A 57671-nucleotide genomic window follows, 5' to 3' on the forward strand; every position below is an offset into this window, starting at 1 on the left:
TAGTTCATTAGATCTCAACTTCTGACCTTTGACACAATTTATTTTACAATCCCATAATCCAGGGGCGATGAGATGACCACTCTTGGCGAATCAGTTGAGTGGTTTCTAATCCATTCATTTCTGGCATTTGCACATCCATCAGAACCACATCATAAACATGCCGCCGGAGAGCCTCTAGCGCTTCTAAACCCTGTTCTGCAATATCTGCTTGGTAGCCCATATGTAATAAAAATCGTAATGCAACTTTCTGGTTAAATGGATTGTCTTCTACTAAAAGAACTCTTAATGGTAAAGGTTTAGACTTCTCTAAGGTGGCGAGGTCAACGTCTATTGAATGATTCATAAGGCAGCAAGCACACTGAACTTTTGAAAATTGATATCTGTCGAGCGCGATCGACCCACAAAATCATTCGCACTCAACAGTTCAATCCTAGAAATCCCTTGTGACAAACTTGTGAAAAAAGCAGAGACACTGGAAGACATTGGACATTGGATGGATAAAGCAGCATCTACTGTCTCCGGTCTACCGTCTCCGGTCTACTGTCCTACTTTAGTTTGGATTCCAGATGGTCTGTTAATTCGCCTTGATCGAGGGAATCTTAGAGCCAATTAAACTCTCTCGATAACCGGATCGTATGTGGGCAAAGCTAGGAAAAGCATTATGGCAGTGGCGCGGGGTCTTGATTACTGCACCCACTGTCGCAGGAGTTTTGATGGGATTGCGCCTGACGGGTGTTTTACAGTCCCTTGAGTTGGCAGCACTTGATCAGTTCTTTCTGCTGCGTCCTGCGGAAGCGATCGACCCTCGAATTGCGATCGTAGGCATTACAGAAGCCGATGTGCAAAAGCTGGGTAAGTGGCCGATGTCAGATGCGGTGTTGACAAAACTATTGAAGACCATCAAGCAGCAACAACCTAAAGCGATCGGACTTGATCTTTATCGAGATTTGCCTGTCCAGCCTGGATATTCTGATCTGGTTAAAGTGTTTAATTCAACGCCCAATTTAATAGGAATTCAGAAAATCGTCGGGGGCGGAACGGGATTTGCAGTCAATCCTCCCCCTGTCTTGAGCAAACTGGGACAAGTAAGTGCTAATGATTTGATTGTGGATACCGATGGCAAAGTGCGGCGTGCCTTACTCTCAGTCAAAGATCAACAGGGACAAACGATCGGTGGACTGGGAGCAGCGATCGCACTCACTTATCTTGACACTCAAGGCATCAAACCTGAGATGCTCGATGCAGACAACCATCGTCTCAAGCTAGGAAAAGCCATTTTTGAACCGTTTCAGAAAGATGATGGGGGCTATGTGCAGACCGATGCAGGCGGCTATCAGATCTTGTCTAACTTTCGCAATCTGAGAGAAGGCTTTGCCACCATTTCGATGACAGATGTGTTGGAAGGTCGGATGCCTGCTGAGTTTGCGCGCGATCGCATTGTCTTGATTGGCGTGACCGCAGCAAGCTTGGGTGATACGTTGTTGACTCCTTATAGTAGTGGACTGGGGAATCGATCGCTGAAGGCGGTGAGTGGCGTGACGATTCATGCAGATGTGGCGAGTCAGCTTGTCAGTGCTGCAATAGATGGGCGCAACCAGCTTCGAGTCTGGTCTGACCCGGTGGAGTTTGGCTGGGTGGCGGTGTGGTCGATCGTGGGGGCAACGATTAGCTGGGCGCTGCGTCATCAGGGCAGTACGGTTAAGCAAGCGAGTCGTCGATTGACCCAAAAGCTGCCGTTAAATTTAGTCAGCATTGTTTTGTTGGGGAGCGGCTTGGTTGGAGGCAGTTTTCTAGCGTTTTTGCAAGGCTGGTGGATTCCGGTGGTGCCGCCTTTGTTAGGAATGGTGGGGTCGGCGGTGGTGGTTACGGGCTATGTGGCGAGTACGGCGGCGGGAATGCGTCAAACTTTTGGTCGCTACCTTACAGATGAAGTCGTTGCCAGCCTCTTGGAGTCGCCTGAAGGTCTCAAACTGGGCGGCGAGCGGCGCAAAGTAACAATTATGATGTCTGATTTGAGAGGGTTTTCTGCGATATCAGAACGAGTCTCCCCAGAAACTGCTGTTGCATTCATCAATCTGTATCTAGAATCGATGACGCAGGTGATTAACGAGTATAAGGGCACCATTAACGAAATCATGGGCGATGGTATTTTCGTCATGTTTGGCGCTCCCGTTCAGCGAGAGGATGACGTTCAGCGATCGATTGCCTGTGCGATCGCGATGCAGTTAGCGTTGGAGAGTGTCAATCAAAAGATTATCGAAATGAATCTGCCTGCTCTAGAAATGGGCATTGGCATCAATACAGGTGAAGTACTTGCTGGCAATATTGGATCTCATCGTCGTGCTAAATATACCGTTGTGGGTAGCCATGTTAATCTGACGGCTCGGATTGAGTCTTATAGTGTGGGCGGACAGATTCTGATCTCAAAAGATACGCTTAAAGAAGTGGCTCCTATTGTGCGGGTCGATGGACAGATGCAGGTTCAGATGAAGGGCATTCAAGACCCCATTAGCCTTTATGAAATTGGTGGAATTGGCGGCGAGTTTAATTTATTTTTGCCCAAAGAAGAAGCTGTAACCCTGACTCCTTTGCGTCAGACGATTCCATTGCAATATCGAATTGTGGAAGGAAAACACTTGTCTGAAACGTTCTATCAGGCGACGATCGTTAAGCTCTCTACGCATACTGCCGTTGTTTACTCTAAGCATTCGGTAGAGGTGTTAAAAAATCTGCAAATCAATCTGTTGGCAGGCAGTAGTAAGGCTAGAGGATTGGGTGATGTCTATGCCAAAGTGGTTGAGGTGCCAGCCGACAATTCTCACCATTTTTGCATTCGATTTACTGCGATGCCTCCAGAGGTTGCGGCGTTACTTTATTATTTGCGGCAGGAGGGGGATGAGGGATGAGGGATGTTATGCCAAATCAATTTGTCAACTGCTGCAAGAGGTACCCTAGGGAACTCACAAGATTGGGAGGGATGCGATACACTGACATCTCAAACCGATTTTGTAAGGGGAAAAGATGATGGGGGAACGCCCAACGACAACCAAAACGGACACCAAGATAGACGAGAAGTCACCGAAAAAAGACTCGTCGATCGTACTCAACAACAAAGTTACATCACTCACGATCGCCAACCCACCCAAAACCTGGACGATCGAAGACAGCGAAGAACTTTATCGGATTAAAGGTTGGGGCGATCCGTATTTTTCGATTAATGCGGCGGGTCATGTGACGGTCTCACCCAAGGGCGATCGGGGCGGTTCGTTGGACTTGTTTGAGTTGGTGAATGCGCTGAAAAAGCGGAATTTAGGGTTGCCTTTGTTGATTCGTTTTTCAGACATTTTAGAAGATCGAATTGAGCGATTGAATGCAGCATTTTCGAGGGCGATCGCTCGTTACAATTATGCGGGCGTTTATAAGGGCGTTTTTCCGACGAAGTGTAATCAACAGCGTCATTTGATCGAGGATTTGGTTCGGTTTGGTCAACCGCATCAGTTTGGGTTGGAAGCCGGATCAAAACCAGAATTGATGATCGCTTTAGCATCACTCAAAACACCAGGTGCGTTACTGATCTGCAACGGATATAAGGATCGAGAATACATAGAAACGGCAATGCTGGCGAGACGATTAGGACAAACACCGATTATCGTTTTAGAACAAGTCGAAGAAGTGGAATTAGCGATCGAGTCCAGCAAACGTTTGGGCGTGCAGCCGATTTTGGGCGTGCGGGCAAAACTAAGTGCAAAAGGAATTGGCCGCTGGGGAACGTCGGCGGGCGATCGGGCAAAGTTTGGCTTAACCATTCCTGAAATCATTCGGGCGGTCGAACAACTGCGTGACGCAAACATGTTGGATTCGCTGCAACTGCTGCATTTTCACATCGGTTCCCAAATCTCTGCTATCAGCGTCATTAAGGATGCCCTACGTGAAGCGGGTCAGATTTATGTCGAACTGGTAAAACTCGGCGCAAACATGCAGTATTTTGACTGTGGTGGCGGTCTGGGTGTGGATTATGACGGCTCTCAAACTAACTTTCACGCCTCCAAAAACTACAACACTCAAAACTACGCCAACGATGTCGTCGCTGCGATCAAAGATGCCTGTACGGGTGCCAAGATTCCGGTGCCGACGCTGGTGAGTGAAAGTGGACGTGCGATCGCTTCTCACCAATCCGTTCTCGTTTTTGACGTTTTGGGCACGAGTGAAGTCCCTTCTGACACGCCAGAACCCTTGCAGGAAAACGAACACCTGGTGATTCGCAATCTCTATGAAACCTATAGCTCGATCGCGTCCGAAAACTTTCAAGAGGCCTATCACGATGCAACCCAGTTTAAAGAAGAGGCGGTAAGTTTGTTTGGGTTTGGCTATTTGAGTTTGCCAGAACGGGCACGAGCCGAGCGATTGTATTGGGCTTGTTGTCATAAGATTTTGGCGATCGCGCGTCAACTTGATTATGTCCCCGATGACTTAGAAGACCTGGAAAAGATCATGGCATCAATGTATTACATGAATCTTTCCGTGTTTCAATCTGCGCCAGATGCCTGGGCGATCGATCAACTCTTTCCGATCATGCCAATTCACCGCTTGGATGAGGAGCCAACCCAACGCGCAACGCTGTCTGATTTGACCTGTGATAGTGATGGCAAAATTGACCAATTTATCGATCTGCGCGATGTCAAGTCGGTATTGGAGTTGCACAAACTAAAGCCAGGTGAGTCTTACTATCTAGGAATGTTTCTCAACGGAGCCTACCAAGAGATTATGGGCAACTTACACAATTTGTTTGGCGACACCAACACGGTACACATTCAACTCACGCCAAAAGGATATCAAATTGAACATGTGGTGCGAGGGGACACGATGAAGGAGGTGTTGGGCTATGTGCAGTATGACGCGGAGGATATGATTGAGAGCATTCGCCGCCAAACTGAGCAAGCGCTAGAGGAACACCGAATCACGCTAGAGGAGTCTCAACTTCTACTCCAAAACTATGAGCGTAGTTTGAGCGGCTATACCTATCTGTCGCCCTAATTTTACGTGAATTCGACAAAGGTTTTCCACTTCGTTACTCAACGCTTCTGCCCCCCACCCCCCCAATTCTGGGGGACTTTCGGGCAAGATTTCTCGTTCAAAGTCCCCCAATTTTGGGGGATTTAGGGGGCAGAAGCCGAATTAAACGAAGCGAAACCGCGAGAATTACAGGTTGTTTAATTCACGATCCTAAGCAATTTCGACTTAATCCTCTCAGTTCAAATCTGACAGCTAATTCTCTCTTAAAATGGAGCTATTCATCAATCAGCACAGAAGGAGCGCTCTCTAACAATCCTCATCGCTTCGCAGCCGTGTGGCTTTATCGCTCATCTCAAAAGGTGAAACAGATACCCAACTGTTCAAGGTAAAATGAGATAACGCAGACACTGAAGGTTAAGGCTATGACCGTTCGACAACCTCGCTACAGTAAAGAGGAGTTTGCTCAAAGAGGAGACGAAATCTATGAGTCCCAGGTACGCTCTCAAGTTGAAGAAAGCAACGAGGGGAAGATTGTCGCAATCGACATCGAAACCGGAGACTTTGAAGTGGATGCTAGTGAAATTGCTGCCTGCGATCGCCTCGAAACTCGGCATCCTGATGCTCAAATCTGGATTGTTCGCATTGGTTCCCGCCATGTTCGTCGATTTGGCGGACGTACCCAGAAATCTCTATGATTGTGGGAATTGTCAATGCGGAGTTTGAAGCGATTATTTCACTGTCAGTCTATGGCTTTAGTGGAGAAGTTCATGCCCAAGATGCGATCGTAGACACAGGTTTTAACGGTTGGCTTTCACTCCCCTCAGATTTGATTGCCCAGTTAGATCTGAAGTGGAAAAGGCGAGGACGAGCCATTCTTGGAGATGGGAGTGAATGTGTTTTCAATGTTTACGAAGCAATTATTGTTTGGGATAAAGTCCTTCTAACAATTCCAGTTGATGAAGCTGATTCGGAACCACTGGTGGGAATGTTGCTTATGGAAGGCTACCAGCTAACGATGCAAGTGTTTGAAGGAGGTCATGTTGAACTCTACAAAGTTAAAACAGTCTGACAACTGCGCTGCACACCAACCTTGTTGAGCACTTTTGCGGAGTCTGAGAAGATACAGCCTCTTCACTGCTTACTGTCACTAAAGAAGTTGATTTGTTTGGGTGAGCCGATCGCTCACTTCTCCAATGGTATAGAACAATATTGTAGAATTAAGTCCTCTGCAAACCTGAGAAGAATTCAAGGAGAATCAGCATGTCTGGTCAAATTGAAGAGATTTTTAACTTTCTCAAACTGTCCGATCGCCTCGCCACAGCAGGTCAGCCCACCGAAGCACAGTTTCCGGCGATCGCTCAGGCGGATTATCAAGTAGTGATCAACTTAGCGGTGCCCGAATCCACCAATGCGATTGCCCATGAACCCGCGATCGTACAATCGTTAGGAATGGAATATGTTCACATTCCAGTGATTTGGACTGAGCCAACTTTGGATGACCTCGATCGCTTCTTTACGATTCTGAATACGAACGCTGAAAAACCCATCTTTGTCCACTGTGCGATGAATATGAGAGTGTCAGCTTTTATGTATCTTTATCGTCGCATTAATGATCATATGAGTCACGAAGCTGCATCACAAGATTTATACCAAATTTGGATTCCGAATGATGATTGGCAGAAATTTATACAACAGGCGATCGAACACTATCAAGCCCAAAATTTGAACCAGTAATTTAACACTTTGATTCAATGATTCTAGAAGAAGTCTTCCAGGAAATTGGTGTTACAAAATCGCTGCGGTACTTTCCCCTTGCAAACGGCCGTTATGAAGTTAAGCCTGGTTTGTTCTGCTTGGGTACTGACTTTGGTAACGGGCAAGCCGATCGACAGGTGTTTCAATTCGACGAAAATTTTGCTGACTACCGACGTGTCAAGCTGCGCGATCGCTCAGAACGCCTCGAAAAGTATTATCAAACCTGTAACTATTCGGATCACGTAGCCAAGGCGATCGCTCGTTTGATGGTTGATCGTCTCACTCACGAACATCCCGATCAGTTCCATCTGCAAATTTCAGAAGACGAATTTACTCTAGACTGCATTCTTACAAACGAGACTTTGCACTTTGACCAAGATCTGAAATTACTGTCAAGTCGCACCTCTGTAACTCCTCCCTATGTCTCTGCTCTCGATGCGCTGGCGGCTCAAATTCAAGAAGATGTGGCAGTGATTTGTCGGACAGGCGATCGAGATTGGCTGAGTGCGATTCATCTATGCGCCCCTAACTACTGGTCGGCAGAGCAAAAAATTGGGAAGACATTTGCAGAAATTCATTCTCCTGTGGCAGGCATGGAGCGAATGAACGTGCGATCGGCGGCGATCGTCAATACGATGATCTCTCATAATCCGTGGGTGCGCTTTGCTTGGGGGCTGACCACTGATACTCGCCTCAATCATCACCCTATCCCGCCGCCTAACATTTCTCAAGCAGTCTGGCAGGGAAGGCAATTTGATCCGACTGACCCCAAGCTGTATTTGAGAATAGAACGGCAGGTGATCTGGGGATTGCCAGATTTGGAGACGGCCCTGTTTACGATTCGTACTTATTTTTGGGATTGTCAGTCGCTGAATGGAGAAATGCGGGAAAAGTTGAGAGCAGCGATCGCTTCCATGAGTCCTCAATCACTGGAATACAAGGGATTGTCTAACAGTCAGCAAGCGATATTAACTTGGCTTAAAAACTCAGAATTTAAGTCACCTGATATTGCCTGCGAGTCTTAATTGCCAACGCTAAAACTGAAAAAGTGAGAATACCAGCGAGATAAAATGGGTAAGCATAAGTTTCAGGATGAGATTGGTTTACGATCAGTCCAGCGATGACTGGCCCAAACGCATTAGAAACACTTAAATATGAAGAATTTAACCCCATTACAGTACCTTGTTCTTCAGGTCTAGCATTTAGAGAGATCAACGTGCTAATCATCGGCTGAACTAAAGAATTAAACAGTGAAAAGAATACGCTGACAATCACAAAATAGACAATGTTTGACCAGATTGGCATTATCACAAATGAAAGACTGCGAACAAACAACGCTAAAAACAAAATCATGCCAAGATTGAGTTTACGTGTCAAAAGAGAAACGCCTTTTGTTTGCATAAAGACACCCAGAATGCCAAACAAAAAGAACATCATCGTGAGAGATTGATTATCCTGACTCAAAACACTCAAAAAATAAGGCTGGAACGCATAAGTAAACATGGTAAACGTCGTTCCGGTTAAGAAATTAATGATCAAAAGAATCCCAGTTTTGGGAATTGTCAATCCTTTGATCAAGTTTTCTAAACCCAAATCGAAAAGGTTGTGCCCTGGGTCTGCTTTGACTTGTAGCGTTTCAGGCAAAAAGACGATCGTTGTCACCAAAGCAATCAGCGCGATCGCTGCCGACATCATAAATGACGCGCCTAGAGAAATCTGCTGCGCCAACAAACTCAATGCTGGCCCCAAAACGAATCCTAGCCCAAATGCTGCCCCAATAATGCCGAATCCTTTTGCCCGATTTGCAGGCATTGTCACATCCGAAATGATCGCTTGAGCAACTGACGCATTGCCCCCGGTTATCCCGTCTAAAAATCTCGCAAAAAACAAAATCCCTGCTGTTGTCGCTGTTCCTGCAATTAAATTCGCAACGACAGTTCCGGCTAGACTGATGATCAATAGCGGCTTTCGACCAAAGCGATCGGAGAGTTTCCCAATCACCGGAGTCGCAAAAAACTGAGCGACTGCATAGGTCGAAAACAGCAGGCTTGTCTGAAAATCAGTTAACCCAAATTGTCTCCCGTATAAGTAGAGAACGGGAATTAAAATTGTGAAACTCAGCGCATTGATAAAAGAGATGAGAGCAGTGATCCAAAACGTGCGATTCATACAGTGGGCAGCAATGACAAGGCATACGCACCTTACCACGCATTCTCTGTCTACATCCTCTGTCCAAGAGTGAGAATCGCTGCTCTCATCGGGGCAGATTACACTGCTTTTCGAGGGTCAATGGCTGGAGCGCGATCAACTAGTCGAACCTGATTTTGTTTGACGACCACCGAGACGATCGGCAGCGATCGCTGGGCTGGGCCGTTGGTGACTCGACCTTGACCATCAAACCGTGAGCCGTGACAGGGGCAAACAAACTGCTGGCGATCGGACTTCCATTCCACTGTGCAGCCCAGATGCGTGCAGACCGGCCGAATCGCGTATTCTGCAATTTTTGCCTTCTGAGTGACGACTAGATAAACCAGATCATCCTTCAAACCTTTGACGGGAATCGGCTGATTGGGTTTTGTTGCCAAAAGAGCATCGGCGCGAATCGGTTTGCCCTTGAGGTCGAGGGCGCTCACTCCCGGAAGATAATCTTTGCAGCGAGAATTGAGCGGGGAAGAGGCACACAATGCCTCAAGCTCCACGGTTTGACTCTGACTGGTTTTGGGAAAGAGAAAGCCGATCGCGACCGTGCCAATTCCACCACCAATGAGAACCTTCAGAAATTTTCGTCGCTGGTTTAGAGTATTCAAGGGTTTAACCAAGATAGAGGTGCGATGGGTAGCGTAACGCAGTTTTTGGTTGAGTTAGATTGAGGGGTTGCAGAGTCTAAAATGTACCGCCCTCCCTTTAGTGTTGTCGAATCTGTGCTAAACCGACAGGATTCTAAGCCGCTAACTTTGTGTAGATAGGAGTTGATGTTGTTAAGGGAGATGCAGCGATCGCCAAAACAATGTCAGTTTGTGATCGATTGAAAAACCATCAGCAGACCTTTAAATCAGTGCTTGTTAAAACGCCTGAAATATTTTCTCTAGTCAGCCTTTAAGCTACGATGGGCACTCTAAGGGTATGTGAACTTGACAGATTCTGAGTCCGCGATTCAGCACTTTTGCTTTCTAACTCCCCATTCTGAGCGACTTTAGAGCAAGTGTTCTGACTCAGAAACCATCACAGCAACTCCTTTTATCGAATCTATGCTAAGCCCAAGTCACCCGCTTTCAACTTTTTGCTCTCTCTAGATCTGCCCCATGACTACTCAGAAATTGACAGATGCCGCCAAAGAGCAATTCTTTCAGCTATCGATCGACTTGCTCTGCATTGCCGGATTTGATGGATATCTGAAACAACTCAATCCAGCTTGGCAAAAGACTTTGGGCTTCACATTAGAGGAATTGCAGTCAACGCCTTTTATCGAATTTGTGCATCCCGACGATCGCGCTGCAACGCTGGCAGAAGCGGAAAAAATCACTCAAGGGATTGAGACAGTCTCGTTTGAAAACCGCTGTCGCTGTCGAGATGGTTCCTACAAATGGCTCTCCTGGGCGGCAACGGCCGTTTCTGAACAACACTTGTTTTATGTCGTCGCGCACGATATCAGCCAGCGCAAACAAGCCGAAGCAGAACTTCAACGATCGCAACAAAAGCTTGCTCTATTGATTCAACAAAGTCCGATCGGCGTGATTGAATGGAACACCCAGTTTGAAGTGGTGGCGTGGAATCTGGCGGCGGCGATGATTTTTGGCCATAGCAGTGACGAAGCGATCGGGCAAACCGCAGAATTTTTGTTAACTGAGACGGCAAAACCTCACGTTGATCACTGGCAACAGCTTCTCACACAAAAAGGTGGCAACCGCAGCACCCATGAGAATCTTACTAAACAAGGAACTACGATCGCCTGTGAATGGTACAACACTCCACTCATTGATGCGGCTGGGCAAGTGATCGGAGCCGCTTCGCTCGTGGTGGATGTCAGCAGTCGGCAACAGGCAGAAATTACCCTTCAGCAAGCCAATGAGAAACTAGAAGCCAGCGTTATAAAACGCACCGCCGAATTGCAGCAGGTGATCGCTCAACTCCAGGCAGAAATCGGCGATCGCACCAAAGCAGAGACTCAACTTCAAAACAGTCAACAACTTCTGCAAAGCATTATTGACAACACCAGTGCCTGCATTTTTGTTAAAGAGTATTTGCACACCGATGGCACCTATCTATTAATCAATCGTCAATTTGAAACGCTATTTAACTGCGATCGCAAACGGCTCAATGGCAAAACCGACTATGATATCTTTCCTCACTCCGTTGCCAAAACGCTGCGGGACAACGATCGGCAAGTGATGGAAGGCGGCAACCTGTTTCAGATTGAGGAGATGGTTCCCCATGCTGATGGACTTCATACCAGCGTTGTAGTCAAGGTGCCTCTGCTCAATGATGACAATCAGATCTATGGAATTTGTGGCATTGCAACCGATATTACCGATCGCGTGCGCGGTGAAGAACAACGCCAACAGGCAGAAGACGCGCTTCGTCAGTCTGAATCTCAGCTAAGACAGCAAACCCAGCAGCTAGAACAAACGTTGCAAGACCTGAAACAGGCTCAGGCCCAACTCGTCCAGACCGAAAAAATGTCAAGCCTGGGGCAGCTTGTGGCTGGGGTTGCTCACGAAATTAACAATCCTGTTAGCTTTATTTACGGCAATGTTAACCATGCAGATGAATACACTCAGGATCTGATGCGACTGATTGCGCTTTATCAATCCCACTATCCCGATCCAATCCCTGCGATTGCTCATGAAGTAGACGCGATCGACCTCGATTTTCTTATGGCAGACTTACCCAAGCTAATGGCCTCGATGAAACTGGGGGCAGAACGCATTCAAGAGATCGTCTTGTCACTGCGAACCTTTTCTCGAATGGATGAATCTGACATGAAAGCAGTCAACATTCACGAAGGGATCGACAGCACGCTGATGATTCTGCAAAATCAACTTAAAAAACAACCCAATTATTCTGCGATCCAAATCATCAGAGACTACGGAGAGTTACCGCTAGTGGAATGCTACGCGGGACAGCTTAATCAAGTGTTTATGAATATTCTCAGTAATGCGATCGACGCGCTCAACGAAGGCAATCGAGATTGGCGAGTGATTCGTATTCGTACAGAAATTGATTGCTCTGATGTCACCATTTGGATTGCTGACAACGGCTGTGGAATGTCACAGAGCGCCCAACAGCGAGTTTTTGATCCATTTTTTACGACCAAGCCGATCGGCAAAGGCACCGGGCTAGGATTGTCTATCAGCTATCAGATCATCACCGAGAAGCATAAAGGCTCATTACAGTGCATTTCATCTCCCGACAACGGGACAGAATTTATGATCAAGATTCCCATCCGTCAAACCTTAGCCGAGATGATTAGCGATTAGCTGGCTTACTCAAAAACCACCAAAGCTCCAGTCCAATGAGCGCCACGCCTCCCACAATGACTCCTGCTTTGAGAGCGATCGGTTGTTCGATCCGCTTAAACTGATTCGCCGAATCTATTGGCATCTGTGGCATCTGTGCCCTGGCTGCTGAAGTAGAAAGCATCATCAAGCCTGCTAAACATCCTAAAACGTTACGTCTGCTCATACTAAATAGTTTCCTGCTATCAAAAAGGGCGTGAATTTGATGAAGTTTCTTCGCTTCGTTGTGCTGTCCTTCTGTCCCCCAAGCTGCCAATTTTGGGAGACTTAAAGATAAGAATTGCAGCGAAGCCTTTCATCAAATTCATATTAAAAACGATGCTGAAATACAGATCCGATTAATATATTTTTTCATCCCTCCTCCCTCCTCCCTCATCCCTCCCTCACCCGAAAGTTTCGCAAACGCAGCGCATTCGTGACCACCGAAACAGAACTCAACGCCATCGCTCCTCCCGCAATCATTGGACTGAGCAACCATCCAAAGAATGGGAATAAAACACCCGCTGCGATCGGAATGCCAGCAATGTTATAAACAAAGGCAAAAAAGAGGTTTTGACGAATATTTCTCATGGTGGCGCGACTCAGTTGAATGGCCGTGACAATGCCCTGGAGATCACCAGAGATCAACGTAATATCACTCGCCGCGATCGCAATATCGGTTCCGGTTCCGATCGCAATGCCGACTTGTGCCTGGGCGAGTGCTGGAGCGTCATTGATGCCATCCCCCACCATTGCGACGATTTTTCCCGCTGACTGTAAGGCAGCAATTTGATCGGCTTTTTGACCAGGGCGCACTTCCGCAATCACTCGCGTAATCCCGACTTCGTGGGCGATCGTTTCAGCGGTTTGACGATTGTCTCCGGTCAGCATGATCACCTCTAAGCCAAGTTTTTTGAGCGATCGGACGACCTGTTTTGAAGACGGTTTGAGCGCATCGGCAATTCCCAACAGTCCCTCAATTTTGCCCTCCACTGCAATCCAGACCGCCGTTTTGCCAGCCGCTTCTAACTGCGCTTTTTGAGACTGCAACCGTTGAGACTCAATGCCGAGTTCTTCCATCCAGCGCTGGGTTCCAATCTGTACCAAAAGCGTTGTGACCCTTCCCTCAACGCCACTGCCCGCGATCGCCGCAAAATTTTCTACCTGGCTCAATTCCACTTCTTGAGACTGAGCATACCGAACGACGGCCGCTGCTAAGGGATGTTCTGACTGATGTTCGATCGAGGCCGCGAGTTGTAGAAGCCTGAGTTCGCCCGTACTTCCCTTCACGGTTATAAAGTCTGTAACGGTCGGTCTCCCTTGCGTTAGCGTTCCGGTTTTATCTAGCACGATCATTTGGATTTTATGCGCCAGTTCGAGACTCTCGGCACCCTTGATCAAAATTCCGTTTTCGGCTCCTTTGCCCGTGCCCACCATGATCGAAGTCGGTGTCGCCAATCCCAAAGCACAAGGACAGGCGATAATCAGCACGCCAACCGTTGTAATCAAAGCCAGCGTCAAGTTTCCGAAGGCGACAAACCAGAGAATGAACGTGGCGATCGCAATGGCAATGACAACGGGCACAAACCAACGAGTGACACGATCGGCTAATCGTTGAATCGGCGCTTTTGACCCTTGGGCTTGCTGCACAAGTTTGACAATCTGAGCCAACATCGTGTCTTTGCCCACGCGAGTCGCCCGAAACTTAAAGCTCCCAGTCTGATTAATGGTCGCCCCGATCACGTCGTCTCCAGCTTGCTTTTTGACAGGCATACTTTCGCCTGTGACCATCGACTCATCCAGGCTCGAAGCCCCTTCTACGATCTGCCCATCCACCGGAATCTTTTCACCCGGACGCACCACGACGATATCGCCAATCTGAACCGCCTGAATCGGAACCTGCATTTCCTGACCGTTACGGATGATTCGAGCGTCCCGCGCTTGCAGTCCCATCAATTGACGAATGGCATCCGAGGTCTTTCCTCTGGCGCGATGTTCTAAAAACCGACCCAGCAAAATCAGCGCAATGATCACCGCAGCCGCTTCGTAGTAGACTTCTGGCTGCAATCCTTGTGTGACGAAGAAGCCAGGAAACAGCGTGGCAAACAGTGAATAGAGATAAGCGGCCCCCGTTCCGATCGCCACCAGCGTATCCATTGTAGCGGTGTGTCGTTTAAAGGCTTTCCAGGCATTGACAAAAAAAGCGCTCCCACACCAAAATTGAACCGGGGCGGTCAAGACAAGCTGTACCCAAGCATTGTGCAGCCACATCGGAATGAAGGGCACCTGCACCCCCGTCATCATGGGAATCGAGCCAATCACCACGATCGTACTGAGACTGCCTGCCACTAAAATTTGTCGCTTTAGCTGTCGAGAAACTGCCTGACGATTGGCTTGTTCGGCCTCGTCTTCGCCAACCTCGTCCCGTTGCGGAAACGCAGAATAGCCCGCCTCGCTGACAGATTTTTGAATGCTTTCTACATCGGTTTTTTGAGGATCATAGGTGACGATCGCCTGCTCAATTCCAAAGTTAACCGTCGCGACGCTGACCCCCGAAACCACTCGAATGGCCGATTCGATCTGGCTGGCACAAGCAGCACAACTCATCCCTTGCAGCTTGAGTGTAACGGTTTCCATGAGTTTGCTCAGATTCAGTTTTAGGTTGAAATGGAACTACGGAGTAACGGTGTAGCCTGCTGCTACGATCGCCGCTTTAATCGCTGTTTCAGGCTGTTGAGTTTCGACTTTGACCTGTTTGGTTCTGGGGTCAGCTTCGACGGTCGCAGTAGCATCAATATGAGCGATCGCCTCAGTAATCGTCGTAACACACGCAGAACAGGCCATATTGGGAACAGTCAGTTGAAGAGTCATGAGGATTTAAGCTTCAGCAATGTAGAGAAAAGTAATGTGGAGAAAAGTAATCTGGAGAAAACCAATCTGCTGACTCCTATTGTCAGGTCTCCAGTAGACTAGAGAGTCAAGGAAGATTGTTAGAGAACTGTTAAATCTTGATGCCCACGAATCGATCGCCAGCTTCATCGACACACAAGCGCTTCAGAACTTTTGTCTAATCCTCCCTCCTCCCTCCTCCCTCCTCCCTCCTCCCTCCTCCCCCTTACTGCTCCTCATCCTCCGGCTGCTCCACCTCATCCGTATTCCCATTCTCGTCCGTCGTCTGTGCGGGGGGCGTTGCTCGTTGGGTTGGAGGTGTGATCCCTGGCGGCACCGGAGATTGAGGAGTGCTTGGGACAGCCTGAACAGGTGGGGTGACTGGGGCGGTCACTGGGGCAGGGACAGGTTGGGCTGGAGGACTAAAGACCGTTGGCGTGGAGCCATCAAACCCTAACAACGCTGGAGCCGTTCTGTAATAAGTCGCCCAACGTCGCGTATCGGGGCGGTTTTTCCACTCAACTCGGCTGACATCCAGCGTCAAAATCGGAGCCTCTGCCCCCTGATTGCGCCCAATGACAATCACAGAAACCTGACTGATGAGAATATCGCGATCGAAGCTCCTCTGGGCCGCTGCTCTGGCGACCTGCTCGGCTCGCTGCACCAAAGTTTGGTAGGCTTCATTGGGTAAGCGATCGAGTCCCACATCCACCCGTGTCTCATAGGCTCGAACCTGTTGCGGAACGATCGCAGCGTTGATCATCCACAGTCCGCCGCCCCCCAGTAGGATCGCCAGCCCGGTTGCAGAGGTGCCGAGCGAAAAAATGCGCCGAAATTGGAACTTAAGCAGGCGATCGACAATCATTTCAGTGACTCCTCTAGAGGGGTGAGTAGGGATTGAGACTTTAAAGCTTGGGATTTTTGAATTCTGGGTCTGAGAACTTTTTACTTTTAACTCAAAATTCAACACTCAAACTTCAAACTTCCCCACGCTTGCCAAAATATTAGTTCCAGGAAAGCAGATTTTTCTTATTATGTTTGCACGGCGTTCTAAACGTGAGATTTGCTAATTCGTTTGAGGTGTCTGTAATGACCAATCACTGGGCAGTTGCAGTTGGGATCGACCACTATCAGTTTCTTCAGCCTTTACAGTTTGCCCAACAGGATGCACAGGAGTTGTGCGAGTGTTTGGTTAGCGAGGCAGGGTTTTTGCCCGATCGCTGTCTTTTGTTTACCGATACTTCGCCCGAAGTGCTCAACCGATCGACCTATCCGAGTCGGGGCAATCTGCAAGGCTGGCTAGACTATCTCAAAAAAGATCTGGTGCAGCCCGATGATTGGTTGTGGGTTTTCTTTAGTGGCTATGGGGTTTGCTGTCAGGGTCAGGATTATTTGATGCCGATCGAAGCCGATCCGGTGAATGTGCCTGAGACAGGAATTCCGTTGCGATCGCTCTACGACAGTTTGAAAAATTTGCCCACCGATCGCATTCTAGTTTTGCTGGATGTCAATCGCAGTCAGGCGGCCGTGTCGGGCGAAAAGTTTGGCATTCAGACGACAGAATTGGCCAATGGGTCTCGGATTCCGACTGTTTTCTCGTCTCAGCCAGAACAGTTTTCTCACGAGTCATCGACATTGGGACACGGCTTATTTACAGCGGCACTGCTCGAAGCACTGCGATCGCATCAATGTTCAACCCTGGCTAATCTAGAAGATTTTCTCAAAGAGCGGCTACCCGAATTGTGTGATCATCACGATCGTCCCCCTCAAGATCCCGTTCTGGCGGTCAGTTCACCTGATCAGCTTTATCAAGTCACGACCCCTGTCGATTGGGCAGAAATGGAAGCCTGGAATGATGTTGAGAGCAATCCGTTTGATCTCGAAGCTGATTTTTTTGTGCCGCCGCTGCCCGACGATGACGTGGCTTCTACCAATCCCAATTTAGAACCCAATTTAGAATCCGCTGCGCCGATCAATGCCTACCGCGACCCGTTTGACGATCTGCCAGACGAATTGCCAGCTCCCCCAGTCCCCGATCTCGAACTAGAGGAGCCAGTCTTTTCGGACGCTGAACCTAATCTGGCGATCGATTCGCCCCAACTGCCGACCGAGCAGCGCCCCCTTGCGGGTAACTCGAAGAGATCGATTCCGTCTGAGCCTGCCCCAGATCAGATGTTTTGGGAGCGAATTCTCTTTGGGGGTGGGGCGGTTTTGCTGCTGTTGTTGTTGGGGGTGCTGTTTCGCAATTGGCAAACGTTTACAGGGCAGCAGACCGCAAACAATCCTTCTCCATCCGTTACGCCCAAATCTACTCAACTGACTACTCCCGTTGGCCAATCTCCTAAGCCAACGACCAAGCCGACGACCAAGCCAAAACCTGTTGCCGTAACGCCTGCAAAAGCAACTGCCTCTCCGACTGCCAAGCCGACGATCGCACCGCCCTCTCAGCCTCAAAATTCTCAAGCGCTGTTGAATGAAGCCCGATCGCTGATCAAGCCCACCTTAGCCTCGGATGCCAACAAAGCGATCGAGCGGGCCCAGCGCATTCCTCCGGGCGATCCGCTTTACGATCAAGCCCAACAGGATATCGATCGCTGGAGTCGAGACATTCTAGAGATTGCTAGAAAACGGGCGGCTGAGAAATCTTTTAGACAAGCGATCGCGGCGGCACAATTGGTTCCTAAAGAGCGTCCCCAGGTGTATGCAGAGGCTCAGAAGGCGATCGCAGAGTGGCAAAAACGTATTCGTTAGATGAATGCCCCAAGGCTATGAGGTTTTTTGCAGCCCAAGCTCGAAGGTTGCCGCATAGCCTTGATCGATCGGAGAAGGCGATAGCAGGAGTTGAGTTCCCCCTTGCTGAAAGATGCCATCTCGATCGTTTCTGACCGATCGCGCTCCCTTTTCGGCATAAGGTTCCTGGGCATAGACTCGATCGCTAATTGCATCATCAAAGTACAGTTGTGACGTGAATTCCTGGCTCTGCTCAGAAGCGGTGCGAATTTTGAAGTGAATATGTACCGTTCGACCTGGATACCACCCTGGATAAATCGTCAAAAATTGAACGTTTCCACTTGCATCAGTGGTTTGATAGCCCCGCAAAAAGTTTTGTCCTTTTGTATCGAAACGAGGATCAGCCACATCTGAATAAATGCCCGAAGCATCACAGTGCCAAATATCGACGATCGCGCCTTTGACTGGGGTACAAAGCTGATCGCTCACCTGAGTCACGCGCAAGTTTAAGCGAAGGGAAACTCCCGCTCTGACCAAACCAGTTTTAGAATCTGAGCGAATGTCCGATCGATTCAGCTTTTCGTCAACAAAATATGGGCCTTCGGTTTGCTGAGGGCGCACAACACAGCCGGGTGTCGTTTGGGATGAGGCAGCGCTGATTTTTCTAGGTAAACAGCCCACGAGGAGAGCAGTGGCCGCCGATCGCATCAGTAGCAGTGCGCTTCGACGATTTACCCTGTGATGAATGAAACGATTCATGAGGTTCATAGTTTTGATGCCCTTGAATGAGTTGGGTGAAATCGCGTGAATTCCACGAAAGTTTTTGCGTTAGTTACAGAGTCGGACTGTTCCACAAATTCCCCATCAGTGACGAAACTATGAACCAAAGATCTTATCCAAAAGTTTGGGGGTGGGCGCAGAGGCACCAAACACCAAAGCGAAAAAACTTCATCAAACTCGCCTATTGTTAAATTGAGTAATTCTCAGGCGAGGAATACAGACCGTTGTTCAATCTCCACAAAATGTTGCATCTTGGCAAGTTTTTGGCGATCGCTTATCTGACCATTTGCCTCGTTTTATTCTTTGCACAGAGTCGTCTCATCTTTGCTCCTTCCGATCGCGATTACAAAAATCTAGCCGCCCTCAATTTGCCTTATCAAGAAGTCTGGCTACCTGTCACCGTGGGAAATGGCAACGTCGAGCGCATTCATGGCTGGTGGATTGGACACGATCGCCCTCTCGCCACGCTGCTCTATCTACACGGCAACGGCGGCAATATCACAGTCGAAGTCAAGGCTAAACGCTTTTATGAATTGGGCTTGTCGGTTTTATTGATTGACTATCGGGGCTATGGGCGCAGTCAGGGCAGCTTTCCCTCGGAGACAACGGTTTATCAAGATGCTCAAGTCGCCTGGGATTACCTTGTCCGAGAACGGCGAATTTCTCCTAAAAAAATTGTCGTGTACGGTCATTCGCTCGGAGGTGCGATCGCCATCCAGCTCGCCAGCCAAACTCCAAACCTCGCAGGATTGATCGTCTCCAGCACCTTCACCTCAATGCAACAAATGGCCGCCCAGGATTGGAAATTTCGGCTGCTTCCGATCGCTCAGATTCTCACCCAAAGATTTGATTCGCTTGGCAAGGTACGATGGCTCAAAATGCCCACGCTCTTCATTCACGGCACGGCTGATGCGCTCGTTCCCGTCTCAATGGCGCAAACCCTTTACGATGCCGCTCCCCAGGCGAAACAACTGCTGCTGATCCCCAATGCCGGACACAACCACGTAGAAGCTGAGTTTGACCAGCCAGAAAATTTGAATGTGATTCGAGACTTTATCAAGCGGGTGGTGAGCGATCGTTAACGTCTGATTCACCAAAGGAAGCACCCCAAACAGTTAGACTAAAAGAATCGCGTTGCAGTACCCAAAGGAGACTGGATGATTAGCCCCGATCAGGTTGAAGCAATGATCAAGTCTGGTTTGCCGGATGCTCAGGTGCAGGTGCAAGATCTGACAGGCGGTGGAGACCATTACCAGGTTACGGTCGTTTCGTCTCTGTTTGAGGGCAAACGGCGTGTCCAGCAGCATCAATTAGTCTACGGTGCTGTCAATCAAGCGATGGCCAGCGAAGCCATTCACGCCCTAGCCTTAAATACCTTTACCCCAGAAGAGTGGTCAGCCGCCGGGCAAAAGGTCTAAAATTCTAAACTTCTGATTTACCGACTATCCACCCATTCTCAGGAGAGAACATGACTCAAGCTACTCACGATCGCATTGATACGCTCGTCAAGCAAAACAAAATCATGGTGTTTATGAAGGGCAACAAGCTCATGCCCCAGTGCGGTTTCTCAAATAATGTCGTCCAGATTCTCAACACGCTGGGTGTCCCTTACGAAACCGTGGATGTGTTAGATGATCCCGAAATCCGCCAGGGCATCAAAGAATATTCAAGCTGGCCGACCATTCCCCAGGTTTACGTGAATGGAGAGTTTGTGGGCGGATCTGACATCTTGATCGAGCTATATCAGAAAGGCGAACTCCAACAGATGGTCGAGGTGGCCCTGGCTTCCTAAACCCCGAAGCAATCTGCGCCTCAAAAAGCGTGACTCAAAAAGAAAGGGTGTGTCGATCGACGCACCCCTTTTATTTATCGATAGTCTGGCTGAGTCTGAGTATTGTCAAAATTAGAGCGATCGTATATGAATCGAGTAATTTCTTCTTCTAAACGATTGATCTGAATTGGCTCAAGCGTATTGCTGTGCCTGAGCGCTGAGAGATAACCATCTAAAAACAGTCGGAGGTCGTCAAACCGATAGCCTCGGTTCCACAACTCTACCAAACTGTCAGATAGTCTCTGGTAGTAACGAATCGTTTGCGTGTCTTGCAGCATAGTTAAGTGCTAGAGCGTAAATAATTCTCAAACCAATGAATAGAGTCTAAAAGGCCTGATACAGGTCTAAGTTGGTTAACTAAAGATTGTTTAATCTTAACATTAAGGGGGTCTCTGCTCCCTGCCTTTGTGAGGATCTATTGGATAGGGATTGAAATTTCTAGCAGCGATCGCCGATTATTAAAGTCTATGAAAGTCTGGGTAGCAGTCGTTACAAATCCATGACAAGTGCTTTGATACTCTGAAGAGCAAGCAGTCTGAGGATTAAGCCCCCGTGGGAGCCGTAAATATCCAAATTATCGAAGGGAACCCGCATCTGCGATCGCTACTCGGTTGGCACCTACAGCAGGCGGGACATCAAGTACATCAGTCGGCAGACCTGCATCAAGCGCGAGAGGTCTTTATCAGCCGACAACCCAATCTTGTGATTCTTGATTCAGAGTTACCAGATGGTGATGGGATTGAGTTTTGTCGATGGCTCAGGCAACAACAGGCGATCGTGCTAATGCTTTCGGCGCGGGCTACGGAGTCTGACATTGTAGAAGGGTTGCGAGCGGGTGCAGATGACTATCTCAAAAAGCCGTTTGGGATGCAGGAATTTCTCGCCAGGGTGGAGGCGTTGACTCGTCGAAGTCGCGTGGCGGCCCCTCCGGCTCATCTCGATTATGGCGACTTAAAGATTGACTTGGTGCATCGTCGAGTCCGCTTTAAGGGTGAGTTGATCGAGTTGACTCCTCAAGAATTTAGTTTGCTTTATGTGCTGGCTCAGGCGGGGGGCAATCCGCTTAGTCGTCCAGAGCTATTGCAACGGGCCTGGCCAGATGCGATCGACAATCCCCGAACAGTTGACACCCATATTCTCTCGCTTCGCAAAAAAGTTGAGATCGATCCCCGTCAGCCTGATCTGATTCAAACGGTTCGCAATGTGGGCTATCGATTGAATCTAGAAGTCCTGAATGCGCCAACTATTCAGAATGGCAATGGTCATCGCAAAACGGCAGCGGCTCGAATGGCACTGGGCGATCGACGAATTTAAGGAGACCTGAACATGACTCTAGAGCTATACCAAGAAGTTGCTTTAACCCGCGACTTACCAGAACATAAGCTCAGAGTTGGAGATATTGCAACGCTGGTTGACTTCGTTTCTCATCCCAAAGGTGGCGAAGCGGGTTGTGTGCTAGAAGTGTTTAATGCTGTTGGTGAATCTATTAAAGTGATCGCCGTCCCAATCTCTACAGTAGAAGTTCTACGTCCTGACGAGATTCTAACGGTTCGCTCTTTAACGAATGCAAGTTGATATTAGCCCTTGAAGTTGTTTGAGTTGTTGTGCTGACCTACAGCCGTAACGAATAGTGATAAAACTCTGCATCTTTGTTGTATCCAAGCGATTCATAAAGAAACTGAGCAGTAGTGTTGGAAATTTGCGTTGATAAAATGATACGGATGGCTTCTGTTTCTCTTGCAAAGTTTTCTGCTGCGCTCATTAGCAACTTTGCAGCACCCTTCTTGCGATCGGCTTGCCCCACAAACAGGTCGTTCAATATCCAAACGCGCTGCATCGACACTGACGAAAAACTGGGATAAAGCTGCGTAAACCCAATGATGCGATCGTCATCACTCACAACAAATATCGTTGAGTCACCTTTCTGGAGACGCTCTTGGAGAAATTTTCTAGCCGCTTCAAGATTTGAGGATGACTTGTAAAAAACACGATAGTCGTCAAACAACTTTGACACTTCTTCAAGATGAGCCTGAAAAACTTTCATCGGTTTATCCTACTCCTTGATTCCACAAACTACTCCCATTCTTCGGCTTCTTGGGCCTCGGCTTGCACGATCGCTCCTTCCAACTCTTGCCAATTTACACGATCGCTCTTTTCATTTCCAATTAGCGCGCCTTTGTGGAGATGGAGGACTCGATCGCTAAAAGACTGCGCCACATCTAATTGATGATTGGTCATGAGAACGGTTTGCGATAGCTCAGATAGCACTTTGAGTAGGTGGCTACTGCGCCCCGCGTCGAGGCTAGAAGTCGGTTCGTCGAGCAGCAGAATTTTGGGTTGGGTGATCATGGAGCGAGCGATCGCTACCCACTGCCGTTCTCCCATTGAAAGCTGCAATTCTGTCAGGTCGAGCCATTTTTGAGGAATGTGTAGTCGATCGATCCAGTCGCTGAGTTGGCGATCGATGGCGGTTTCTGACAGGCCTCTAAGCTTGAGGGGATAGCGCAAAGCGTCCCGAACGGTCATCCCTAAAAGTTTGGTTTCCTGTTGCACCAAAGCAATCTGCTGGCGCAATTGGATCACGGGGATCGCTTGAAATTTTTGACCTTCAAAATAAATCGTGCCTTCAAAGGGTTCGCTGAGTCGATTTAACAAGCGCAATAGGGGCGTTTTGCCCGATCCAGATGCGCCCACGATCGACACGCGATCGCCTTCCATCACCTCAAACGAAAGATTTTTCAGCAAATAGTGGATCGGAAGTTTAGATTTTTTGCTCAAAACTCTCGACGCGAGGCTGACCTGCTCTACTCGAATTTGAGGCGCTGTCATGATGCCAATGTAGTCGCCGTCCAGATTGTCCAGGCATCGATCGCAAACATCATCAGCGTGAAGACCAGCAAAATCAAATACATCCAGGGTTGAGAAAGCGGCCTTACGTCGGTGGTGTCGATCCCCGTTTTGGCTTGGACGGTGCGGACGAGACGCGCAAATCCAGCCACCCGCATTGGTAGTAAATAGCCCTGATCTTGATGGCTCAAAAAGTAGTAGACCAATCCGCCCTGACCTGTCGATCGTGGTTTGAGCGCTTTTACATCTGCCCAGGGTAGCTGCCAGCCTTTACGAATCAGCGTCGGCACCCATTTGGGATAGGTGACTTGAATGCCCTGATCGTCAGTGATCACTCGTTCACTCAATGCGGCAAACAGGACGATCGCACCCGCACCGATCCCAACCCAGAGCCAGGTGGGTGAAATGGGCGATTTTGTGGCTTCTGAAAGAAAGGGAAGCGGCGTGGTCAAAGCAGCATAGAGACTGAGTAGCGTGATCCGAATTAGCGGAGAAATGCGAAAAACGTCCGATTGGGCAGGCGGGTTAGCAGATTGAGTCATGGGGATCACAGAGACAGAGGAGCTTCGGCTTTTAGAAGAGGACGATCGTTCCAGGAGGCGATCCAGTTGAGAATTTCGGGGTTGACTTGCTCAGGTGCCTCGTCGTGAGAACAATGGCCCGCATCGATTTCGACAAGCTTTAGTCTGGGATTATAGCTGGCAAACTGGGCCGCAAGACTGGGCGGGATCATCCGATCTTTTGAACCCCAGATCAGCAGCATGGGAATTTTCAATTCGGGCAAAATTTTCTTGACGCTCGGCCCAAAATCAGGACTGATAATCGCCCGCATAATCGCGCAAAAGGCTTGAGCAGAGCCGTGATCGTTTGCAGCATCCACCAGAATCTCGACCAATTCATCTGTTACCGCGTCTCGGTTGGCATAAGCGATCGATACCCAGCGACGAGTTCCTTTAGGATTTCTGGCAAACTTGAATAACTGATTCAGCAAAAAAGGAGACGCTACCCAGCTTTTGATCGTGTTGACGATCGGGCGAATCGGCTCAGGAATCATTTCTTGCTCGATCGAGGGATCAGGCAGACTCAGCATCGCGATCCCACAGACCATATCGGGATGGGCCGCCGCCGCCGCCACACAGACCAGTGACCCAATCGAATTGCCAATCAGCACGATCGGCACTCTGATAAACGTCCGCCAAAAATCGTAAACCTGCTCCACCCACAGCGAAATATTATAGGGAGCGATCGCCTTCTCGGATGCGCCAAACCCCAACATATCCAGCGCATAGACCGTGTGATGTTCTGCCAGAGCTGAAAGATTTTGTCGCCAATGCCCGATCGACGCGCCAAACCCGTGCAGCAACATCAACGGAGGAGCAGCATCCGCCTGTTTTGATCTAAGATAGGTATAGCGAGTTTGCCAGCCACGCCACACCCAGTCGCGCTGACTCCCGATCCGTTGTCGCCAATGTAAAGAGTTTGTCTGTAAAGAAGTTGTCACAGTTTCCTCAGATTGCCATCTCACTTTATTCTAAAAGCTTTGAGTTTGGGTTTAGGTTGAGAATTCAGGACTTTTGGGAGTTTTTCTGACCTCGATCGCTCCCCTTTCAACAGTCATTGCTCCAAACTTAAGTTAAGAATTGGACAAAATTCTTCCCAGACTGAGTAGAATGGCGAGTACAAACCTTTAGTAAATTACATAGTCCACCCCGTGACGGATACACTCGGTCAGATTGAGTCGATACTGTATAGGTCGATTCCTTCTCATTTGTAAACCGCTTCTCTGTAACCCGATCGCTCATCACCCCACTACTTTTTTCCTACATGCCGCCAGTGATTGAAAAGAGACCTAATCGAGACATCCCCGTAATCAATGAACGCATTCGTTTTCCAAAAGTCCGCGTTATCGACTCGGACGGTTCTCAGCTAGGAATTATGTCGTCTCGCGAAGCCATGCAACTGGCAGACGAGAAAGAACTGGATCTGGTTTTGGTCAGTGATAAAGCTGATCCCCCAGTCTGCAAGATTGTGGACTATGGGAAGCACAAGTTTGAGCAAGAAAAGAAAGCCAAAGAAGCCAAGAAAAAGCAGCATACGGTTGACGTGAAAGAAGTCAAGATGCGCTACAAAATTGAGGAACACGACTACAACGTGCGAATCAAGCTGGCAAAGCGCTTTTTGCAAGAAGGCGACAAAGTGAAGGCGACAATCATGTTTCGCGGTCGTGAGATTCAGCATAGTGATCTGGCCGAAGAGTTGCTCAAACGGATGGCAACTGACCTGCAAGAGATCGCCGAAGTGCAGCAGGCGCCCAAAAAAGAAGGGCGCAATATGATGATGCTGATGGCTCCCAAAAAGTAAGCCAGACTTAAATCAAACGTTTTGAAATCAAAAAGGTGTTGGAGATGTCAAAGTCTTCGATGCCTTTTTTGTTGAGGGTTGAGTGCAAAATCTAGGGGGGATAGATGGAGTGGATTGAGGCGGGGCAGAGAATCACGATCGTCGGCACCAGCGGATCGGGCAAAACCACATTGGCTCGTCAGATTTCCAAGAAGTTGGACATTCCTCACGTTGAGCTAGATCGTCTCCATTGGGAACCGAACTGGACTGAAGCCCCAATCTCGGTTTTTGAATCACGGGTAACAGAGGCTCTGGCGGGCGGGCGCTGGGTCGTCGATGGCAATTACGGTAAGATTCGCGACCTGGTTTGGGGTCGAGCCGATACGGTGGTGTGGCTGGACTATTCTTTTTGGGTAGTGATGAAGCAAATTGTGCAAAGAACGATTCGTCGAGTTGCGCTGCAAGAAGAATGCTGCAATGGCAATCGAGAAACTTTTCAGATAGCTTTTCTCAGCCGCGATTCCGTGATTCTTTGGGCGCTACAAACTTATCAAAAAAATCGAGAAAAGTACTCGTTTCTACTTGAGCAACCCGAATATTCTCACCTCAAAAAAATCAGGCTGACTTCGCCTCAGATGGCTCAAAGCTGGCTAGAAAGCGCAGTGCGGCTCAACCAGGTGAGAAACTAGGTAAGACAATCTATCTGGAGGGTGAGGAAATTGCCTTTCTAGAGATAGAGCGATCAACTATAGGAAAGGGGCTACATTATTCACATGAAGTAAAGCAAACCTGCTCACTTCACTTGAAGCCAACCTATCTCGCTCGATTATTTCTAAAACTCTATTATGAAAGGCTTCGGCTTTTCTGCTAACAACCTAAGTTAAACCAGTACGGTAGAAATTCGTTTCTGCCGTATTATTTTTTGCGGATTCTTCCCATTTCAATACAGGTGATTCAAAATGAGATGACTGGTCTATTCTGAAAATCGGCAGGTTAAAGCGGCTAGTCTACGCAAGCTAGCAAATGGTGTTTACTGTGACTGAAAAAAATACGATTAGAGAAGACACAAAACTTGCTCTAATCAAAGCAGGAAGGCGTATTGTGGTCGAAAAAGGATACAACCACACGGGCATCCAGGAAATTTTACAAGCGGTTGGTGTGCCTAAAGGGTCGTTCTATCACTTTTTTAGCAGCAAAGAGGAATTTGGTTTAGCCATCATTGACGATGACTCGCAAATGCACGATCGCATTGTTGAGCAGTATTTAGGAGATGTCAGCCTGAGTCCACTCAATCGTTTAAAGCAATACTTTACGTTTAAGCTGGAAGAGTTTGAAACGCTGCAATACCGAGAAGGTTGTTTGTTTGGGAATCTCAGTCAGGAGATGGCAGATCAAAACGAGACATTTCGGGTGCGATTGCAGGAAGCGATCGATCGCTGGCGAGATCAGTTTGCAGCCTGTATTCAAGCCGCGCAAGATGCAGGTGAAGTCTCGAAAAAGCAGCAGGCGAAAGACTTAGCAGAATTTTGTCTCAACAGTTGGGAAGGTGCCTTGCTGCAAATGAAAGTGACTAAGAGTGATGCACCACTCAAGAACTACATGCAGTTTATGTTTGGGGTCATTCTGAAATAGGTCTGACAATCAAATCATAGACTTCCTTCCTTTCCAATCATTAGAAATATTGCAACCTAATTTGAGTAGACTGGTCTATTCTGTAAGTAGCAAGTTTATAAGTACGTGAATTCGATAGAGTTTTTTCGCTTCGGTATTTAGCGCTTCTGCCCCCCAACCCCCCAAATCTGGGGGACTTTCGGACAGGATTTCTTGCTCAAAGTCTCCCTTTTTAAGGAGTCAGGGGGATCAGGAAATGTCAAGCATCACAAGCCATCCCTTTTCAAACCCCCTCCTAGATTTCATCACCGCAAAACTCACTCGTTAATTTTCAAGGAGCTTACTCGTGCAACAAACCTCAAAATTTATTCTCACCCTTCTGCCTACAGCAACTCTGATTGCTTCTGCTTGCTCTATGGCAAACCCAACGCAGCAATCCTCAATATTTCCAGTCATAACACCTGTTGCTCAAACATCTCCATCTGCCTCTCCGCCTATCGGACAAGTTGAAGTTGTCGCAGAATTGGACATTACTCCTGGAAACGTTACTGCATCAAGGGATGGGCGAATGTTTGCAAGCGTTCATGGAATGCGGCGCGGTGCGGCTCAATTAATCGAGATCAAACCAGGTAAGAATAACTGGAAAGCCTTTCCGAACAAAGAATGGAATGCTAAACCAGGCAGTGGCGTGAATGTATTGAACACAGCTCATGGTGTCGCGATCGACTCCAAAAATCGCCTGTGGGTAACTGATCACGGCAATTGGATGCCAAACAATGGCAAACCACAGCAACCAAAATTAGTTGCATTTGACATCAACACGCGGCAGGAGGTATTTCGCCTGGATTTTCCAGAGGAAATTGGCCCGCGAGGTGGCATCATGCAGGATTTAGCAGTCGATGCAGAACGTGGGTTTGTCTATATCGCAGATTGTGGTTCGACTCCTGCGATCGTCGTCGTCAAGATCAACAACAAAACAGCACAGCGCTTTACCAATCACCCCTCACTCAATGCTGAGAATGTGGATTTAGTTGTAGAAGGGCAGACACTAAAGTTTCCCGGAGCCGATGGCAAAATGCAAAATGCACGAGTCCCAATCAATCCGATTACTCTCTCTGCCGATGGCGAAACAATCTATTACGGCGCAATGAATGGCGAGACATTGTACTCAGTGCCTGCTCGACTGCTTCGAGAAGGAGCAACCAACGCTCAGATTGGTCAAGCGATTCAAGTAGCTGGCAAAAAGCCTGTCTCAGACGGCATCAGCACCGATGCAGAAGGGAACCACTTTATTACGAACTTACGCGATAGCGCGATCGATGTTTTACACAAAGACGGCAAGCTGACTCGGTTAGTGCAAGATAAGCGCTTTCTGTTTCCCGATAATGTTCGCTTTGGCCCAGATTCTTGGCTATACGTTGCCGTCAATCAACTGCATCGCAGTTCAATCTTTACGGGCAAAGCGGATGCTGGACGGCCTCCCTATCTGATTGCGCGCGTGTGGACTGGGACAAAAGGACAGCCTGGACGATAAACCTAGCCACCAACTTAATGGGAGAAAGCTCAATGCAATGGGTGAAGCTGAAAATGCAGCAGACTGCGATCGCTCGGTGGCGATTATTTTGGCGATTACTGGGGAAATTCATTCTATGTAGCGGATTGGTGCTTGGTTCGATCTGGATTGTGATCGGGCTGATCTACCCGTCGCCCACGCTCACTCAGACTCCTAGCAATTCTCCCTGGCAACTCAATTCTTCAACCGAGGCTCTGGGCATTGCCCTGGAAGGACTACCCTACCCCTACCCTGTTCAGTTTTTGAGCTTAACTATGGAAGGGGAGCCTGTTCGCATGGGCTATATGGATATCCGGCCTGGCGCTCAGGCGAATGGCCGAACGGCTCTCCTCTTACATGGACGAAACTTTTCGGGAAACTATTGGCAGCCCACAATTCAAGCGCTGTCTGCCGCAGGGTATCGCGTGATTGTACCTGATCAAATCGGATTTGGTAAATCTAGCAAACCTGATGTAGATTACAGCTTTGATATGCTGGCGACGAACACGATACAGCTTCTCGACGCGCTGAACATTCAATCTATAGAGGTTATGGGACACTCGATGGGTGGAATGTTAGCAGTGCGCCTGGCGCGGCTATTTCCAAAGCGCGTCCAACGAGTTGTGTTAGAAACCCCTGTCGGGTTGGAAGATTATCGATTAAAAGTGCCGCCTCAAACGATCGAACGATTGCAGCAGGATGAATCTCTGAGCGACCCAGCGGTCATCGAACGCTTCCTACGCAACTTCGTTAAAACGTGGGTAACGGAACGAGATCAACGCTTTGTTCAAACCCGTGTGCGTTTGGCTCAAAGTGCAGAGTACAGTCGATGGACACGGGCAATGGCTCGATCTTGGCAGATGATTTATCGAGAACCGATTCGCTACGAATTATCTGTGCTGAAACAACCCACACTCCTGATTATTGGCTTGGAAGACCGGATTGCTCTCGGTCGAGCTTATGTTAGTCAGGAGGTTGCAGCGACAATGGGCAATTTTCCAGAACTCGGTCGCTTTGCTGCACAGGCAATTTCTCGTAGCACTCTGGTAGAGCTTTCGGGCGTGGGTCATATTCCTCATCATGAAGCGCCAGAGCAAGTTAATCAAGCGTTGCTAAAATTTCTGGCATGGTAATACAATCGAGCGATCGCTCAAACAAAATAACTTATTAGCGTGAATTCGATGGAACCTTTCGCTGCGGTTACCAATTCAGGCAGCCCGCTTGGATGGCTGTGTTTTAAAGCGTCTCCTTAGCTGGTTTTTTGAGCTTGAATCACTTGCAGACTGCCCCCAGCGTGGAGAGAGCGATTAGCGCCGGGCCCAACTCCAGAGGAATCGCTCACCTCAAATCCAATCTCACTCAACAATTCAACCAGATCTGTTTTGAGAAACTTCCAGGCGGTTTCTGTTTCAAACAACCAAAAGAATACGGTTAATCCTGGGACAAAAATTGGGTTGGTTGGCCGATGAAAATCGACCATTGCAAAATATCCACTTGGCTTGAGAACTCGATAGACTTCTTGCAAAATTTGCTGCAATTGTTCAGGCTCCATCTCGTGCATCGCGGCACTGGTGTGAACTACATCAAATTGATTGTCTGGTAACGGAATTTTTTCGGCAAACGCCTCAATATAGTCCGCTTGAGGAACGCTTTGTTTGGCCCGTCTAATTGAAAGTGGCGAGGCATCTAATCCAGTGACGTGGTGCGATTGTTTCACCAAAAATTGCGTTGTTTGGCCACTTCCACAACACAGATCCAGCACTTTTGAATCGGGGCCAATGTCTAACCCCTCTAAAGCCAATTGCCGAAACCGACGTTCTCCGCCCACAGACAGCGCTGCCAAACGAGAGATGCCGTCATATAACCACTGATATTGATAACTTAAATCGCGGAGAATAGTAGCCATTTGGAGGGATGAGGGAGGAGGAATGAGGGAGGAGGGTGAGAGATGAGGGATGAAAGGGAACAGTTTGAGTTGGTGCTTCGTTAGGTTGGGGAGAACGTAGACAATTTCTTGGCTTCGATGCTGTCCCGCCCTGCACTGGAAGTACGGGCTAGTAAGAGAAAGTCCACTGAAGGGACTTAGGAGCCGTTTCAGTTCTTCTAGTCCGTTTCAACGGAGTTCGCACCGTTAGCCTGGATTCTGTTCACAGGCGAGTGTTGCAACAAACGACAAATTTCCAACTATTCTCTAACTCTAGAACCCAAACCCCATTTCTAACCTCCTCCCTCCTCCCTCCTCCCTCCTCCCTCATCCCTCATCCCTTCCTTGGTGCTACTGCTCCGCTGCGCTGCAACGCTGTTTCTACTGCTTGCTGTTGATCTCGGCGAGAAATCCACTGGTGATAAGTGCGCGTGTGAACGGCGACTGAGTGCCCCATCATCCGAGCGGCGACGGTATCCGGCAGACCAAAGTGAATCGTTCTCACCGCCCAGGCATGGCGCAAATCGTAGGGAGAAAACGGCACCTGATAGCGACGAAACTGAGCCGTCACCCGCTGCCCAATGACCTGAAGTGTAGTCTTGGTTAAGTCAGTCTCGATCGCAGGCAATTTCACCGTCTGCAAATCAAACTCCTCGATCCACTCCGGGTAAAACGCCCAGACTTCATGACTTCCCGTTTTGGTAGTGGACAAAACCTGCACTCTGGTTTCGTCGCCCTTAAGTGCAGAAAAGTCGCAGAAAAAGACCTCGTGATTTCTCAAGCCGTAGGTGGCCATCACCCCATAGACAAACTGCCACGCAGGATTAGGAATCGTCTCCCAAATCGCCAAAATTTCTTCATCGGTGGGCAACTTACGAAACTGCATTTCACTGGCACCATAGCCGCCCCACAGGGTTTTGAGATCTTTGGGCAGCTCCAAATTGAGAAACTCAGCCAGCGCATTTAGAGCCGTACAGCAGACCTGCCGACTGCGAGAATTGATCCCCGTCGAGTCAACGGTTTTGTAGATGGCTTCTGCGATCGTCAACTGTCCATTACTCTGAGCGATCGTCGCCAATTTTTTAAGATAGGGCGCATAGGCACAATTCCAGGTGGTTTTGGTCGAAGCGGGATTTTTGAGGCGATCGCTCTGACTAAAAAAATCTTGCTCAAAGGCTTGAAGCTGTTCGGCGAAATCCATTTGGCTGAGACGCTTTCCCCCCGCAAAGGTGCGATGAGTTTTCCAGTCAAAGCTGCTTTGAATCAGTTGCGCCGCAATCACCTTGGCTTCTTGTTCGGCTTGTTTGAGTCCGGCTTTGGTCGCAGGCAAGCCCAGACTGAGGCGCTGTTGGTAAGGATTCACGCGAGGGCTGTCTGGACGCGGCGGCAGCGTTGCCCTGAGATTTAATTTAGTGCTGCGACGCTCAATCTGTACGCCCAGTCGAGCAGCTTTGAGCCGCTGGTTAATTTGAACGATCGCCGTATCCACCGCTTCAAAACCCGCATCCATCGCTGACCAACCTGAGACTCCTTAACTTTTGTTGATAGTAGCAGCTTGCGATCGTCTTGCTGCACGGCCCTATAATTGCAACAAATTCTCAATGAGATCTGAAATTTATAGCGAGTTTGCACCCTCAAATCACTCTAAGGGCGGATTCGTAATACTTTCTTCAAACTCATGAAGATTTTATTGTTAAAATCAGTAACAAAGCTGAGAACTGAAGGGATTTTTGTAGCTATGGGTCGAGTAGGAGTTCTATTGCTCAATTTAGGAGGGCCGGATCGCCTGGAAGATGTCCGCCCCTTTTTGTACAATCTATTTTCTGACCCAGAAATCATTCGTCTGCCCTTCCCGTGGCTACAAAGTCCTCTGGCGTGGTTGATTTCGACCTCTCGTGCCAAAGAATCTCAAAATAACTACAAGCAAATCGGCGGTGGGTCTCCTCTAAAGCGCATCACTGAAGAGCAAGCGCAAGCCCTTCAAGAACAGTTGCGCCACCACGGGCAGGATGTCAGCGTCTATATCGCAATGCGCTACTGGCACCCGTTTACCGAAGAAGCGATCGCTCGCATCAAACGTGATGGCGTAGATCAACTGGTGGTTTTGCCGCTCTATCCTCACTTCTCGATTAGTACCAGTGGGTCTAGCTTCCGATTGCTCGAAGATCTATGGCGCAGCGATCCCGTTCTCGATCAGGTTGAATACACGGTGATTCCATCCTGGTACGATCGTCCGGGTTATTTGCAAGCGATGGCAGACTTGATTGCCCAACAGTTAGATCAGTTGCCCAACCCTGATCACGCTCACATTTTCTTTAGCGCTCACGGGGTGCCAGTCAGCTACGTCGAAGAAGCAGGCGACCCCTATCAGCAAGAAATTGAGAATTGCACTGAGCTAATCATGCAGACTCTAAATCGTCCCAATCCTCACACGCTGGCTTATCAAAGTCGAGTCGGCCCGGTCGAATGGCTAAAACCTTACACTGAGGATGCGATCGAAGATCTGGCTGCTCAAGGCGTTGAGGATTTAGTGGTTGTACCGATCAGCTTTGTTTCTGAGCATATTGAGACACTGCAAGAGATCGACATGGAATATCGAGAAATCGCTGAAGAAGCAGGAATTGAAGGCTTCCATCGAGTTCCGGCGCTCAACACGCACCCAGTCTTTATCAACGACTTGGCCGAAATGGTGGTCGATGCGCTCAATTCGCCTGCGGTAAAGTTTGAAGAGGTGATTCGCCCCGACAAGGGAACCAAGATGTATCCTCAAGAAAACTGGGAATGGGGGCTGACGACTTCTGCTGAGGTCTGGAATGGACGAGTAGCCATGATCGGTCTGCTAGCGTTGATTTTAGAAATGCTGTTGGGGCGTGGCCCACTTCACGCCTTCGGGTTGATGTAGATTAGGCACAAATTAACTTTGCTTCTAGCTAATTTAGACTTTTTGCAGGAATTCTTGTCTTCTTCCCTTTTTTTGGGGGATCAATAAAGCGGACATCTCTCTGAGAAATTGGGTAAAAGGTTTTTGTTCAAAAAGGCCTCTAAATTAAACGTCAGTTCGATGAACGCTTCGCTTTTAGCTCCAGGAACGCCCCCTAAATCTCCCACGAGTGAGAGACTTTGAACCAGAACTCTCTCTTAAAGTCCCCAAAAATTGGGGGGTTGGGGGGCAAAAGTCCTGAACAACGAAGCGGAAAAACTCTCATCGAATTCACGTTAAATTAAACGTCGTAGAGGATCGATCGCAACGTGGGCATTGTCCACCCTCCCCTTGGTAACATTCTTGTGTGGGAATAGCTTCAGACGGTCACAAACACTCAAAATTACCCTCGTTCTCTTATCTTTTTGAAAGATATCTGAGTCGAGGGTTGAAACTATGCACAGAAACCATACACAAAAGAATTAATTCAAGCTCAAGCAACTCAAGCGAGTATTCCTGACTTCTGAAAATTGCTCTGTAAAACTAACTAGCTCTCACTAAGACTGTCGTCCTTGTTTTTAGCCAGCGTCGTTTTGGGTCTTATTTTGACCCAAGTGATTGACCATTTTAATGAGATCCTGCATTGCGGTGTCCTTCTTACAAAAGGCATCCACTTTAGCAGTCTGTAGCATGACTTCGGTCTGGGGGTCTTCTAGAGATGAGTAGGCCAGAATCTGAGTCGTTGGATGGGTACTTTTGATCTGCGTCGAGGCACTTAGACCATCCATAATAGGCATCTGAAGATCCAGAATGATCACATCTGGAGAGTAACGCCTGGCCATTTCAACGGCTTCTTTTCCGTTGCTGGCTAAACCGACAAGCTCAATCCCCTCCTGATTCTTGAGGGCAAGTTTCAGGCTGTATCGAGTCAATTCATGATCATCAACAACTAAAACACGCAACACTAGGCGCTCACAAGACAGCATTTACTCTGGTCACATACTTTTATACCTAGATGAAGTGTAACCGTTGAGACGCTTTGCAAACCTCTACCATAGGGATTAACCAAATTGTCTTTAAGAAGACAGAGAACGGGATCAAAGAGAATTGACTAAACAGGGCGAAATGAGAGGGTGAGTGTTGGACATTCACTTCTCAATTGGGTGATCTTTTGGCAGTCTCTTTGATCGCCTCACTCGATCGCTACATCCAGTCTTTGAGCAATGCCTGTCTTCTCGGATGGCGCAGTTTTCGCATAGCTTTGGCTTGAATCTGCCGCACCCGTTCGCGAGATAGATGATAGAGTTCGCCGATTTCAGTGAGGGTGTAGTGTTGACCGTCAGTGAGACCAAATCGCAGCTTGATAATTTCTCGTTCGCGATCGCTCAGGTGATCTAAGACTGAATTGAGGCGATCGCACAGCAGCTTGTGGTCAAGACAAACATTGGGCGCTACGTTGTCTGAGTCTTCGATGAGTTGCATTAGTTCTGTGTCTTCATCGCGTCCGACCCAGGCGTGGAGCGATAAAGTGCGCTGACTTACGTCTAAGACTTGCTCTAGCTTGTCTTCTTCCATGTCCAGGGCTGCGGCGAGTTCTTGCTTGGTGGGCTTTCTGCCTAGCGTCTGAGAAAGGGTTTGACGGACTTTGCGGACTTGATTGAGTTTTTCGACCATATGGACGGGGAGGCGAACCGTGCGAGACTGAGAGGCGATCGCCCGTGTGATGCCCTGACGAATCCACCAGTAGGCGTAAGTTGAGAATTTGTAGCCCCGTTCATAGTCAAATTTCTCAGCCGCCCGCATCAAGCCCATAGCTCCTTCTTGAATTAAATCGAGAAAAGGAACGCCTCGATTGAGATATTTCTTAGCAATAGAAACGACTAGTCGAAGATTTGCCCGAACGAGTCTTCGTTTAGCTTGCTCTCCGACGACCCCTCCTTTTGCAATTTCTCTAGCAAGCTCGATTTCTTGTGCTTGGGTGAGCAAGGGATAACGAGCCATTTCTCGCAAAAATATGCCAACTGAGTCATCAGAAAGACCGAGATAATCACTGGTTTTGCCCTTGACTGATCGAGCAAGATTTTCGGGGGTCAACTCTTCATTATCTATGGCTTCCAACTCAGTTAAGTCGATATTGGGTTCGATAGCAACCGCGTCGATCGGAAAGGAGTCAGCAGGTAATTTAGTTGTCATTGTAGGTCATGCCAAGGTTGCAACGTTTCGAGCAAAAATTTGCTTCCAACTTTAGCTCAATTCACGGACTTTGTTCACATTTTTTCGAGAAAAACAGATTTTTTTGTTTCTTTCTTCTTCTCGATTGCTATTTTTTGTTTATTAACCAAAATTGCTGCTTTCTAAAGTGAAATATCCGTAGGTCTACGGAAGAAACAAGGGTGGTTAAAAACGGTATATTAAACGATTTTTGTCTTTGTGCCTCTCTTTTTAGGATTAAGATTTCGTCCCTCAACAATTAGTCACGGTTATAGCGCAGTTTTGGTTTTTTGTCGATCGCAAACGCGATTATCTCCCCAAACCTCAGATTTGAGCAGTTTTTTTCAAACCTTTATATTTCTGTAAGCTTAGAAGTCGGCAAGCAAAAGCAATGGGTTAAGGAATCTACTCAGAAACCCGTTTCCCAACCTTCGAGAATAACGATATGCCTACCAAGTAATCAAGTAATTGCGATGTGCGACTTCGTTAAGTCCCCTCTTTTAAGGAGGATTGGAAAGATCACTTCACTCTGCCGCCTCACGTTAAGCTTTCCCTAGCTCCTTCAAGCTCAAGAAAGGGAGACATAGGTTTGAAGTCGCCCATTAAGTTACACATTAAAAGAAGTGATTGCGATCGCTCAAAACCACTTCATTTTTCATCGCGAAGTAGAACGAAGTTATCCTTCATTTCCCTGCTGGGCCATCTCCATAAAGATTTTTTGAGAATTTTGCTCTGGTGTCCCATTGGCGGGGCGACGCTGGAGATAGTGTCCGTCGGGCTGCAAATCCCAGGCGTGACGATTGTCGGCCAGCATGATGCCCAAAATTTCTTGCAGGTCTTTGGCAATGTTGGCATCTTCGACTTGCACAACGGCCTCGACTCGGCGATCGAGATTGCGGGGCATCCAGTCGGCACTGCCAATAAACAATTCATCCTCACCATTGTTGTTGAAGTAGAAAATGCGAGAGTGTTCTAAAAATCGTCCGACGATGCTGATGACTCGAATGTTTTCGCTGATGGCTTTGAGTCCGGGACGCAGACAGCAGATCCCCCGCACGATCAGATCGATCTGAACGCCCGCTTGTGAGGCTTGATACAGCGTTTGAATCAGTTTTGGATCGACGAGGGCATTCATTTTGGCGACGATGCGCCCCTGTCCGCCGTTGCGCTGGTGTTCGATTTCGCGCTCGATCAGGGCCACCATGCGATCGCGCAGGTCTACCGGAGCGACTAAAAGTTTGCGGTAAGATTTTTGGCGAGAGTATCCGGTGAGAAAATTGAATAACTCCGTTAGGTCAGCACCGAGGTCATCTCGACAGCTAAAGATACCCATGTCAGTATAGAGGCGGGCGGTTTTGGGGTTGTAGTTGCCTGTGCCAATGTGGACGTAGCGGCGAATTTTGCCTTCTTCTCGACGAACAATCAGCACCAGTTTGGTATGAGTTTTGAGTCCGACCAGTCCGTAGACGACATGAACGCCCACATCTTCGAGCTTGCGGGCCCAGTTGATGTTGTTTTCTTCGTCAAATCGCGCTTTTAATTCAACCAGGACGGCGACTTGCTTATCGTTTTCGGCGGCGGTGATCAGGGCATTGACGATCGGCGAGTCTCCAGAAGTCCGATAGAGCGTCATTTTGATCGCCAGCACATTGGGATCGTAGACCGCCTCGGTGATAAATCGCTGCACACTGCGAGAAAATGAATCGTAAGGGTGGTGCACCATCAAGTCTTGCTTGCGAATCACCGAGAAAAAATCTTCTTCACCATCTTTGCCCAAATCTTCAATATCGGTTTCGTTGACCCGTCTGAGGCGAGGCGGCGTAACCGGACTCCAGGGCGGATCTTTGAGTTCGGGAAGCGGCAACGACCCAAACGAAAACAAATCTCGCAGACAGAGCAACCCATCAATTTCGTAAACATCAGTTTGGGTTAGTTCCATCTCCCGCACCAACATCTCACGAATGTTTTCGGGCATTGAGGAATGGACTTCGACGCGCACGATCGACCCCCCAAATCGCCGCTTGCGAAGTTCTTGCTCGATCGCCAACATCAGATCATCCGCTTCATCTTCTTCGACATCCAAATCCGCGTTGCGCGTAATCCGAAAAGGATGATATTCCGTAATCTCCATGCCAGGAAACAACGGATCAAGATTGTGGGCAATCACCTGCTCTAAAGGAACACCTGCCCAAACAGCCGGACGAGTTTTGGGAGCCGAGACAGGCAGATCTTGAGTTTCTAACGGCAATGAAATAAACCGAGGCAGCACTTTAGGAACTTTGACTCTGGCAAACAATTCTTCGCCTGTTGAGCCATCTTTGACAACGACTGCCAGATTGAGGCTGAGATTTGAAATGTAGGGGAAGGGGTGACTGGGGTCGATCGCCAACGGAGTCAAGACCGGAAACACCTGTTCGTCAAAGTACTCTTTTAGATAGCTGCGCTGTTCTTGACTGAGATCAATATAGTCCAGCAGATAAACGCCCTGATCGGCGAGTTGAGGACGCAGGGCTTGCTCAAAATGACGGTGCTGCTTGATCACCATTGGGCGCAGCCGTTCATTGATCAGTTGTAACTGTTCTTGGGGGGTGCGTCCGTCAGCGCTGAGTTTGCGGACTTCTGCCTCTACTTGCTCTTTGAGGGCGGCGACTCTAACCATAAAATATTCGTCCAGGTTAGAGCTAAAGATCGCCATGAACTTGAGCCGCTCTAGCAGAGGAGTTCGGGGATCAAACGCCTCATGTAGCACCCGATTGTTAAACTCCAGCCAACTCATCTCACGGTTGAAATAGTTTTGAGGATCGGTGAGATTTACGTCCGTCGTTTTTTTTTGCCGCCGCATGTCTTAAAAAACCTCGTCTTCAATACCGTTCCACCATTCGCCCAAATTCATCAGGTCTTGGTGGATGTCTGCCAGTCTGTTTTCGTAATCTTGGGGAGAAAGGCTCTCTCGTTGTTCTTTGAGCTTTGCCAATCGCAGTTGAGCCAAAAGCCACGGTTTTGAGATACCGTCAGTCGCTTCGAGGTAGCGTGCCAAGTCGTTGCTATCCATACAGACTAGAGCGTAAGGGGTGAGGATTAAGGCAGGTTTAAGAACCGTCGAGTCAAGGCGAAAACATTGAGTGCTAAATGTGTCTATACCCTATCGCGATCGCTCTCTCAATGCGTCTCTCTCACGTCAAACTTGATAAAAAAAACAGCCCCGCGATCGCGACTGTCTCAATAATTTTGGATAGTTTGCTCAACTGTCCGATCAATTGTTCGATCAATTATTTGATGAATTGCTTGATCGATGAACTGTTGACTAAGCGGTCGCCAGATTTTGGGAAACAAAGTTCCAGTTAACCAGCTTGCCTAAGAAGTTGTCGATAAACGCAGGACGAGCATTTTGAAAATCGAGGTAGTAAGCATGTTCCCACACGTCGAGAGTGAGAAGGGCTTTTTGCCCGTTTGCCAAAGGATTTTCAGCATTGGGGGTTTTGACGACTTTCAGCGTTCCGGCTTCTTCGACCAGCCAGGCCCAACCGCTACCAAATTGGGTCGCAGCCGCATTTTTGAACTCTTCTCTAAACTTTTCGTAGCTTCCAAAAGCGGACTCGATCTTGGCAGCCAGTTCCCCAGTCGGAGCGCCGCCGCCATCCGCAGACAGACAGTTCCAGAAGAAGGTGTGGTTCCAGACTTGGGCCGCGTTGTTAAAAACGCCAACCTTTGCCGGATCTTTGAAGGTGATTCTAATCACGTCTTCGAGGGATTTGTCTGCCAACTCGGTGTCTTTGGTCAGATTGTTGAGGTTGGTCACGTAGGCGGCGTGGTGCTTGCCGTAGTGGTAGTCAAAGGTTTCGGCCTTCATGCCAAATGGCTCAAGCGCATCTTTGGCGAAGGGTAAAGGGGGCTGTGTGAATGCCATTGTGTTCTATCCTCTCCTAGTCTGTTTTTGGCTCAAACGAATGGAATCATCTTCGCACTCAATCAAGCTCGCCTCTGACCGCATTGTCAATAAAAATCGGCAGAAACATAACTTAATACCGAAATTCTACCATCAGTTAGAAGAAACCTGGAGCGAACTCGCAGTAACGGTGCATCGCTTCAAATCTTCAGGGGTCGCGCTTTTGTTGTTGAGTTCTAGTAATAAGTAGCCTGCGTTTTGAGTGGGGATGGACAGCGAGAAATTGGAAGAGGCGGCTGGCCCATGATCAAGTTTTGCAATCTGGATAGTCTGAGCGCTGCGATCGACTCCACTTAGCCTAATTTCTATACCGGGACACTGACGATCGTCATACACAATTTGCCCAGTGAGTTGAGCGCTCGATTTTGGCAAAGGATTGATATAGAGAAAGGCAGTCGATCGGGTCGGTCGCAGTGGATTGGTTTTGAGGTTGTAAACGCCGTTCATTCCCCACAGGTAGTAGCCTGGGATTCTGCTGGTGACGATCCAATCAAGTTGCCCGCCGGGGCGAGACCCCATAAAGGCTTTCATGGTCTCAAAGGTGGCGATCGCGGTGTTGAGTGAGGTCGATCGCTGACGCTGATAAAGGTTAACTTTAACCTGTTTCTCTAGCTGATAGGTTTCTGGAAGCTGCTTGAAGTCTTGAGCGATCTGCCAATTTTCAGAGAAAACCCGCCCCACCAGCCTTACCAAATCCTGATCTTCGGGGCGAATATTGTATTGAAAAGGCGTTGCTACCGCGATGTAATCGGCTTGCAAAAACTCTTTGAGCGGGTAGCTGTCTCGCGAGTCAACGTCTTGCAGCGACAAGAAATTGAGCGACTTTTGGTGGTGCAAAATTGTTTCTGCACTCATTAGCAGCGTCGGATTGATGATGGAGGAAGACTCACCCACATAAATCGGCTCACCATTGGGCGTTTTGCTGCGAAGGTCGCCGATCAGTCGGGCAATTTCAGCGTAGTCCGATCGTCGCAGGGGTGGATTATTAGCCGCAAACAATTCGCTCAGAGGCGCACCGATCGTTTCTGGCAAAATAGTCATGCCAAAGCGAGTCGGCCGCAGGGGGGTTTGATCTAGAAAATCGACGGGGGCGAGACCCATCAGCGCATTGAGGCTGAGATAAGTCACAAAAAGAGCCAATCCGATTCGTCGCAGCGATCGATCAAGCGTTAGCCAAACTGTCCAGCCAAACGCGATCAACCCTAAAATCACCAACGGCGTAAAGTGAAGCGTATAGTGAACCGTCAACTGTCTGACTTTGGCCACCCACACCAGACACAAAATCCCGTAAAACAAAAGGACGAAGGTCGTAGCAGGGCGAGCCAGGACACGAGTTTTTAGCCCAACCGTAAATCCTAAAGCCGCCAGCAACCAGGCAACCCACCCAAACGAGATGCCATAGAACTGCAAAGCTTGAGTCAGCGGCACCTCAAAAGAAGCGTAGAGACTGGTGAAATCGTTGTGTAGCACTCGCAGGAGAAAGTGTTTGCCCAAGATGGCGATCGTCGCCACACTCACCAGCCCAATCAATCCAATCTGTGTCAAGTTGCCGATCAGTATCCGAATGGCTTGACGAGGTTGTTGCCGCAGTGTGAAAGAGCGGATCACCGCCTGAATCACCATCGCTGCAAAAAAAGCAATCCCCGCGTAGGCAAAGTGCCGCCGAAACAAAGGCGTGAAACCAAGCAAAAAGCCGATCGCCCCAATCTGCCAGCGATATCTGAGCGTGACATCCTGCAAGTAAACCCAAACCGCGATCGCGATTAGCAACGCCGCCCCCGCATCCACATATCCGCGCAGGGTTGGGGCCCAAAATAAGGGCGTGACGATCGCAATCAATGCACCCGACCACCAGACCGTTCTAGGATTTGCTGACCGAATCAGCTTTGTCGCGATCGCGCCCAAAACAAATCCAAACGGGACAGAATACAGCACACTAACACCGATAATATAGACCAACCGCGAATCACCAAATACCCAACGAAACGGTAAGAGCAACAGCGTCGGATAGTCGCTATAGTCGCTTCCCGTTGATCTCCAGACACTCCTCAATGCTGGAAGGGGTGAGGCTTGTAGGGCAACCGCTAGTTTGTCTAAAATCCATTCATAAGTGACGTAATCAAACCAATAAAACGCCCGTTCGTGGGAGATATAGGCGGCCACAAAAATAATCGACATCCCCAACAAAAAAGCGAATGGCCCGATCGGAGCTACCCTTTTAGTCTCAGTCGGCAACTCTGCCTGCGCTTTCTCACGTGACCCAAGAGAAGGTAGCATTCCAAACACCTCTCAAATGGCAGATTTTGCTCTGCGACCAATAGCAGAACCGTCCTCATTTTGGTTGGCAAAAGCAAATTGTTAATCTATCTTGTGGGTGAGTCTTGGGGGGTCGATCGACAGGGATGGCAAGAAGTTCTTTTGAGGCTCAAGATAGGAGTGAGGAGTGAGGAGTGAGGAGAGTGTCAGTGGCTTGAGGAGTGCTAGAGGTTCTACCCAAAATCAAGCGTCCAATGTCCAGTTAACCCACTATCAGGAGCATCCTGTTTAAAACAAAAAAGCCCCAATCCACTAGGCATGGACTGAGGCCATAAATCAGGGTGCATCTACCACTCCTTAATGCCGCAATTCTGGACGTACTCCGGACTAACCGATCGGGGAATCATAAAGATAAAGGCAAGATTAGTTAAACTTTCGATAACGTAAATCGGACACATTGGGTTTTTCTGGCTGACAGGGCGTAACCAACCCTCAACGGTCTCACCGTGAACGTACTTAGGTGTTTTTACTTAGTTCAAATTTCTAGTTTACGGTCGGCCCACACGCCCGCTATCTACGTCATTTGTACTGAGTCCCTGTAATACCCAACATTTCCTCGGCGAATGGGAACAAAGTTTGTCATTCTAAGAGCGGGGGATTTTGATGAAACTCTAAAGTTCGATCGCAAATATACCGATCTTGCCTGACCAGCCGCTTTAAGGAGCGGTTAATGAGAAATTGAGGAGTCGATGCGAACAGACTTTTGCCTTGACGAAGTAAACACGTAAACCAGGTCTTCTTGGAGAGTAGTTGTGACTCAGGAATTCTACATTTCTGTAACTCCCGTTGGAGAAGACGGATATCTGATTCGGACAGAACGAGTCGCGACCGGGGTGCCGCTTGCCGAAGAGCTAGTCACCTGGAAGGTCGAAGACTGGCTGACTCAAGCAGGTCAACTCATGCACGATCCGCTGCTGGGTCTGCTGAGAGGAAATTTGATCTCATTGGGTCAACGCACGCGATCGGGGTCAGAGAATGGTGCCACGCTGTCTTCGAGCCTGGTAGAGTTTGGGCAAAACCTCTACAACTCTCTGTTTCAGGGCACGATTCGCGATAGCTGGGTGATTGCTCAAGGCATTGCTCACAACCATCGAGAAGATCTGCGGCTGCGACTCGGCTTAAAGGGGGATCTCCTGCCTCGCCTCCCCTGGGAAGTGCTACACGCGGGCAATCGTCCGCTTTCGACGGGCACTGATGTCATTTTCTCTCGCTATCAGGCCTCTGCCTCGATGGCCACGGTTCTCCATTCGCCCCGTCCGCTCAGAACCCCCACCCACTCGCCAGACCAGAGCCAGACGCTACGAATTCTCATGGTTTTGGCAGCTCCCACCGATCAAGAAGTGCTGGCCCTCAAAGAAGAAGCTCATCACCTCAACCAAGAACTTCAAAAAGAGGCGCAGGACACCCTCTCAGGCATCGAATTGACGATTCTTGAACAACCTGGACGCGAACAACTCACCCAAGCGATCGAGCAAGGTCGCTATCAAGTTCTCCATTACGCGGGACACAGCAATCTAGGCGCATCGGGCGGCGATCTCTATCTAGTGAGCGATCGCACAGGACTGACTGAAGTGTTGAGTGGAGACGATCTAGCGGGCTTGCTGGTTAACAATGGCATTCACATGGCTGTTTTTAACTCCTGTCGGGGCGTTTATACGGCGACCTCCGATCCCAATCGAGAAGCCGATGCCGGAAATCTCACCGAGGCGCTTTTAAAGCGAGGCGTTCCCGCTGTGTTGGCGATGGCCGAACGCATTCCTGATGATGTCGCTTTGACCTTGAGCCGTTTGTTTTATCGCAACCTCAAACAGCGATCGCCCATCGATCTCAGTCTCAGCCGCGCTAGACAAGGATTACTTTCGTCCTATGGCTCCAATCAGTTGTATTGGGCATTGCCGATCCTCTACCTGCATCCCGATTTTGACGGCTATTTGCAACCGCCGATCGACGAGTGGGACGAAGCCGAGACGGAGGACTTTATCGAAGAGATTGATCTCAATGACCCGGACTACCCAGACGACCAAAAAGCGGTCGAAGACATGTTTGGAGAACTGATTCGCCCCCCCGAAGCGACCGCTCAAAATCCTTTTCAGCCAGGTGAAGATCTCTTCCCAGATGAGCAGGCTGCTTCAAACAGCGCCCCCTCTCACAGCGCCGAAGACCTGATCACGCTGGGGCAAGTTTTGTATGAGCAGGGCGATACAGCGGCGGCGATCGCGACCTTTGGAGATGCTTTGGCGATTGATCCCAATTCGGCTCCGGCTTACTACTATTTGGGTATTGCCCTCGAAGACTACGGTAGAACTACTCAGGCGATCGTGGCTTACGAGATGGCGGTCGAGCTTGACTCCACTTTAGAAAGCGCTCGACACAACTTGCAGCGCCTCCAAGTGGCTCATAATCTCCCTGGTCAAAATTCCGTCTCGTCCAGCAACCCTCAGCCCAATAACCTCGTTCAGTCCAGCAATCCCCCTCAGCCGAGTAATCTCCTTCAGTCTGGAGTTTCAGGAGGGTCAGAAATGACGATCGCCTCCACCGATTCGCTGACCCAATCAACTCCCGTCGATCGAATTTTTGCTCGCCCTCAAGAAGCTCCATTACGGCGAAAATCTTGGGGGTTCAAGCGATCGTGGGCGATCGTGGGCGTGACCAGCGTCGTCATTCTAGGCGTTGGCATCTGGGGAGCCTCTCGCTTCTTGCCCAGAAATCCTCGACCCAATGAGATGCTGCCCCAACTGGACGCGCTCACCCAAAATTCCAAAACTCCAGCCAATTCAGCGAACCCCAGTCGAGATGAAACCAACGACGCAACCGCACTGGCTATCAAGAATTTTAGTCAGGGCAACTTGAGATTGGGACAAGAGGGTGTAGAAGCGTTGCTCGATCGCGGAGCCATCACCGCTGCCGAAACGGCCTTTGCTTCCGTGCCGCCTAATCAACTCGACACGCCCGCGATTAGTTTTTTGAGAGGAAGAATCGCCTGGCAATCGATCGCCCGTGGCAACCGCAATTACAGTTTTGGGGATGCGCGCCGCTATTGGGAAAGCGCTGTCAAAAACAAGCCTGATCCGCTCTACTTCAATGCTCTAGGCTTTGCTTACTACGCAGAGGGCAATTTGCAGCGAGCGACAGATTCCTGGTTTCAGTCCCTTAAACTGAGTGAGGAACTGAAAAAAAATGGGGCACCTTCTCAAGATGCGCTGACTGCTTACGCGGGTTTGGCGCTGGCTTCTCTCAAATCTGCACCCAGTCAGCCGCCTGCTCAAAAAGCTAGACTTCGAGGGGAAGCGGTCAAACTGCGCGATCGCGTCTACAAAGCTGCCCCCGACAAATTCTTACCGGGCACGCTCTCTCGAAACTGGCTCTGGACAGAAGCCGCGATCGCCGACTGGAGATCCTTACAAGCAATCAAGTAGTTCGCTTTAAGTCGTCACCCTCACATCAGCGAAGAAATCGACTTTTGTTTGCGAATGTCCATCATGTCCGCCAAGCTCGCATCGCCCCAGTCTAAAGGATGCGCCTCCTCAGTCGGAACGACAGTCACGATCGGTTGAGGGCTGGCCGCAGGAGTAGACCTCTGAGGAGCCGCGATCTGCATAGTAGAACGGGGTTTTGGGCGGGTCACCAGTCTCGGTTGAGGTTTGCTAGGGGTCAGTTGTCTGGCCAGCAAGAAAGACATGCCACCACAGCCCAGCGCGATCGCGGCTAACAATCCAAACGAAGAGGCAGGCTTGGCTTCAAACTGAGGAGATTGTGAGGGCTGAGGGGTTTCGACTGCCAGTTGCGGCTGTGGCGTTTCGACCTCTGCCAGATCGATATGAATCAAACTTCTAACGCCAGCCCAGGACATCGACACCATCAGCAGCCAAACTCCGCTCCAGAGCAAGAAGGGATATCGATCGGCGAATGTGATTAAAATTCTTAGCCAGAAGGGAGGCTGTTTTCGAGTGGAGAGTCGTTTTCGAGGGGGGAGCGCCGGAGAAGTGCCACCCTGATTAGTGCCCTGTTGGTTCACCATAACGATTTTAAGGAATTGTTTATCCAATGCGTACAGATTTTACTGAATAATTCCCTGTTTAGCTAATTTTCCTTAATTTATTAGAAAGAAAACCTATCTAACGACATAAGTAAACCGAGCCGTGAAGGGACTGATTTTTGTTGTAATCGCTATTAAAAACAGAAGTCAATTCACAATTTATACAAATCCTTCTTGTTCAAATACAGGCGAATCGGTGAAGTTTGTTGCGTTAACTCACAGCCAGATTGTTTTGTATGGGTGTTTTTTGAGTCAATTATTATTTCTAAAGCTGGTAATTTCCGGATAAGCTGAGTGATTTTTGTAACTTAATAGCGGGCACAATGACTTTAGTCTTTTGCCGACACAAATTTAGAGTTGCCCGATCGTTTTAACTTGTGAGTTTTAGGAGTACAGAGTATGGAATCTGCTGGATCGTCCGTTTGGAATCGTTCTGAAGTGTCGTTAGAGACAGCCTTACCCGATTTGACCTCGCAGGCGGCATCAGCCCCGCTCACAACTTCACCGTCGCGATCGGCTTCTCTACTGTTTGTCGATTCCAAGGTGAGCGATTATCAAAGTTTGATCGCAGGCACCCAAGCCGAAGTTCACATTCTCGATTCGACGGACGCGATCGCTCAGATTACTCAGACTCTGACAGGACGATCCAACATTTCCAGTTTGCAGATTCTCTCTCATGGAGCAGCCGGACGTTTGGCGTTGGGAGGGGATTGGGTGAATTTGGGCGATCTCGATCGTTACGCCAACCAACTACAATCCTGGGCAAGTGCGCTGACCGAAGATGCCGATATTTTGCTCTACGGCTGCGATGTGGCACGGGGTGAGATTGGTCAAACCTTTGTGCAACAGTTAGCAAAATTGACAGGTGCAGAGGTCGCCGCTTCGGATGACGTGACCGGAAACTCGGCCCTCGGTGGCGATTGGGATTTGGAGGTGAAGACGGGAGACATTGAGACACCTTTAGCCTTCGACCCACAAGCTTTGGCCCGTTACGACCACACTTTGGCAAATGTAGGGGATGTGATCATCAACGAGTTTTCTCAAGGCAGTGGTGGAGGGAAAGAGTGGGTCGAAATTTTGGTCGTCACCGATAACCTGAATCTTCAGAACCATCGACTCCTGGATGGCAACAATTCACTAAACATTCAACTAACTGGTACTGGCTTTGCATCGTTGAAATCGGGAACGTTGATTGTGCTGTACAACGGGGGTGATCAAGATGGAACGATCACCCCGGACTTAGCCTATAACCCCACAGCAGGAGACTACTCTCTACAAGTCTCTTCCCTAAACGCCACTGGAAACTTTGCAATCACTCGCACTCTTGGCTGGAGTGGACTGTCTGGTGAATTTGGTAATGCAAGCCAGACAGATCTTCCGCAGCTAATCAATACCAGTGGAACACAAATTTATGTTCTGCCTAGACAAAGCAGTGACGGAGGAAAATTTACGGCCTACCAGAGTAACGGTGCTGCGGGTGCTACCAATGCAAATAACTGGTCGCCTGATACCGTATCCACATCTGCAACGCCTGGACTTCCTAACGGTGGAAGTAATACAACCTGGATCAATAGCTTGCGTGGCAACGTTGCTCCTGTGCTAGATACTACTGGCAACCCGACTTTACCAACTATTCGGCAAGGAGTCTCTAATCCCATTGGGACGCGAGTCGCTGATCTGATTGCGAGTTTGGGCGGAACGGGCATCACGGATGCAGACTTTGGAGCACTCAAGGGGATTGCCATTACCGGAGCCGACAACACCAATGGAACCTGGCAATTCTCTACAAACGGCGGCACTAACTGGACAAATCTGGGCACTGTTTCGGACAATGCTGCTACCTTGTTAGGCGCAACGCCTCTCTACGCCCCTGAACTAGGAAATGCGATTAACACCCAGAGTTGGCTGTCTTATAACAATCTGCGATTTGTCTCTGGTATAGCTTTAGCGGGAACCTCAACTCAATTCCCTGGAACCAACGGCACTCTGCTCAACACCACAGCAGACATCCGCAACTATGCAGGCTACACCAACTATCAAATCAATCCTGATTTCTCACAATCCTTCAAGAATCCAGCGTTTCCATCCCTCGATCGCGCTTCCGGTTACGATCTCTCCTTCAATCTACAAGTTCTGCAAGAAACCCATACGAATAACGATCGAGGCTTTGCAGTCATTCTGCTCGGTCAGGACAATCAAGGCATTGAGCTAGGCTTTCAATTTGACGGCACGAACGGTCGCATTTTTGCCCAAAATTTAGATGCTCAAAATCAGTTTGTAGGAGCCGAAAGTATCTCCTTTAACACCAATGCGCTCACGGCCTACCGATTAGCGATTCAAGGCGACACCTATCAGTTGTTTGCTAATGGAACGCAGATTTTGACGGGGACTTTGCGCGACTACCGCAACTGGACTTCTCCAGACGGATCGCCTAGTCCCTATGCGCTGCCTAACTTTGTCTTTTTGGGTGACAACACGACTTCGGCTCAAGGCATCTTCAATGTGGGCCAGATCGCCCTTCAGACCGACACCCGGATTCGATTTGTCCCCAATGCCACCTATGCGGGTAACGCACAAATTAGCGTTCGAGCCTGGGATGGGGCTGATGGTGGAAGCAACGGACAAGCCAGTGTGAATGTCACCAACAACGGAGGCACCACAGCATTTAGTACGGCGGTAGAAACGGTTACGATCGCGGTTACTCCCCTCCCCACCCTTGGCATCAACCGGGTCACTCAAAACGAAGGTAACAGCGGCACCACGGCTTATACCTTCACCGTCACACTCTCGCAAGCTGTCAATGATACCGTCACCGTCAACTACACCACGGTTGATGCCACAGCCACCGTCGCTAATAGTGACTATGTAGCGGCTTCTGGTCAACTCACCTTTGCCCCCAATCAAACAACTCAAACTATCACCCTTCTTGCCAACGGAGACACCCAGCCCGAAAATAACGAAAGTTTTGGCGTTCGGCTCTCTAATGCGAATAATGCAACCATCAGCGGCACAGGCATTGGGTTAGGAATTTTGGTCAATGATGATGCGACTTCTGCCTGGCAAGTAGTGAGCAACGCCGACTTTGACCGAGATGGCTCGATCGACCTGCTCTGGCGCAACGCAATCACCGGACAAAACAGCATTTGGAAAATGAACGGCACCAGTTTTGCCTCGTCGATCGACCTGCCCACCGTGACTGGAGGCTGGAAAGTGATGGGATTGGCAGACTTTGACAAGGATGGCTTTACCGACATTCTCTGGCGCGACCCCAACACCGGAGGCAACGGCATTTGGAAGATGAACGGCACCAGTTTTGCCTCGTCAATCGCGCTGGCAACCGTCACAGGAGGCTGGAGCGTCGCAGGGTTGGCAGACTTTGACAAGGATGGCTTTACCGACATTCTCTGGCGCGACCCCAACACCGGAGGCAACGGCATTTGGAAGATGAACGGCACCAGTTTTGCCTCGTCAATCGCGCTGGCAACCGTCACAGGAGGCTGGAGCGTCGCAGGGTTGGCAGACTTTGACAAGGATGGCTTTACCGACATTCTCTGGCGCGACTCCAACACTGGAGCCAACAGCGTTTGGAAGATGAACAACACCAGTTTTGGGTCTTCTATAACGCTGCCTTCGATTCTGGGATCTAACTGGAGGATTGCGGGCGTAGCTGACTTTGACCGAGATGGCTCGATCGACATTCTCTGGTATGACGCTCAAGATGGCTTTACCAACGTTTGGAAGATAAATAGCACCAGCTTTGAGTCATCCTTCTCACTACCGACCGTAGGAGGCGCGAACTGGGAAGTTGTCGGACTCCAAGACTATGACAAAGATGGAAAAGTAGATATTCTATGGCGAGCAGACAATACCAACTCAACAACGATTTGGAAGCTTGACGGATTGAACTTTAGCTCATCGACTGACCTTCCGCTGGTGCTGTAGACACGAGTCGCTCGATCTAATTTCTCAAGCTTAGGGCAGATTGCACAGTCTGCTCTATTTTTTTGTTTGAACGACTCAGATCAGGTCTTGAACCGTGCAACGCTTGGGGAGACGGAGCCTCTACTCATGCTGGTGACAACCTGCCTGAGCAAGTACTGTCGTAGAGCCAAGAATCCCCGTGGCTTTAGCCCTGGAGAGTGTCAAAAAAGAGCGCTTGGCTTCAGGTTCAAACTTTTGTGTGCTCACAAATTTGCGGAGACTGCGTGATTAAAGATATTGGCTCTACAATTTCGAGAGTTGTGGGCAACCGTGTGTTTTAATAAACTACTTCCCTATCAAAGTTAGCCAAACTAACCTAAGTCTACTCAAATCGAAACCGCACAAGTTTGCAAGATGGTGAAAGAGATGAGCATTTTTTGTCCTCTTAGCGGCGAGTCTGATATTTCGCTGCTCGACAAAATCGACGCGGAGGTTTTAAAGAAAGTCTACCGTCAATCCTATTTGAGGTTAGATGTTTCATCTGAGTTAGAACAAGTTCAACAAATTGGTTTTTATCACTGCACTAAATCAGACTTAAGGTTTTTTTATCCTGCTGTTATGGGGTCAGAGCAATTTTATGAAAAACTCCAAAGATTTGATTGGTACTATACCGATGAAAAGTATGAATATGAGTATGTCAAAAATCTAATTAAAAAAACTGACCTTCTTCTTGAAGTCGGCTGCGGAAGTGGAGCCTTTGCTGAGAAAATTGACGTTCAAAACTACGTTGGATTAGAGCTAAGTGAAAAAGCCCAAACGATGGCATCTCAAAAAGGTTTCACCGTAATTAGAGAATTTGTGGAAGAACATGCTGCCTCAAAGACTGAATATTATGATGTCGTCTGTGCCTTTCAAGTATTAGAACATGTTGCAAACGTTCGATCGTTTATTGAGGCTAGTCTTCAATGTCTCAAACCCGGTGGCTTGTTGATTTATTCAGTGCCCAGTGCTGATTCTTTTTATGCATTACTGACTAACAATGTACTCAACATTCCGCCTCATCATGTAACCTGGTGGTCTGACAAAGCTTTGATGTATGTAGCTGATTTCTTTGATCTAAAGTTGATCTCTATTCGTCACGAAAAGCTGTCTCCTTTACATAGAAAAGGATATCTCGCCTACATCTTGACCCAGCGCCTCAAGCAGTTATTTAGCATTCGAGAGCGGCTGTTAGATGATTCACTGATTTATCGGCTGATCTCCAAGTTTTCGACCTTAATCAGTCTATTTTTAGAACCCGGTCTACAAGACGATCGGGCACTACCAGTTGGACATTCAGTTATCGTTGTTTACCAAAAGAAGGGGTAGCTTGAAAACTTTACTACTCAGTACCTTTGACATTAGCGGCGGCGCGGCGCGTTCTGCTTATCGACTGCACCAGGGATTGGTCAATTGTGGAACTGACTCAAAGATGTTAGTGCGAGCTAAGTTTAGTCAGGATTCTTCTGTGATTGGGGCTGATCAAAAAGTTACTCAAACCTTAAGTCGGCTAAAAACTTCTGTTGACTCTCTACCTAAAATATTGTTTAGAGGGTTAGATAAAAGTAAGCGAACTCCTTATTCTTTACATTGGGTTCCTGCGTTTAATTTGTCTAAGATTAAAGAACTAGATCCCGATATTATTAATATTCACTGGATTGGGGGTGGTTTTCTCAAGATAGAAGCGATCGCTCAACTAAAAAAGCCGATCGTTTGGACACTGCACGATATGTGGGGTTTTACAGGGGGATGTCACTATAGTCAGGGGTGCGATCGCTACCTAAAAGCCTGTGAAAGCTGCCCACAAATGCCGCCTAAATATAATTTAGATCTATCAAGTTGGGTGTGGCAGCGTAAGTCAAAAGCTTGGACTGATTTGAATCCAACGATCGTAACTCCAAGTCGCTGGCTGGCTAATTGCGCTCGTTCAAGTGCCTTATTTCAAGATTATAGAGTTGAAGTAATTCCTTATGGGTTAGATACAGAAACCTATAAGCCTTTTGAGCAGACCTTTGTTAGGAATAAGCTGAAACTTCCTTTGGATAAATACTTAATTCTTTTTGGGGCAAGTGATGCTCTTAGCAACTCAAGAAAAGGCTTTAACTACTTGCGATCGGCGCTAGAAACTCTCAACCACAAACTTCGCGATCGCTGTGAACTTGTCATTTTTGGTGCCTCTCATTCTGATGGAATTGACTTGGGAATTAAAGCGCATTATCTAGGAAACTTCAATGATGAAACTGCCTTAGCCCAAGTTTATTCAGCCGTTGATGTATTCGTTGCTCCTTCTCTAGAAGACAATTTGCCAAATACCGTAATGGAATCGATCGCCTGTGGAACTCCCTGTGTTGCTTTTAATATTGGTGGAATGCCGGATATGATTGATCATCAGCAAAACGGCTATCTGGCAAAACCTTTGGACGCGATCGACTTGGCACAAGGTATCACCTGGGTACTTGAAAACAGTCAATCCCAGAAATTGCGCTATGCGGCCCGTGAAAAGGTTGAACAGGAGTTTAGATTAGACCTACAAGCCAAACGTTACTTATCCTTGTTTGCAGAGGCGAAAGGATGTTTGGAAAATCTTGAGATACCGGGCAAATCTTGAAGTTAGTTCTCAGACATCTTATGAGGTTGTAATAGTATGTCTGCCGTTCATGTCCAGTCCAATTCACTACCCTGTTAAAATTAACAATGAGGATATGTTGCAAAACCTCCTCGCATCAAGTTTGGTTGTGTAAGTCAACTAGACATGAAGAACTTCTATCTTCTTAAGCCAATTGCTTTCAGCAAATGAGTACCAAAACTAATTAATGGAAATAGAATTTTTGATACTTTCTCAAGCCTCCGCAGTTTCTTCCAATCGAAGGAACCTACAGAAACTTTTTGGTATACAAAAGCATGGCTCCCGTTTAATTTATGAATCATTTTGAGTCCCATCATTTCAGCAAATAGATTGAAGGTATAACGGAAATGGAACGTCATCGGCAAGTGACATTTTATAACTGGACGAAAGCAATTTGCAACGATTAAATATCCGTCTATCTTTACTGCTGCAATCATTTCAGCTAAAGAATTCAAAGGGTCAGGAACGTGTTCCAGAACGTCTGTACTTATTAGGCAATCGTATTTTCGTTCTAGAGATTCCACGAATTTGATGTTTTCGTAGCTCTTAGTTTTCAGAATTGCATATTGGCTAGGATGGGGTTCACAAACATCGATCGTCAATTTTTTGCCCTTCTCAGCAAGCATACGAGCAAGCGTTCCAAATCCTCCACCAAAATCTACAACTGATGTAATTTGGTTTTGATTAATCCAATCAGATATTAGCTGACGATGCCGCAGTGAAGTTTCGTCTTGTTCAACAAATAATCCATAGAGTATCCAAATTGGATGTCTATAAAAAGCTGAGATCTCTTCCCAATTCAAGCGTACATTATCACAATTTAGTTCATTCCAAACCACATCCATTAGATTCCAAATATCTTGAAGATCTGGGGGAGAATGCTTTGCTTTCAGCAGCAAGCGCTTAATTTCTTTAGACTCTTGGTTTGATAAATTAGCATCCCATTCTAGATTCATTATCTTTTCTCCATTTGCTTAGTTTGTTTGAAACTATAGACTCGAACAAAATACTGCTTATCCAGCTAATCATTTGAAAATTTTACGTTTAATCTTAGAGAGAAGGCGGGGATTAAAGTGAGTTTTTTCAGTAAATTGGTCAGCCTGCCTATCTCGAATCATGAAAGGGGGATGCTGTAGGGGAAATTCCATTTCAGTTGAAGGGAGGTTTGCAAAGGCGCTTTCTACATCTCTTGTATGAGTTGCAACTGAATCAAACCCGATATTAGAGACCAGGTTGACATGGGGTAAAACAGTTAAACCACTTTGCAACCAACATGAATAAATCCAAGCAAAATCCCACGTATCAATTTTGTTTTCATAGAAGGTCTGAAACATTTTTGTCCAATATCGAGCAGCATTCTTGTCACCCAACCAATCATTGAGCCAGTTATCATCACGCAGAGTTTCCCACTGCTGCATCTCAAGGTCATACTGTTGCCATGCTCGTCGCCAAGTTGCCCAGCCCCAAATGTGTGGATAACAGGAAAAATAGTAGCTGTGGGGCATTCGTCTGCGACCAAACTGAAAATTACTGCCTGCGATCGCCATAATCCGCAAATCATCACGATAGCGATCAAGTAGAGCTTCACAAAAAGGAAAAAACGTTGAATCTGGTAGACAATCATCCTCCAAAATAATCGCCTCCTCTACTTGCTCAAACACCCAATCTAGCCCGGTAGAAACACGCTGCTTACAGCCTAGATTGATATCAGAATAGTTTTTTAATACGTCACAATCCCAGTCAACTTGATCAATAATGGCACGCACCGCAGCACATTGTTCAGCTTCTCCAGTGCGGTTCGATCGCGGCCCATCCGCCACAACAAGCAACTGGGTTGGTTTAGCTTGTCGAATCGCTTCAAAGACTCTGGCAGTAGTGTGCGGCCGATTAAAAATGAGAAAGGCAACAGGAGTCATTTCTTCTTTCTAAGGAGCTAACGAGAGATAAAACTATCAGGATTTGACTGGGTTAAATTTTGAGAGAATGCTGAACTTCAGGAAGAAATTTCTTATTAATTGCAACAATGTTTTGATAAGCAAAAATTTCCCAATGCATTGGAGAATAATCACCCCTTGGAATCAGTCCATCTGGAAGCAATCTGTAGAATGAGTAATCAGTTAGCAAATTTAGAATGTCTTTGAGAAAGACTCGACTGACTACATTCATTTCATTAAACTCAAATTGCACCATATCTATATTTCTCTGCTTTAGTGTCTGCTGAGTCCCTAATAAAACCTTCAGTTCATTTCCCTCTGTGTCAACTTTGAGAAGTCTGATGCGATCGAGATTAGAGCGTTGAATAAACTCATCCAAAGTGATCACATCTACTTCCCAACTTTCAGAAGCGCCTTTGTGAATGTCATTGATAACGTCTTGATAAAGAGAGGCATGAGTTGAGCCACATTGAGCGCCCTGATAATCGTATAGTTTTAGCTTTCCTTGGATATCACTACAGGCTACATTGATTGCAGTGTAATGATGCTGGCTTGCCTGATCTGATAACTTCTCAAAAGTTGTTGGGTGAGGCTCAAATGCATATATCTTGGCAGTTTGTGAAAGCCTTCTAACTTTATTAGAATACTCTCCAACATTGGCACCCACGTCAATGACCACCCCATCATTTAGAAACTCAGAAATTTGGTTGAGAAAGGCATCTTCTCCACTCTGCTGATCATCGTCATAGTTGAGGAGTCCTATTCCTCTCAAACTAAGTTGAAAAATTAATTGGTTTAACCTAAAAAGCGATTTTCTAAGAAAAATGAGTCGATAGATCCTGATTAGAATATTTCTAACTCTCTCACGAAGAACCTTCCGCATGTCAATCTCTCCTGGATGAACGATCACAAAAACTCTTAATGCTCTTACTTATTCTATAAAGAGCGCTGGGGATTATTAAAGCTTTGGTTTGCATTCCAAAAAATGCTCTCGTTTTTGCAAAGAAAGCAGTTGCAATGTAAGATGCAAAACATTGAGCAATCAGAGTAGAAATAGCCGCTCCGACTCCTCCATAAAGCCGGATAAAGAAATAGTTTAGAACGACATTAATTCCTGCTCCGATCGCAGTTGACAGAAACGCAACCGACATATAGCCTTCTACTGTCGTCCAGGAGGTTCGCACCAATCCTAGCGAGACAAACAGACCACTCCAGATGTGAATTGATAAGATTATTCCAGCCTCTGCATAACTTTCTCCGTAGAGCAGCGTCACGATTTGATTAGCAGATAATGACACAATCAATGCGATCGCATATCCCAGGACGGACAACCAATCGAGAACTTTTTGAAGTCGATCAAAATAAATCTCTGAGCCTTTTTGTTTAGCTTGTACAAGGGCTGGAAAGATGGAACTGGTGATAGCTAAGGGGATAAAGTACCAAAGTTCCGATACTCTAACTGCTGCTGAATAGATGCCAACCGCTGCGTCGTCTCTCATCTGCCCGATCATAATTTGATCAGTTCTCATGTAGATCATGATGACAAAACTGGAGAGAATTAATGTCCAGCTATCTTTTAGCAATTCTACGGCACGTTCAGTGCTAAATCTCCAGGCTCTAATCAGGTTTCCTTGAAGTCGATAAATGCTCAATAAGCCAAGCGCGCTTAAAGAAGCTTCTACTAAGTAAGATAATGCAAATAGAGTTAACGAAGCATGTAGATAAATCAGTAAAACTCTCAAAAGATTGGCGGCGACTAATGCTATATTTTTAGCCCAAATCGAGTATTTTGATTGAGTTTGTGACTGGAACCAGAAGTCAATAACATAAAAGGATTCAAACAGCATTCCTGCTGTAAAAATTGCAACTAGCCAATGCAATATAGCTTCTTGAGGGCGAAGTATTAGAATAATGCTAACTGCTACCAAAATGGCTAGTAGCTGGGCCACTAACTTTAGAATTAAAGCGGTTCCCAGCGTCTCATCTTTGCATTCCGGCTCACGGACTATGTTTCTGATGATGATTCCATCGAGACCCAAGTTCGCGATCGAGTTAAAGATAGAGGAGAATGCAAACGCATAATTATAAAGACCAAACTGCTGCGGTTCTAAATAACGCGCAACCCAGACACCTACAACTAGTCCGATCGCCATCCGTAAAATCTTGTCGCAAAACAGCCAGGTTGCATTCCCTAAAATCTTCAATAGATTAGGACTTAGCCTTTGCGTGATGATGGACAGCCTATTTGTCATTAATTTATGCCTCTAACTCATATCGACTGCGCCACCTAAAAACACCATCTGTAGATTTTATACAAAAAGCCTTGGAGACTTAGAATCACCCTGTCCAGAATCTTGGCACAACTGCACTTAAAAAATTCTAGTCTTACCTCAACATTTTCTTAGACCAGTAGAGAGATTACCGGATATAATAATGCGAAACTGTCCTGGAAGTTCATAAAAAGTGCTTGCTGCTCCAGTATTCAAGTGATTTGAAAAGTCCAGCTTGTACATGGAGAGAGGACTCAAAATCAGCACCTTTACCCGTTGTTAACAATGACTTCTTACAATCCACGCCCTTTAATTCCTGCCTCTAGTGGTGACATAGAGTTTGGCAATAATACAGAGGAAGTCTAACACTCTTTAAGTAAAATTTTGAGGTAGATCGAGAAGATTCTTTAAGTTGCAATTTTCATTTTCTGCAAACCCCCTCAGCAGTCTTATACCAGGAGAAGAAGGAAGACAGTAGAAGCCCTGTGAACCCAAAATACAGATACAGTAGACATGATCCAAACCGACTTGATTTTCCCTTCAAAGAAGCAGCAACCTTTAAGCCACTATTTTCTCTGGTTTTGGACAATGATGATTACTGCGAGCCTGATTCTGTCTCCTAGATTGGGCGAGAGTGGGCTGTTAAATTTTATTCGAGTAGACGATGTTCTGCTTCCGATCACGG

Annotated in this window: 50 protein-coding genes (1 of these 50 running past the window's edge); 24 read left to right on the forward strand and 26 right to left on the reverse strand. The window is 47.9% G+C overall.

Annotated elements, in window-relative coordinates; translation table 11 throughout:
• Nucleotides 1-43: 43 nt before the first annotated feature.
• Complete coding sequence (locus ACKFKH_RS19375) at nt 44-343, reverse strand: response regulator (RefSeq protein WP_446859978.1); 300 nt, start codon at nt 341-343, stop codon at nt 44-46.
• Between the two features lie 292 nt (nt 344-635).
• Here ACKFKH_RS19375 and ACKFKH_RS19380 point away from each other — a divergent pair, with 292 nt between their 5' ends.
• The 6 genes from ACKFKH_RS19380 (at nt 636) to ACKFKH_RS19405 (ending at nt 7793) form a co-directional block, all read left to right on the forward strand.
• Nucleotides 636-2906 (forward strand): CHASE2 domain-containing protein, encoded by a 2271-nt coding sequence (locus ACKFKH_RS19380; protein WP_446859979.1) that lies wholly within the window; start codon nt 636-638, stop codon nt 2904-2906.
• 118 nt (nt 2907-3024) lie between these two features.
• Entirely contained in the window at nt 3025-5034 is a 2010-nt protein-coding gene (gene speA / locus ACKFKH_RS19385) for a biosynthetic arginine decarboxylase (protein ID WP_446859980.1), read from the forward strand.
• 401 nt (nt 5035-5435) lie between these two features.
• Nucleotides 5436-5708, forward strand: coding sequence for a hypothetical protein (locus ACKFKH_RS19390; RefSeq protein WP_446859981.1), 273 nt, complete (start codon nt 5436-5438; stop codon nt 5706-5708).
• Nucleotides 5705-6082 carry a clan AA aspartic protease gene (locus ACKFKH_RS19395; RefSeq protein ID WP_446859982.1) on the forward strand — a complete coding sequence of 126 codons (378 nt, stop codon included), beginning with the start codon at nt 5705-5707 and terminating at the stop codon, nt 6080-6082. The genes ACKFKH_RS19390 and ACKFKH_RS19395 overlap by 4 nt, the downstream gene beginning before the upstream one ends.
• 191 nt (nt 6083-6273) lie before the next feature.
• Nucleotides 6274-6747, forward strand: a complete 474-nt coding sequence (locus ACKFKH_RS19400) for a protein tyrosine phosphatase family protein (protein WP_446859983.1) — start codon at nt 6274-6276, stop codon at nt 6745-6747.
• A 17-nt stretch (nt 6748-6764) separates the two neighbouring features.
• On the forward strand, nt 6765-7793 hold the full coding sequence (locus ACKFKH_RS19405; RefSeq protein WP_446859984.1) for a heme-dependent oxidative N-demethylase family protein: 1029 nt from the start codon (nt 6765-6767) through the stop codon (nt 7791-7793).
• On the opposite strand, the gene ACKFKH_RS19410 is transcribed toward ACKFKH_RS19405, so the two are convergent.
• Complete coding sequence (locus tag ACKFKH_RS19410; RefSeq protein WP_446859985.1) at nt 7762-8937, reverse strand: MFS transporter; 1176 nt, start codon at nt 8935-8937, stop codon at nt 7762-7764. The two genes, ACKFKH_RS19405 and ACKFKH_RS19410, sit on opposite strands and share 32 nt — an antisense overlap.
• A 98-nt stretch (nt 8938-9035) precedes the next feature.
• Nucleotides 9036-9575 carry a Rieske 2Fe-2S domain-containing protein gene (locus tag ACKFKH_RS19415; RefSeq protein WP_446859986.1) on the reverse strand — a complete coding sequence of 180 codons (540 nt, stop codon included), beginning with the start codon at nt 9573-9575 and terminating at the stop codon, nt 9036-9038.
• Nucleotides 9576-10070: 495 nt separating this feature from the next.
• On the opposite strand from ACKFKH_RS19415, the gene ACKFKH_RS19420 reads away from it, so the two are divergent.
• Nucleotides 10071-12245: a PAS domain S-box protein gene (locus tag ACKFKH_RS19420; RefSeq protein ID WP_446859987.1), complete on the forward strand. Its 2175-nt coding sequence runs from the start codon at nt 10071-10073 to the stop codon at nt 12243-12245.
• Here ACKFKH_RS19420 and ACKFKH_RS19425 read toward each other — a convergent pair.
• From ACKFKH_RS19425 to ACKFKH_RS19440, 4 genes are all read right to left on the reverse strand, one after another.
• Nucleotides 12235-12450 (reverse strand): hypothetical protein, encoded by a 216-nt coding sequence (locus ACKFKH_RS19425; RefSeq protein WP_446859988.1) that lies wholly within the window; start codon nt 12448-12450, stop codon nt 12235-12237. The genes ACKFKH_RS19420 and ACKFKH_RS19425 overlap by 11 nt on opposite strands.
• Nucleotides 12451-12656: 206 nt before the next feature.
• Nucleotides 12657-14900, reverse strand: a complete 2244-nt coding sequence (locus ACKFKH_RS19430; RefSeq protein ID WP_446859989.1) for a heavy metal translocating P-type ATPase — start codon at nt 14898-14900, stop codon at nt 12657-12659.
• Between the two features lie 36 nt (nt 14901-14936).
• Nucleotides 14937-15134: a heavy-metal-associated domain-containing protein gene (locus ACKFKH_RS19435; protein ID WP_446859990.1), complete on the reverse strand. Its 198-nt coding sequence runs from the start codon at nt 15132-15134 to the stop codon at nt 14937-14939.
• A gap of 244 nt (nt 15135-15378) precedes the next feature.
• The gene (locus ACKFKH_RS19440; RefSeq protein ID WP_446859991.1) at nt 15379-16017 is read right to left on the reverse strand and encodes a hypothetical protein; all 639 of its coding nucleotides are present in this window, start codon (nt 16015-16017) and stop codon (nt 15379-15381) included.
• A 224-nt stretch (nt 16018-16241) separates the two neighbouring features.
• Between ACKFKH_RS19440 and ACKFKH_RS19445 the strand changes: the two genes are divergently transcribed.
• Nucleotides 16242-17903 carry a caspase family protein gene (locus ACKFKH_RS19445; RefSeq protein WP_446859992.1) on the forward strand — a complete coding sequence of 554 codons (1662 nt, stop codon included), beginning with the start codon at nt 16242-16244 and terminating at the stop codon, nt 17901-17903.
• 15 nt (nt 17904-17918) lie between these two features.
• Here ACKFKH_RS19445 and ACKFKH_RS19450 read toward each other — a convergent pair whose 3' ends face one another.
• Entirely contained in the window at nt 17919-18641 is a 723-nt protein-coding gene (locus ACKFKH_RS19450; protein WP_446859993.1) for an intradiol ring-cleavage dioxygenase, read from the reverse strand.
• Between the two features lie 263 nt (nt 18642-18904).
• Between ACKFKH_RS19450 and ACKFKH_RS19455 the strand changes: the two genes are divergently transcribed.
• The 3 genes from ACKFKH_RS19455 (at nt 18905) to grxD (ending at nt 20454) form a co-directional block, all read left to right on the forward strand.
• Nucleotides 18905-19744: an alpha/beta hydrolase gene (locus ACKFKH_RS19455; protein WP_446859994.1), complete on the forward strand. Its 840-nt coding sequence runs from the start codon at nt 18905-18907 to the stop codon at nt 19742-19744.
• A gap of 75 nt (nt 19745-19819) precedes the next feature.
• Nucleotides 19820-20080, forward strand: a complete 261-nt coding sequence (locus tag ACKFKH_RS19460; RefSeq protein WP_446859995.1) for a BolA family protein — start codon at nt 19820-19822, stop codon at nt 20078-20080.
• Nucleotides 20081-20130: 50 nt separating this feature from the next.
• Nucleotides 20131-20454 (forward strand): Grx4 family monothiol glutaredoxin, encoded by a 324-nt coding sequence (gene grxD / locus ACKFKH_RS19465; RefSeq protein ID WP_446859996.1) that lies wholly within the window; start codon nt 20131-20133, stop codon nt 20452-20454.
• A gap of 74 nt (nt 20455-20528) precedes the next feature.
• On the opposite strand, the gene ACKFKH_RS19470 is transcribed toward grxD, so the two are convergent.
• Nucleotides 20529-20771 carry a DUF6761 family protein gene (locus ACKFKH_RS19470; RefSeq protein WP_446859997.1) on the reverse strand — a complete coding sequence of 81 codons (243 nt, stop codon included), beginning with the start codon at nt 20769-20771 and terminating at the stop codon, nt 20529-20531.
• Nucleotides 20772-21045: 274 nt separating this feature from the next.
• Between ACKFKH_RS19470 and ACKFKH_RS19475 the strand changes: the two genes are divergently transcribed.
• Both ACKFKH_RS19475 and ACKFKH_RS19480 read left to right on the forward strand, forming a co-directional pair.
• Nucleotides 21046-21807, forward strand: coding sequence for a response regulator transcription factor (locus ACKFKH_RS19475; RefSeq protein ID WP_446859998.1), 762 nt, complete (start codon nt 21046-21048; stop codon nt 21805-21807).
• 12 nt (nt 21808-21819) lie between these two features.
• Nucleotides 21820-22068: a DUF4926 domain-containing protein gene (locus tag ACKFKH_RS19480; RefSeq protein WP_446859999.1), complete on the forward strand. Its 249-nt coding sequence runs from the start codon at nt 21820-21822 to the stop codon at nt 22066-22068.
• Nucleotides 22069-22105: 37 nt separating this feature from the next.
• On the opposite strand, the gene ACKFKH_RS19485 is transcribed toward ACKFKH_RS19480, so the two are convergent.
• Genes ACKFKH_RS19485 through ACKFKH_RS19500 form a run of 4 tightly spaced genes read right to left on the reverse strand, consistent with a single transcriptional unit; the run spans nt 22106 to nt 24841 of the window.
• Entirely contained in the window at nt 22106-22537 is a 432-nt protein-coding gene (locus ACKFKH_RS19485; protein WP_446860000.1) for a GNAT family N-acetyltransferase, read from the reverse strand.
• A gap of 29 nt (nt 22538-22566) precedes the next feature.
• Entirely contained in the window at nt 22567-23322 is a 756-nt protein-coding gene (locus ACKFKH_RS19490) for an ABC transporter ATP-binding protein (protein WP_446860001.1), read from the reverse strand.
• Nucleotides 23319-23882, reverse strand: coding sequence for a hypothetical protein (locus ACKFKH_RS19495; RefSeq protein WP_446860002.1), 564 nt, complete (start codon nt 23880-23882; stop codon nt 23319-23321). The genes ACKFKH_RS19490 and ACKFKH_RS19495 overlap by 4 nt, the downstream gene beginning before the upstream one ends.
• Before the next feature lie 5 nt (nt 23883-23887).
• Nucleotides 23888-24841, reverse strand: coding sequence for an alpha/beta fold hydrolase (locus ACKFKH_RS19500; RefSeq protein ID WP_446860003.1), 954 nt, complete (start codon nt 24839-24841; stop codon nt 23888-23890).
• A gap of 323 nt (nt 24842-25164) precedes the next feature.
• Here ACKFKH_RS19500 and infC point away from each other — a divergent pair, with 323 nt between their 5' ends.
• The 5 genes from infC to ACKFKH_RS19525 all read left to right on the forward strand — a co-directional run bounded on the left by infC (nt 25165) and on the right by ACKFKH_RS19525 (nt 29976).
• Nucleotides 25165-25701 carry a translation initiation factor IF-3 gene (gene infC / locus ACKFKH_RS19505; protein WP_446860004.1) on the forward strand — a complete coding sequence of 179 codons (537 nt, stop codon included), beginning with the start codon at nt 25165-25167 and terminating at the stop codon, nt 25699-25701.
• Nucleotides 25702-25805: 104 nt separating this feature from the next.
• Nucleotides 25806-26369 carry an ATP-binding cassette domain-containing protein gene (locus tag ACKFKH_RS19510; RefSeq protein ID WP_446860005.1) on the forward strand — a complete coding sequence of 188 codons (564 nt, stop codon included), beginning with the start codon at nt 25806-25808 and terminating at the stop codon, nt 26367-26369.
• Between the two features lie 346 nt (nt 26370-26715).
• Nucleotides 26716-27312, forward strand: a complete 597-nt coding sequence (locus ACKFKH_RS19515) for a TetR family transcriptional regulator C-terminal domain-containing protein (RefSeq protein ID WP_446860006.1) — start codon at nt 26716-26718, stop codon at nt 27310-27312.
• 325 nt (nt 27313-27637) lie between these two features.
• A complete protein-coding gene (locus ACKFKH_RS19520) occupies nt 27638-28825 on the forward strand; it encodes an L-dopachrome tautomerase-related protein (RefSeq protein ID WP_446860007.1) in 1188 nt (395 codons plus the stop codon).
• 32 nt (nt 28826-28857) lie between these two features.
• Complete coding sequence (locus ACKFKH_RS19525) at nt 28858-29976, forward strand: alpha/beta fold hydrolase (protein WP_446860008.1); 1119 nt, start codon at nt 28858-28860, stop codon at nt 29974-29976.
• Between the two features lie 116 nt (nt 29977-30092).
• On the opposite strand, the gene ACKFKH_RS19530 is transcribed toward ACKFKH_RS19525, so the two are convergent.
• Nucleotides 30093-30749 carry a class I SAM-dependent methyltransferase gene (locus tag ACKFKH_RS19530; protein WP_446860009.1) on the reverse strand — a complete coding sequence of 219 codons (657 nt, stop codon included), beginning with the start codon at nt 30747-30749 and terminating at the stop codon, nt 30093-30095.
• Between the two features lie 352 nt (nt 30750-31101).
• On the reverse strand, nt 31102-32277 hold the full coding sequence (locus ACKFKH_RS19535; protein WP_446860010.1) for a site-specific integrase: 1176 nt from the start codon (nt 32275-32277) through the stop codon (nt 31102-31104).
• Between the two features lie 228 nt (nt 32278-32505).
• On the opposite strand from ACKFKH_RS19535, the gene hemH reads away from it, so the two are divergent.
• Complete coding sequence (gene hemH, locus ACKFKH_RS19540) at nt 32506-33669, forward strand: ferrochelatase (RefSeq protein ID WP_446860011.1); 1164 nt, start codon at nt 32506-32508, stop codon at nt 33667-33669.
• A gap of 596 nt (nt 33670-34265) precedes the next feature.
• On the opposite strand, the gene ACKFKH_RS19545 is transcribed toward hemH, so the two are convergent.
• From ACKFKH_RS19545 to ACKFKH_RS19570, 6 genes are all read right to left on the reverse strand, one after another.
• The gene (locus tag ACKFKH_RS19545) at nt 34266-34649 is read right to left on the reverse strand and encodes a response regulator (protein WP_446860012.1); all 384 of its coding nucleotides are present in this window, start codon (nt 34647-34649) and stop codon (nt 34266-34268) included.
• Nucleotides 34650-34890: 241 nt separating this feature from the next.
• Nucleotides 34891-35880 carry a sigma-70 family RNA polymerase sigma factor gene (locus ACKFKH_RS19550; RefSeq protein WP_446860013.1) on the reverse strand — a complete coding sequence of 330 codons (990 nt, stop codon included), beginning with the start codon at nt 35878-35880 and terminating at the stop codon, nt 34891-34893.
• A gap of 694 nt (nt 35881-36574) precedes the next feature.
• The gene (gene ppk1 / locus ACKFKH_RS19555; RefSeq protein ID WP_446860014.1) at nt 36575-38740 is read right to left on the reverse strand and encodes a polyphosphate kinase 1; all 2166 of its coding nucleotides are present in this window, start codon (nt 38738-38740) and stop codon (nt 36575-36577) included.
• A gap of 3 nt (nt 38741-38743) precedes the next feature.
• Nucleotides 38744-38950: a hypothetical protein gene (locus ACKFKH_RS19560; RefSeq protein ID WP_446860015.1), complete on the reverse strand. Its 207-nt coding sequence runs from the start codon at nt 38948-38950 to the stop codon at nt 38744-38746.
• Nucleotides 38951-39202: 252 nt separating this feature from the next.
• Complete coding sequence (gene sodB, locus ACKFKH_RS19565) at nt 39203-39805, reverse strand: superoxide dismutase [Fe] (protein ID WP_446860016.1); 603 nt, start codon at nt 39803-39805, stop codon at nt 39203-39205.
• A 132-nt stretch (nt 39806-39937) separates the two neighbouring features.
• Entirely contained in the window at nt 39938-42121 is a 2184-nt protein-coding gene (locus tag ACKFKH_RS19570) for a hypothetical protein (protein WP_446860017.1), read from the reverse strand.
• A gap of 791 nt (nt 42122-42912) precedes the next feature.
• On the opposite strand from ACKFKH_RS19570, the gene ACKFKH_RS19575 reads away from it, so the two are divergent.
• On the forward strand, nt 42913-45576 hold the full coding sequence (locus ACKFKH_RS19575; protein WP_446860018.1) for a CHAT domain-containing protein: 2664 nt from the start codon (nt 42913-42915) through the stop codon (nt 45574-45576).
• Nucleotides 45577-45596: 20 nt separating this feature from the next.
• Here ACKFKH_RS19575 and ACKFKH_RS19580 read toward each other — a convergent pair whose 3' ends face one another.
• Nucleotides 45597-46178: a hypothetical protein gene (locus ACKFKH_RS19580; RefSeq protein ID WP_446860019.1), complete on the reverse strand. Its 582-nt coding sequence runs from the start codon at nt 46176-46178 to the stop codon at nt 45597-45599.
• A gap of 417 nt (nt 46179-46595) precedes the next feature.
• On the opposite strand from ACKFKH_RS19580, the gene ACKFKH_RS19585 reads away from it, so the two are divergent.
• The 3 genes from ACKFKH_RS19585 to ACKFKH_RS19595 all read left to right on the forward strand — a co-directional run bounded on the left by ACKFKH_RS19585 (nt 46596) and on the right by ACKFKH_RS19595 (nt 52764).
• Nucleotides 46596-50138, forward strand: a complete 3543-nt coding sequence (locus ACKFKH_RS19585; protein WP_446860020.1) for a DUF4347 domain-containing protein — start codon at nt 46596-46598, stop codon at nt 50136-50138.
• A 405-nt stretch (nt 50139-50543) separates the two neighbouring features.
• Nucleotides 50544-51485: a class I SAM-dependent methyltransferase gene (locus ACKFKH_RS19590; RefSeq protein ID WP_446860021.1), complete on the forward strand. Its 942-nt coding sequence runs from the start codon at nt 50544-50546 to the stop codon at nt 51483-51485.
• Between the two features lies 1 nt (nt 51486).
• On the forward strand, nt 51487-52764 hold the full coding sequence (locus ACKFKH_RS19595) for a glycosyltransferase family 4 protein (protein WP_446860022.1): 1278 nt from the start codon (nt 51487-51489) through the stop codon (nt 52762-52764).
• 155 nt (nt 52765-52919) lie between these two features.
• Here the strand turns inward: ACKFKH_RS19595 and ACKFKH_RS19600 are convergent, their stop codons facing one another.
• The 4 genes from ACKFKH_RS19600 to ACKFKH_RS19615 form a co-directional block, all read right to left on the reverse strand.
• Complete coding sequence (locus ACKFKH_RS19600) at nt 52920-53738, reverse strand: class I SAM-dependent methyltransferase (RefSeq protein WP_446860023.1); 819 nt, start codon at nt 53736-53738, stop codon at nt 52920-52922.
• 69 nt (nt 53739-53807) lie between these two features.
• The gene (locus ACKFKH_RS19605; protein ID WP_446860024.1) at nt 53808-54698 is read right to left on the reverse strand and encodes a glycosyltransferase family 2 protein; all 891 of its coding nucleotides are present in this window, start codon (nt 54696-54698) and stop codon (nt 53808-53810) included.
• Nucleotides 54699-54750: 52 nt separating this feature from the next.
• On the reverse strand, nt 54751-55626 hold the full coding sequence (locus ACKFKH_RS19610) for an FkbM family methyltransferase (RefSeq protein ID WP_446860025.1): 876 nt from the start codon (nt 55624-55626) through the stop codon (nt 54751-54753).
• The gene (locus tag ACKFKH_RS19615) at nt 55601-56968 is read right to left on the reverse strand and encodes a flippase (protein WP_446860026.1); all 1368 of its coding nucleotides are present in this window, start codon (nt 56966-56968) and stop codon (nt 55601-55603) included. The genes ACKFKH_RS19610 and ACKFKH_RS19615 overlap by 26 nt, the downstream gene beginning before the upstream one ends.
• Nucleotides 56969-57499: 531 nt before the next feature.
• Between ACKFKH_RS19615 and ACKFKH_RS19620 the strand changes: the two genes are divergently transcribed.
• Nucleotides 57500-57671, forward strand: the beginning of a protein-coding gene (locus tag ACKFKH_RS19620; protein ID WP_446860027.1) for a hypothetical protein. 1151 nt of this gene lie beyond the right edge of the window; 172 of the gene's 1323 nt are visible here — the first part of the coding sequence; it begins with the start codon at nt 57500-57502; its stop codon lies off the right edge, out of view.

The organism is Phormidesmis sp. 146-20, assembly GCF_052939475.1.

What these genes read in the sequence shown, in the direction of transcription:
- ACKFKH_RS19410 (WP_446859985.1), bottom strand. Translation starts at nt 8,937, where the DNA reads ATGAATCGCACGTTTTGGATCACTGCTCTCATCTCTTTTATCAATGCG.
- ACKFKH_RS19535 (WP_446860010.1), bottom strand. Translation starts at nt 32,277, where the DNA reads ATGGATGCGGGTTTTGAAGCGGTGGATACGGCGATCGTTCAAATTAAC.
- ACKFKH_RS19570 (WP_446860017.1), bottom strand. Translation starts at nt 42,121, where the DNA reads ATGCTACCTTCTCTTGGGTCACGTGAGAAAGCGCAGGCAGAGTTGCCG.
- ACKFKH_RS19440 (WP_446859991.1), bottom strand. Translation starts at nt 16,017, where the DNA reads ATGATTGTCGATCGCCTGCTTAAGTTCCAATTTCGGCGCATTTTTTCG.
- ACKFKH_RS19560 (WP_446860015.1), bottom strand. Translation starts at nt 38,950, where the DNA reads ATGGATAGCAACGACTTGGCACGCTACCTCGAAGCGACTGACGGTATC.
- ACKFKH_RS19550 (WP_446860013.1), bottom strand. Translation starts at nt 35,880, where the DNA reads ATGACAACTAAATTACCTGCTGACTCCTTTCCGATCGACGCGGTTGCT.
- infC (WP_446860004.1), top strand. Translation starts at nt 25,165, where the DNA reads ATGCCGCCAGTGATTGAAAAGAGACCTAATCGAGACATCCCCGTAATC.
- ACKFKH_RS19605 (WP_446860024.1), bottom strand. Translation starts at nt 54,698, where the DNA reads ATGACTCCTGTTGCCTTTCTCATTTTTAATCGGCCGCACACTACTGCC.
- ACKFKH_RS19585 (WP_446860020.1), top strand. Translation starts at nt 46,596, where the DNA reads ATGGAATCTGCTGGATCGTCCGTTTGGAATCGTTCTGAAGTGTCGTTA.
- ACKFKH_RS19615 (WP_446860026.1), bottom strand. Translation starts at nt 56,968, where the DNA reads ATGACAAATAGGCTGTCCATCATCACGCAAAGGCTAAGTCCTAATCTA.
- ACKFKH_RS19455 (WP_446859994.1), top strand. Translation starts at nt 18,905, where the DNA reads ATGTTGCATCTTGGCAAGTTTTTGGCGATCGCTTATCTGACCATTTGC.
- ACKFKH_RS19420 (WP_446859987.1), top strand. Translation starts at nt 10,071, where the DNA reads ATGACTACTCAGAAATTGACAGATGCCGCCAAAGAGCAATTCTTTCAG.
- ACKFKH_RS19405 (WP_446859984.1), top strand. Translation starts at nt 6,765, where the DNA reads ATGATTCTAGAAGAAGTCTTCCAGGAAATTGGTGTTACAAAATCGCTG.
- sodB (WP_446860016.1), bottom strand. Translation starts at nt 39,805, where the DNA reads ATGGCATTCACACAGCCCCCTTTACCCTTCGCCAAAGATGCGCTTGAG.
- ACKFKH_RS19425 (WP_446859988.1), bottom strand. Translation starts at nt 12,450, where the DNA reads ATGAGCAGACGTAACGTTTTAGGATGTTTAGCAGGCTTGATGATGCTT.
- ACKFKH_RS19430 (WP_446859989.1), bottom strand. Translation starts at nt 14,900, where the DNA reads ATGGAAACCGTTACACTCAAGCTGCAAGGGATGAGTTGTGCTGCTTGT.
- ACKFKH_RS19485 (WP_446860000.1), bottom strand. Translation starts at nt 22,537, where the DNA reads ATGAAAGTTTTTCAGGCTCATCTTGAAGAAGTGTCAAAGTTGTTTGAC.
- ppk1 (WP_446860014.1), bottom strand. Translation starts at nt 38,740, where the DNA reads ATGCGGCGGCAAAAAAAAACGACGGACGTAAATCTCACCGATCCTCAA.
- hemH (WP_446860011.1), top strand. Translation starts at nt 32,506, where the DNA reads ATGGGTCGAGTAGGAGTTCTATTGCTCAATTTAGGAGGGCCGGATCGC.
- ACKFKH_RS19480 (WP_446859999.1), top strand. Translation starts at nt 21,820, where the DNA reads ATGACTCTAGAGCTATACCAAGAAGTTGCTTTAACCCGCGACTTACCA.
- ACKFKH_RS19375 (WP_446859978.1), bottom strand. Translation starts at nt 343, where the DNA reads ATGAATCATTCAATAGACGTTGACCTCGCCACCTTAGAGAAGTCTAAA.
- ACKFKH_RS19400 (WP_446859983.1), top strand. Translation starts at nt 6,274, where the DNA reads ATGTCTGGTCAAATTGAAGAGATTTTTAACTTTCTCAAACTGTCCGAT.
- ACKFKH_RS19380 (WP_446859979.1), top strand. Translation starts at nt 636, where the DNA reads ATGTGGGCAAAGCTAGGAAAAGCATTATGGCAGTGGCGCGGGGTCTTG.
- speA (WP_446859980.1), top strand. Translation starts at nt 3,025, where the DNA reads ATGGGGGAACGCCCAACGACAACCAAAACGGACACCAAGATAGACGAG.
- ACKFKH_RS19435 (WP_446859990.1), bottom strand. Translation starts at nt 15,134, where the DNA reads ATGACTCTTCAACTGACTGTTCCCAATATGGCCTGTTCTGCGTGTGTT.
- ACKFKH_RS19510 (WP_446860005.1), top strand. Translation starts at nt 25,806, where the DNA reads ATGGAGTGGATTGAGGCGGGGCAGAGAATCACGATCGTCGGCACCAGC.
- ACKFKH_RS19580 (WP_446860019.1), bottom strand. Translation starts at nt 46,178, where the DNA reads ATGGTGAACCAACAGGGCACTAATCAGGGTGGCACTTCTCCGGCGCTC.
- ACKFKH_RS19450 (WP_446859993.1), bottom strand. Translation starts at nt 18,641, where the DNA reads ATGAATCGTTTCATTCATCACAGGGTAAATCGTCGAAGCGCACTGCTA.
- ACKFKH_RS19490 (WP_446860001.1), bottom strand. Translation starts at nt 23,322, where the DNA reads ATGACAGCGCCTCAAATTCGAGTAGAGCAGGTCAGCCTCGCGTCGAGA.
- ACKFKH_RS19590 (WP_446860021.1), top strand. Translation starts at nt 50,544, where the DNA reads ATGAGCATTTTTTGTCCTCTTAGCGGCGAGTCTGATATTTCGCTGCTC.
- ACKFKH_RS19445 (WP_446859992.1), top strand. Translation starts at nt 16,242, where the DNA reads ATGACCAATCACTGGGCAGTTGCAGTTGGGATCGACCACTATCAGTTT.
- ACKFKH_RS19495 (WP_446860002.1), bottom strand. Translation starts at nt 23,882, where the DNA reads ATGACTCAATCTGCTAACCCGCCTGCCCAATCGGACGTTTTTCGCATT.
- ACKFKH_RS19395 (WP_446859982.1), top strand. Translation starts at nt 5,705, where the DNA reads ATGATTGTGGGAATTGTCAATGCGGAGTTTGAAGCGATTATTTCACTG.
- ACKFKH_RS19470 (WP_446859997.1), bottom strand. Translation starts at nt 20,771, where the DNA reads ATGCTGCAAGACACGCAAACGATTCGTTACTACCAGAGACTATCTGAC.
- ACKFKH_RS19460 (WP_446859995.1), top strand. Translation starts at nt 19,820, where the DNA reads ATGATTAGCCCCGATCAGGTTGAAGCAATGATCAAGTCTGGTTTGCCG.
- ACKFKH_RS19525 (WP_446860008.1), top strand. Translation starts at nt 28,858, where the DNA reads ATGCAATGGGTGAAGCTGAAAATGCAGCAGACTGCGATCGCTCGGTGG.
- ACKFKH_RS19530 (WP_446860009.1), bottom strand. Translation starts at nt 30,749, where the DNA reads ATGGCTACTATTCTCCGCGATTTAAGTTATCAATATCAGTGGTTATAT.
- grxD (WP_446859996.1), top strand. Translation starts at nt 20,131, where the DNA reads ATGACTCAAGCTACTCACGATCGCATTGATACGCTCGTCAAGCAAAAC.
- ACKFKH_RS19390 (WP_446859981.1), top strand. Translation starts at nt 5,436, where the DNA reads ATGACCGTTCGACAACCTCGCTACAGTAAAGAGGAGTTTGCTCAAAGA.
- ACKFKH_RS19600 (WP_446860023.1), bottom strand. Translation starts at nt 53,738, where the DNA reads ATGAATCTAGAATGGGATGCTAATTTATCAAACCAAGAGTCTAAAGAA.